A 57,671-nucleotide genomic window follows, 5' to 3' on the forward strand; every position below is an offset into this window, starting at 1 on the left:
AGCAGCTCGGTCGGAGATTGGGATAAAATCGACGAAAAGAACGTCTTATTCCCTTCTGATGATGCACAGGAGAATTACCCTGATGAAAGTCAATATATTTCCGCTTTCACTACGAAGGTGGCAAGCTTCTTCCCGAACTACACAGGAATGGTTGGCAGAGGATTCTACCAAAATGACGAGCTTAAGAAGCTGACGATCGATATTCCGATTCAATTCGAAGGGAACGCTGAAGTCGTTGCATTCACGCAGTATGCGTACAGCCAGATCATGGATATCTTCCCGAACTATTATGACCTGGAAATCAACATCACCTCGAATGATCAAACGGAAGCAATCATTACGAGGGAACACGATACGAAAGAACCTGAAGTTTACATCCTTAATTAAAGCAGCCATACAAAAAGAGACAAAAAAATACATTTTTAGACAAGACTAGGAAAGTATCACCAGGAAATAGGTATAGAAGCACATGCTTCAATCCCTACTTTCCCAATATACTTAAAGCTGGGATGTGTTAGAATGAAAACAGGAAAACATCCCAGCAATGGTCTTGGGCACAAGCTCTTACGCGGAAAGAAATAAACATGTTTCGAGGTGTAGCCCACATGGAAATAGGCCCTTTAATTAAACTACATAGAATCAAGCAAAACATGACGCAAGAAGACCTAGCAGCGGGCATTGTTTCGGAATCCTACCTGTCCAAAATCGAAAACCAGAAAACTGACGCCAGTCCAGAAGTCATTACGTTGTTATGCGAAAGACTTGGAATCCAGCTTAATGCAGAGAACGAGGATATGATCAAGGAAAAGGCTGAGGAATGGTACGGCATGCTGTACGAAGTGCACAATGCCGACGAACGAAGACAGCGGTTCGAGGAACTTGAAACACTGTTCAAAGCGAATAATTCCGACCATGAGATGTTGTTCGAAATACAGAAGATCAGGTTTTTTTTGGTGGAAGGCAGAGTACAGGAAGCTAAAGAACAAATTGATCGATTAGAAACTTTAGAGAATACTTTTGAGCCAATTCATTTATTTTATTGGAATAAGTTCTTAGGGAATTATAATCATACTGTGACAGAGGAATACTCCAAGGCAATCAAATACTACGAATATGCTGAATCGATAATGGAATCTATTGAACTTCAAGACAAAGAAGTTGCAGATATTCATTATCTATTAGCGGTACTTCATAGTAAACTGGTAAACGATCTAAATGCACTAGAGTATGGCCAAAAAGCTCTTTCAGTATTTCGAGAAAATTATAATTTCGTGCGTTGTGCACAATGTCATATAGTTCTAGGAATTGCGTATAGAAGATTACACATGCATGATATGGCAATTAAGCAATATAATTTAGCAAAGCACCTTGGTGAAATAACTGATGAAAATGATATTATTCAGCTTACAAACCATAACTTAGGTTATTTACATTCACGTGCAGGTCAGTCGGAAGAAGCAATCAAATATTATAAAGCAGCATTTGATATGGATAATATGCAAATGAGCTTTAATTTGACTACGGTTACTTCTCTGATTAGAGAGTATTATATAACTGGTAAACTTAAGGAAGCTCAATGCTTAATTAACCAAGCTAAAGAAATAATGGAAAAGCAAAACTTGGGAAGCAAAGTTATAAGATGGGAAATAGAAATTTTCCAAGCAGCTCTTGATAATAACTTTGAGCATCTTGAGAATACCATCACTAATCAATTGTTACCACATCTAGTAGAACAGGAAGATAATATTAACGTAATTATCTACTCTAACATGATTGCTGAAAAGTATGAGGAAATTAAAAAATATAAGAATGCTTCTCTGTTTTATAAGATGGCAAATAAGTATTACCAAGATTTATTAAATCTGTAGGGGGAACACTGATGAAAAAAGTTGTTGGAATTGCGATTACAGCGGTTGTTTTAAGTATCAGCCTAACATTTAACAGTGGAAGTAAACCCGAAGCGTTGGACTTGCAGCCAGGTGCATTTTCAATTAAAAACCAAACTGCTTTAGATTTACAGCCAGGTGCTTTCTCTCACAGTAAATTAATAGCTGCAAATGATTTACAACCAGGAGCATTTTAAAAATAGAGTCAATCTCTATTTTTTTCTTTTTGTAAGAAGGAGTTTCCAATCCTTCGCCGAATAAGTACATCATGTACTATTTCCCTTAAGTAAGACCCTCAATCGCCCGCTTTATTTTCGGATAAGGCGGGCTTTTTCTTTTTCTTGTGCTTGACTTCGTTTGGCGGTCAAAACGTGCTAAAATAGTTATATGTTATAGTCTGGTTGCTTTACGGCAGCTCCTTTTGCTATGATCATTTTTATATACATGTAAGGTGAATTCCGGAGGTGACAGTATGTCAGAGATTACGAAAGAACAGGTGTTGCATGTAGCGCATTTGGCGCGTCTTGCAATTACTGATGAAGAAGCAGAAAAAATGACGAAGGAACTTGATGCGATTATCGGGTATGCCGAGCTTTTGAATGAGCTTGATACAGATAACGTGGAGCCTACGACGCACGTGCTTGATTTGAAGAACGTTATGCGTGAGGATGAACCGCGCAAGTGGATCGACCGGGAGGATGCATTGAAAAATGCACCGGATCAGAAAAATGGCCAGTTCCGTGTGCCGTCGATTTTGGACTGAGGAGGAAGATTATGTCTTTGTTTGATTATACATTGAAAGAATTGCAGGAAAAGCTACATAACAAAGAGATCACAGTAACGGATCTTGTGGATGCTTCCTACGCGCGTATTAAGGAAGTAGACGATGAAGTGAAAGCTTTCTTGACGCTTGATGAAGAAAATGCACGTGCAGCTGCAAAGGAATTGGACGAGCAGGGCGGCGACAACCCGCTATTCGGTATTCCTATCGGTATCAAGGATAATATCGTAACTAAAGGTCTTCGTACAACATGTGCGAGTAAGTTCCTAGATAACTTCACAGACCCGCTTTACGATGCGACAGTTGTTTCTAAGCTAAAGGAAAAGAAAACTGTTACAATCGGTAAATTGAACATGGATGAATTTGCGATGGGTTCTTCCAATGAGAACTCCGCTTACTTCACAACACGCAACCCTTGGAACACAGATTATGTTCCTGGCGGTTCCAGCGGTGCGTCCGCAGCTGCTGTAGCTGCAGGAGAGGTGTTCTTCTCCCTAGGTTCTGATACAGGTGGTTCCATCCGTGAACCAGCAGCATTCTGCGGTGTAGTTGGCCTAAAGCCTACATACGGTCTTGTATCCCGTTTCGGTCTTGTTGCATTCGCATCATCTCTTGACCAAATCGGTCCGATGACTCGTACGGTTGAAGATAACGCACACTTGCTGCAAGCAATCGTAGGTCATGATGAAATGGATTCTACAAGTGCAGACGTGGAAATCCCGAACTATACAGAAGCTTTGAAACAAGATGTAAAAGGTTTGCGCATTGCCGTACCTTCCGAGTATCTTGGCGAAGGTGTTTCTGACGAAGTACGTGAATCCATCAAGGCTGCCTTGAAAGTTTATGAAGATCTTGGCGCAACTTGGGAAGAAGTTTCCCTGCCACACTCCCGTTATGCAGTAGCAGCATACTACTTGCTATCTTCTTCTGAAGCATCCGCTAACTTGGCGCGTTTTGACGGTGTCCGTTATGGTGTTCGCTCTACACAAGCGGAAAACATGATCGATGTATTCAAATATTCCCGCCGCGATGGTTTCGGTGAGGAAGTAAAACGCCGTATCATGCTTGGTACGTTCGCTCTTAGCTCCGGCTATTATGATGCGTACTACAAAAAAGCACAAAAAGCACGTACATTGATCAAAAACGATTTTGACAAAGTGTTCGAGGACTATGATGTCATCGTTGGACCAACAACTCCGACTCCAGCTTTTAAAGTTGGCGAAAAAGTAGAAGATCCATTGACTATGTACGCAACGGATATCCTGACAATCCCTGTAAACCTTGCAGGCGTACCAGGAATCTCCCTGCCTTGCGGATTCTCCAGTGAAGGGCTGCCGATTGGCTTGCAGATCATCGGGAAGCACTTTGATGAGGCGACGATCTACCGCGCTGCTTATGCATTTGAGCAAGCGACAGATCATCACAAACAGAAACCGGCATTGGGAGGCGTAAAAGGATGAATTTCGAAACTATCATCGGACTCGAAGTACACGTGGAGCTGAAAACGAAATCTAAAATCTTCAGCCCGAGCCCAAATGCATTCGGTGCCGCACCAAATGAAAACACCAACCCAATTGACCTTGGGTACCCAGGTGTGCTTCCAGTCTTGAATAAAGAAGCAGTGAACTTTGCTATGAAAGCAGCGATGGCACTGAACTGTGAAATCGCGACACATACAAAATTCGACCGGAAGAACTACTTCTATCCGGATAACCCGAAAGCTTACCAGATCTCTCAATTCGATCAGCCAATCGGAGAGAATGGCTGGATTGAAATCGAAGTGGACGGTTATACAAAGAAAATCGGTATCACTCGTATCCATATGGAAGAGGACGCTGGAAAACTGTCTCACACAGGCGACGGCTACTCCCTTGTCGATTACAACCGTCAAGGAACACCATTGATTGAAATCGTGTCTGAGCCGGATCTTCGTACACCAGCTGAAGCGTATGCTTACCTTGAGAAGCTTCGCAACATCATCCAGTACACTGGCGTATCTGATGTGAAGATGGAAGAAGGTTCCCTGCGCTGTGACGCCAACATTTCCCTTCGTCCAATCGGACAAGAGAAATTCGGTACAAAAGCAGAGCTGAAGAACTTGAACAGCTTCGCTTTCGTTCAAAAAGGTCTGGAGTTTGAAGAAAAACGCCAGCAGAAGGTATTGCTTGCTGGAGGAGAAATCCTGCAGGAAACACGCCGTTATGATGAGTCTACAAAAGAGACGATTCTGATGCGTGTTAAAGAGGGTTCTGACGATTACCGTTACTTCCCAGAACCGGATCTTGTACCATTGTACATCGACGACGCTTGGAAGGAACGCATTCGTGCATCCATCCCTGAGCTTCCAGATGCTCGTAAAGCCCGCTATGTAAATGAGCTTGGCTTGCCTGCATATGATGCCATGGTATTGACGCTAAGCGTGGAAATGTCCGACTTCTTCGAGGCGACATTGAAAGCCGATGCTGATCCTAAAGCTGCTTCCAACTGGCTGATGGGTGAGGTTTCTGCGTATTTGAACAAACAGCAGAAAGACCTTGCTGATATCGCTCTTACTCCAGAAGGACTAGCGAAAATGATCACGCTGATCGAAGATGGCACTATCTCTTCTAAAATGGCGAAGAAAGTATTCGCTGAGCTTGTTGAGAACGGTGGCGATCCAGAACAGATCGTAAAAGACAAAGGACTTGTTCAAATCTCTGATGAAGGCCAGCTGACTGAAATCATTTCAGCGATCCTTGATCAAAACGAACAGTCTGTTGTTGACTTCAAAAACGGGAAAGACCGTGCACTCGGCTTCCTAGTCGGCCAAGTCATGAAACAGACAAAAGGCCAAGCCAACCCGCCGATGGTAAACAAAATCCTGATTGCGGAAATGAATAAACGCTAATCAGAAAATCCCGCCTTTTGGCGGGTTTTTTTTGTGTTAAAATTTTTAAGGTGGTCTCCTGTTCACTGCTAGTTTTGGTAGAATATTAGAAAGGGGAGGCTGCAAGGTGAAAAACCACTCAATTGATGCTAACAGTAATCAGAAACTGTCTTATCGCTCTTTTCAAGGTACAAGCGTAAAAGCTCCTATACTGATCATTTATCATGGATGGGCAGGCAGTACGGCTGGATATTATGACTTGGCGGAAGAGCTTCAGAATGAAGGATATACGGTCGTTTTACCTGACATAGCCCATCATGACAGCAGAGGAACTGTAGATAATTACTTTAACGTACATACTCGTCAGCAAATGTTCTGGGGTACAGTATTTCAGACAATCGATGAATTCGATTTATTGGTAGCTGACTTGAAAATAGATAAGAAAAATATACTGGTCATTGGCAGTTCCATGGGCGGTTTTATAGCTAATAGTATTTTTGCAAAGAATCCTGACATACAAGGCTTGGTCAATGTGAATGGATCTGGCGCTTTTGTAGTGGCAGATGATTTTTTCAGGAGAGTTGACGAAAGAGTCAAGCTGTCAGGCAAGGAAAGAAAAGTGCTTGATACGTATGACCCAATAAATTATACATATAGCGGCAAGCCTGCATTGCTAATGCATGGAGATAGCGATCAGACTCTCGATTGCTCTGGACAGTATGCTTATTACACGCACTGCAGCAGTCCAGATGTCACTTTCGATATCTACAATGAAGTCAATCATCAATTTACAGAGGATATGGTGGATGGGATGAAGTATTGGCTGAACGAGAATTTCGATTAAGGATGGACGCTTGTGCTTAAACAGAAAGAAAGCGCCCATCTTATCTTATTTTACATAGCCGAGAACAAAACCATCATAACCCTTGCTTCCGACAGTCTGCACAGCTGTAGCTTCAATACGAGGTTCTTCGGAAAGCAATTTCAAAAACTGCTGTACGCCTTGCACGCGTTCGTCTGTGCTCTGCTCGTTCGCTACTTCGCCTCTGCGGACTACATTATCGGCGATAATGACGGCTCCTGGTGCTGCTAGCTTGATAGCCCATTTCAGGTATTCTGGATAGCTTTGTTTATCGGCGTCGAGGAAGATGAAATCAAAAACGTTTTTTTGCTCGTTATAAAGTGTTGGCAGTGTGTCTATTGCATTACCGACGACTACTTCAGCTTTATCCTCCAGTCCAGCTGTTTCAATATTGCTTCTCGCTACTTCGGCATAATAGGGGTGGTATTCCAGGGTGTACAGTTTTCCGGCAGCGGGAAGCGCTTTGGCAAGCCAAATCGTGCTGTAGCCGCCAAGAGTACCGATTTCAAGGATTCGCTTAGCTCCTCTGATTTTGGCCATCAAATGCAGCAGCTTTCCTTGCAAGGGGGATACATCGATCTGAGGCAGTTCTGCTTCCCGATTTGCTTCCAGTACATATTCATGATCCTCTTCAGCAGGCAGCAAGTTTTTCAAAAACACATTATCAACGTCGGTCCATTTCTTCTCCATGCGTTTCATCTCCTCCTCATCTTTCTTTTAGTTTATTGGATGAATAGAAAAAACTATATTACTTCGTTATATTAACGTTACAAAATAAAGCAGAACATCAATACATATACGAAAAGAGTCAGTAATATGCCAGTTTACAAGCTAGTAAGATGGAATTTTTCATGAGAAATCTGGGAATGGCAGGCCTGTTAACGTACTTGGCAAAAGGACAGGGAATTTCCGGATACCCGGTTAAAAAGGTCATATTATTCCTATACTGACAGGAGATAGGCTTCCAGAAACGGGCAAAGACCTTTTCAAAATAGGAAAAAAAAGCTATGATAAGACTTGGACAATGTGAACGTAAGGTTTGGTAGGAGGCAATACAATGAAACGCGCTCGGATCATTTACAATCCAACTTCAGGTAAAGAAGCGTTCAGACGGGAACTCCCGGATGTATTAGAAATTTTTGAAAAGGCAGGCTATGAGACTTCGGCGCATGCAACCACATGTGAAGGAGATGCAACGGCGGCAGCGCGTTTGGCAGTAGAGCGCGGCTATGATCTTGTCGTTGCATGCGGCGGGGACGGTACTGTCAACGAGGTCGTATCTGGCTTAGCTGAACAGCCAAACCGGCCGAAGCTCGGTATCATTCCGGTCGGTACGACGAATGATTTAGCTCGGGCACTATATATTCCGCGCAACATCAAGCGGGCAGCTGAGATTATTGTAGAAGGCAAGACTCGCAGGCTTGATATCGGTAAGGTCAATGATCATTACTTCATGAATATTGCTGGCGGCGGGAAGCTGACTGAGCTTACCTATGATGTTCCAAGTAAGACAAAGACAATGCTTGGCCAGATGGCCTATTATTTGAAAGGCATCGAAATGCTGCCATCGCTTCGTCCAATCAAGGTAGAGATTGAGTATGATGGGAAGTGGTTCGAGGACGAGATTATGCTCTTTCTTGTGTCTAACACAAACTCAGTTGGCGGCTTCGAGAAGCTCGCACCGGATGCGCTGTTGGATGATGGGTTATTCGATTTGGTGATTTTACGCAAAACGAACATAGCTGAATTCATCCGTATCGCTTCCTTGGCAATCCGAGGAGCGCATTTGGATCATGATCTTATCTTCTATACAAGAGCGAACAGAATCAAGGTAAAACCTGCTGATAAAATGCAGTTGAACATCGATGGCGAATACGGTGGTTTATTGCCAGGTGAATTCGTCAATTTGCATCAGCACATTGAATACTTCGTGACAGAGGAATTCATTCAGAAACAAGATAGCTTAGTTGACTAAGCTGTCTTGTTTCTTTTTTCGACATATTTCCCGGGCAATTGACCTGGATTTCTGATTTCAGCCACAATGTGATACAATCTTGAAAGCAAATCAAAAAGGACGATGAAAATGGCAAAATTAGCGCCACCAGTTGAAAAGAACCAAACAATCGAACTGACCTTCGAAGACCTGACACATGACGGAGACGGAGTCGGTAAAATAGACGGCTATCCATTGTTTGTACCATATGCGCTTCCAGGTGAGACAGCGCAAGTGAAAGTGATTAAAACGAAGAAAAACTTCGGCTTTGGTAAACTTCTTGAAGTAACAAAGCCAAGTGAACATCGAGTTGAACCGCCATGTGATGTGTACATCCAATGCGGCGGCTGTCAGCTGCAGCATATGAGCTATACAATGCAGCTGGACATGAAGCAAAAACAAGTGCAAAATGCGATGAAGAAAATCGGCCATCTGGAGCATGTACCTGTGCACCCAACGCTTGGTATGGACGATCCATGGCGCTACCGTAATAAGATTCAGATTCCGACAGCAGAACGAAACGGTGAAATGATTACTGGTTTTTACCGCAAACGCAGTCATGACATCATTGAGAACATGGAAACATGTGTTATCCAAGAAGAAGTCAATGACCGGATGGTAGAAGCTGTCCGCCGCATCGCCAGCCGTCTTGGCATTCCTGCTTATAATGAAGAAACACATCGCGGTGTGCTGCGCCATATCATGGTCCGCACAGGCCAGCAGACGAATGAGACGATGATTGTACTCGTTACGCGTGTGAATGAACTGCCATATGCAAAAGAGCTTGTTGCGGAGCTGCATGAAACGTATCCGCAAATCAAATCGATTGTACAGAATATCAACAAGGAACGTACGAATGTCATCCTTGGCCGCAAGACGAAGCTGCTATGGGGTGAAGAATATATCTACGATACAATCGGGGATATCAAATTCGCCATTTCAGCGCAATCGTTCTATCAAGTTAATCCGGCACAAACGAAGGTATTGTATGACCAAGCATTGAAATATGCGAACCTGAGCGGCAATGAAACTGTTATTGATGCTTATTCCGGAATTGGTACAATCTCGTTATTCCTAGCTCAAAAAGCGAAGAAAGTTTACGGTGTTGAAATCGTGCCGCAAGCAGTTTCCGATGCTAAAATGAACGCCAAACTAAATCACATGGACAACGCTGAATTCTACGTCGGCAAAGCTGAAGAAGTAATGCCATGGTGGAAATCACAAGGCTTAAACCCTGACGTTATCGTCGTCGACCCGCCACGTAAAGGCTGTGAAGAAGATTTGCTTCAAGCTATGATCGACATGAAGCCAAAACGCATCGTGTACGTCAGCTGTAACCCAAGCACGCTAGCTCGTGATCTACGCTTCTTGGAAGACGGCGGATTTGAGACGAAGCAAGTACAGCCTGTAGACATGTTCCCTCAGACTAGTCACATTGAGTGTGTGGCGGAGATTGAGTTGAAGGTGTCTAACTAAAATAAACATTTCCCAGTAAAAATAAACTTTTCATAATAAGACCTGGATTTCGGTAGAATAAACATTTCCGATTTCCGGGTCTTTTTCATGCGCTGTCCTTACTGGATTTTCTCGATATTCTCTTCTTTCTTTTATCGGAGAACTTTATTTTAACTGAGAAAAAAGGTGAAAAAAAGAGAGGAAAAGCGGGTGGTCTGTATTACTTGTAAAAGAATGACTGGAATTTTATACCTACGCCTAAAGAAGTGTTTTTGGTAAATTAATCTAAACAACTGGGATTTAATAACTCATTTTTGTATACTTTTAGGGACTATAGCTCTCCATTATTGGAGGTAAGGCTAGATGAGACTAAAAACGTTCATCGTACTAATCTTAATAACATTAATTGTAGGAGGATGCGGTATGAGTAATGAAAATAATTCGGTGTCTCCATCTGAGATGAATGCGAATGAACTGCCAGATGTGCCGGCATTTCAAGATGAATTTACACGTGATTTCTTAAGCTCCACGGAACAAACAAAAGAAGGCTATTATTCATTAGAATCCGGTTCTAAGGGTTTTAATATGGACTTTCCTGAGGATATGACTATTGGAGAAAGAAGTTATGATTTAGCAGAAAATAATTGGAGCGAGACAATGGTTCTATCATATCCAAACTATGATAGAAATGCATTTATAAATATGAGAATTAACTATTACAGTTCACGTTTCAGTGTGGAAAATAGTAAAGATCAAATGGAAAGCAGTTCAGAAAGAGAATTAGATTTTAAACAGATAGCAACAGATTATAATAATCAAACTTTAGAGGCTGCAGAGTATGAGAACGGTTCACTTTCAGTTATATATGCAATAATTTGGTCTAATGACGACGATAAAGTAATACAAGTTCACACAAAATTAAATTGTAAAGAAGACGTTGAAGAAGATAAATGTGCAAATTCCAAAGAGGAACAAAGGGAAAAGGCTATGAGTATGCTTAAATCCATAAAGGTAAATTAAGAGTGAAACATTAAACAAATTATATTCTTACTGCCTAGCAAATTTAGTCTTAATATACATATTGCAACCTTGCTAGTTAATTGTATGGAAGGTTTAGAAGAGGGATGTATGTCAAGCATCTGAAGAAGAACAAAAGGACAAGGCTATGGAGATGTTCAAATCAATTCAGTTAAAATAAACTAGAAGAGAGTGATAGCTTCTTACTATTACCTTTATACATTGATAATGTTAATAATGTACTGAAGTGGAATAAAAGTTGCTGTGATGAATAATTTAAGGTTTACCATCTGGGTATTTTATCCACGTGTCTAAAGAAGCGTTTTTGGAAAATAAAACTAAATAGGTGGGATTGGTCAATCTGTTTTGTATACTTTTTATGAATTGTAGCAACAATCCATTAATGGAGGTAAGGTTGGATGAGGTTGAAAGCGGTCATCGTACTAATCTTAATGACATTGATTGTAGGAGGGTGCGGTATGAGTAAAGAAAACAAATCGGTAGATCCATCAGAGATGGATGTAAGTGAACTTCCAGATTTACCAGTTTTTCAAGATGAGTTTACGAGGGATTTCATAGAATCTACCGAGCAAACACACGAAGGTTACTTTCCATTTGTATCTGGTACAGGGGCTTACAGGATGGAATTTCCAGGTGACATGATTATTGGAGAAAAAAGTTATAATATTGGCCCTGAAAACAGAAGTGAAACAATTGTAATTCAATATCCAACTGATTCGATTAATGATCAAAATGCCTTTATTAACATGAGAGTTAATTATTTTAGTACCCAGTTGAGTGTAGAGAAAAGTAAAGAACAAATGGCAACCAGTTCGAATAGAGAACTAGAGTTTAAAAAGATAGAATCAAATTTTGATCAACAGAAGTTGGAAGTTGCTGAATATGTGGATGATTCAATTTTAGTATTAGCTCCAATAATCTGGTCAGATGATGGTCAAGTAATGCAAATTAACACAACAATAAATTGTAAAGAAAACGTCCCAGAAAATAAATGTTCAGAATCGATAAAAGAGCAAAAGGAAAAGGCATTGGAGATGCTTAAATCAATGCATTTTATCACGGATGAAAGTGAGTGAATAGTAGTGTCAAAAGATTTTCTTGAGTCTCCCACACTACAAGCACGACTAATCAACATCGAATATAAAAATTTAAAACCAGAGGAATTTAAGCAAGAGGTTCAACGGATTTATCTTGAAGAAACTGGAGAATTGCTTGAAGGAGACATTGATGTATATCATTCTTCCGAATCTAACAGTAAATCAATAAAAGATTCCGGTTATGATGGAACTGCAATACAAATTCAAACTGAAGACCAAACAGAAGTCTATGTTATATCGCAAGGAACTACAGGATTTGAAGATTGGCTTTATAATTTAAAATCAATGCTTGCAGGTAAAACGGCTGATCAAGCCACAGCCACGGATAACTTTGTTGATGATGCAAAACTGCACTTTGGCACTGAAGAGAGTGCAGAAATATTTGGTTTATCACATTCTTTGGGACATAATAACAATGCTGTTGCTCATCTAACATATGATACTTTTGATGAAGTTTTTAGTATAAATGGAGCTCAGCCTAATTATTATGAGTTATATGAAGCTAGTCCTGACTTTAACAGAGCCGTAAAAAAAGAATTTAATATAGTATTTGACGAACAAATTTATGAGCTTTCTCCTGATAAGCTCCATGACTTTGCTATGGGGTACTACGAAGATAAATCCGATAACATCCACCAAATCATCTCAAAAGACGATCCGCTCTACGCAGCAAGCGCGGTTCGCGGCTTCTTTACCTTAGGCAATGTGACGATGGTAGATACTAATCCTGATACACCAGGTCTACGTGAATTGATGGAAGAAATCCCCGATGATGTAGTAAAGAATTTTCAGGATCTGGCAATTGATTTTGCTGTAGGGTCTGAGAAGGGTGGTACAAACGGTGGGGTTGAAGCATTATTAGGAGTGGATTTAAAGGAATTCGAGGGTATCGACGGTTTCTGGAGCGGGGCAGGCTTTTATTTCACTCATTCATCAGAAATAGATACCATGATTAGATCCTTAGAAGAAAAGGTCCCTACCCTTTTGGATAAGTTAACGCCAATAACAGAAAATTCGGAGGAAATATTCGGTAGCTTATATGAAGCAGAATATATAACGAAAGAACAGAAAGATGTCATGATTGAGGAGATAGCCATAATCGAACAAGAACTGCAAGAAATAAACGAGACTATCGGGAGAAATGTAAATATCCGTGATTCAGGAAACCCCAACGCTGTATTCGGCGGAGACATAGGGGCGGGATTAAAAATTTATTTTGATCATGTAAAAGTTATTATGGAGAGTGTTGATCGAATAAAAGAAAGTGGTATTCTGGACAATCTGAGTGCCATTACAGACAGTCACAGCATCTCTGAATTGCTTTCTGTCATGTCAGACGGCAAGAAAGGCTACTTAGGCACCGATATGGTGTACACTGCAACAAAAGGCGAAGGCGAGCCTATTAAAGTTAATATCTCCGCGGCACTCCGCATGTATCAGCAATCTATCCCCATCTTAGAGGCAAAAGCAGCAAAGATCAGTGAACTGGAACAGGCCATTCATGATGAATTGGATACGTCTTACAAAGATGAAGAACGAAAAGTACGGGACGAAATTGATCAAATGGAAGGCAGTCCGGGTACTTACAAATTTCTGCTGAGTAAGCACGGCTATTATCCAACGTTTATGAAAGAGATGAAGAAAATATCTGTACATGAGATCTTCCCGCCGCTAGAGAATAATGATTTTGAAGAACAGCTGGCAGAGCTTACTAAAACGGTAGAAACGGGATATATTTATATCGAGAATTACCGTAAATCCATCGAGGACTTGTTTGAAGAAGAAGAACAACTGTCACAGTTATTCGATTTATCGAGGAGGATATAGATGCCGCAGTTCACATTCACTGTCACAGAGCAGTTGATTCCGAATGAAGATTATACGTATAAAAAGCAGACCTTGCGAAAACTTGTGGAAGACATCCAAGGTAACGATGATGAGTTTTATACATTAGTCAACAATATCATCGTAGGAGAAGATCAAAAAGGGAAAATAATCGAAGCAATGAAAAAAGAGACAAATCAGCGCAAGGATCACAGCGAGGAACTTTTTAAAGATGTGTTCGAAAAAATAAATAAAGCTGTAAACTCCTTTAACGAGCAAGTGGAAGAAATGAAGGTACAGCGTCTATCGGTAACCTATGAGGATCACACAGGAGAAAAAGGCTTTGCGTTCTAAAAAGAGGCAAAGTCTTTTTTGTGTGGAAAATATTTGTTGTCGTTTTTCCGCTGGTTTTGTCTCTTCTTCTGTCATCACATTATCGAATCCATTCTTTTGGAAGAGTAATCTGTTCTTGTTAGTGGCAGTTCTGTTCTTCTTAATTAATAAGTCTAGTTGGGTATGGGATGGAGAATGGGCAGTAGAGGTATTTATAATTCTTGGTGAATTATTCATTTTAATATGTGCCTTCATTGCTTGTTTTAGAGATAGGAATAGAAGGAACAGTCTATAAAAGACGACCTGAATACCTAAGTTTAATAATTGCATCTTAATTAGATTTGGGATTTTCAATATTTTTTTGGAGGTAAGTGAAAATGCTGAACACAGTCAAAAATAATCTAATTGTATCCTGTCAGGCTTTACCAGAAGAACCCCTTCATAGTTCATTCATCATGTCCAAAATGGCATTAGCTGCAATGCAAGGGGGGGCGAAAGGTATACGGGCAAATTCTAAAGGAGATATTATAGAAATAAAGAAAGAAGTGAATCTCCCAGTCGTTGGTATTGTTAAGCGTGATTACAAAGATTCCTCTGTATACATCACACCCACATTTCAAGAGATTGATGAGCTACTGGAAAGCGGATGTGAAATGATCGCTATGGATGCTACAAGAAGAAGCAGACCTGAGGGCATTGAATTAGGGGAATTAGTACGGTATGTTCGAGAAAAGGATGCATCGATACAATTAATGGCTGATATTGCTACTTTAGAGGATGCCATACAAGCTGATCAGCTTGGCTTTGATTGTGTGTCGACTACCTTGTATGGCTATACGGAGGAAACAAAGAATAAGAAGCTTTATGATAACGATTTTGAGTTTTTAAAAGAAGTAATTGAGAGTGTTAGTATTCCTGTCATTGCTGAAGGCAATGTCATAACTCCTGAAATGGCAAAACGCTGTTTGCAACTTGGTGCGTATTCTGTTGTGGTCGGTGGTGCGATTACTAGACCGCAGCAAATTACCGAACGGTTTGTAGAGACATTAAATTGATGGCTTAACTGTACATAGATTTGATATAAGGACCTGGATTTCGGTAAAATAAGTATCTCCGATTTCTGGGTCTTTTTTGTGTATCTATCCTGTTATTCAGTTTTCTTTGCACTTTTTACTAGTTAGTAGTAAAATAAAATGTTGTATTTTTTACTGTAGTTTGATATGTAAATGCTATAAGTGTAAAAGAAGCAAAGGCATTTTGCTCTTTAAATAAATATTTGATCTGGTAACTATAATGAGAGGATTTTATATATGAAAGATAATTTCTGGCGTGATTTACCACGACCATTTTTTGTATTGGCACCGATGGAAGATGTGACGGATGTTGTGTTCCGTCATGTAGTTAGCAAAGCTGGCAGACCAGATGTATTCTTTACAGAGTTCACGAACTCAGAAAGCTACTGTCATCCAGATGGAAAGGATAGTGTCCGTGGTCGTTTGACTTTCACGGAGGATGAACAGCCGATGGTAGCCCACATATGGGGAGACAAGCCTGAGAACTTCCGTCAAATGAGCATTGGTATGGCAGAGATGGGATTTAAAGGTTTGGATATTAATATGGGCTGTCCTGTTCCTAATGTTGCGGGAAATGGAAAGGGAAGCGGACTTATTTGCCGTCCGGAAGTTGCAGCAGAACTGATTCAAGCTGCAAAAGCTGGCGGATTGCCAGTTAGTGTGAAAACCAGACTTGGTTACACCGATATAGAAGAATGGCGCGATTGGCTTACACATGTATTGGAACAGGATATTGCTAATCTGTCCATCCATCTGCGTACAAGAGCGGAAATGAGCAAAGTAGATGCACATTGGGAACTGATTCCGGAAATCAAGAAACTTCGTGACGAGATAGCGCCAGATACACTTCTGACGATCAATGGCGATATCCCTGACCGTGAAACTGGCCTGAAACTCGCTGAACAATACGGAGTTGACGGTATTATGATTGGGCGCGGTATTTTTACAAATCCGTTTGCCTTCGAAAAGGAGCCGAAAGAGCACAGCAGTAAGGAATTGCTTGATCTTTTGAGACTGCATCTGGATCTTCATGATGAATATTCTAAAACAGAAGCCCGTGCGTACAAGCCTCTTCCTCGTTTCTTTAAGATTTATCTCCGTGGATTCAGAGGAGCAAGTGAATTAAGAAATCAATGCATGAACACAAAATCTACTGATGAAGTGCGTGCATTGCTTGATGAGTTTGAGAGAAAGTATCTTGAAGAGGTGCAAGAGCAGTAGAAATTCAATAGGGAATGAAACGATTACACCCATTATCCTATTTATCCTATAAACATAAACTAAAAAAGACCTGGATATCGGTATAAACATTTCTGATTTCCAGGTCTTTTTATGCTGTTTTTCTTTATTTTCCCTTTCTCTTCAGTTGGTGATTCCCACACTTAACGAGCGGGAAGGAGAGCTGGAATAAACAATTTCAAGATTTTAACGTATTGAATAACTCAAGTAAGTATAATTAAATTGTGGAAAGAAATGGTTCTCATTTTACTCTTAGAACAGAAGTTAATGAAGCAGGGGGATTTTGATTGAATACAAAGATAGGTTCAGGATGGCTGCTGAAAAGGATTTAGATTATATTGTTGCGATGCTTGCAGATGACGTTTTGGGAAGTAAGCGTGAACGGTATGAGCATCCACTTCCTACTAGTTATAGAAAAGCATTTCAGGCTATTGTATCTGATCCCAATAACGAGTTAGTGGTGGCTTATGACGGCAAGGACAACGTGATTGGCGTCCAGCAAATTACGTTTACTCCTTATTTAACACACCAAGGTGGATGGAGAGCTACAATCGAAGGGGTAAGGACAGCATCTTCAGTAAGGGAAGAGGGAATAGGTTCTGAACTGATAAAGTGGGGAATTAAACGCGCTAAAGACCGAGGTTGTCATGTAGTACAATTGACTACTGACAAAAAAAGACCAGATGCATTACGGTTTTATGAACGGTTAGGGTTTAAAGCAACGCATGAAGGTCTAAAGCTTAAGCTTTACTGATGTTCTTATTAAAAATACTGGATAGATGTAAGACTTGGATACTGAAAAAAAATTCCAGTATCCAAGTCTTTTTTTATGTGCAGCTCCAAAGCCTTGGAATGGTCATACATGCATTCTTTTGTCTTATCCTTTTTGTTGTTATTTATACCCTTTGAATGAACAGGAGTGGATGAGTGTAGATCTAACTTGAAAGTGAAATAGCATTCCGGCTGTTTTGCTATCTGTATTTTGATAATCTGCACCATCTAAATTACACTTTTTGTTGTTACATTAAAATGCATAGGAAACATCACAACAAAATATACCGGAGGTACCATTATAAACATTTGGATGACAAAAAGGATTTATACGAATTACTAGGCGATTATCTATCTGACGATGCACCTGTAGAAGCGTATATCGGATGGTCCGGCTCAACTAACTATGGTGATGTAGGTTCTTATGTACGAATTGACGGATCTCGCCTATGGCTTGAATTTGCTTCTCAGCAAGGTGTGGGCTATAACAGTGGTGAAGATGCTGATCACATTTCCATACTGTATGGTGTGATAAATTAGCTGATTATGGCGGATCATTTTCAGAGTAATAGTTAAATAAGTGCTTATAAAAAAGCGTTAGTCCTGATATGCAGCTCTAACGCTTCTCTTCGTCATTATTAATTCTTTTTTCATCCTCGAACAATTGCTTTTTTTCCCATTTCCCCCACTTATAATAACTAAAAGAAAAGATACTGCTAAGAATAAAACTGATCCCCATTCCCAGAGCAATCCCGTTTTCCCCAATGTAAGAGGAGCAAATATACGTCAGCGGATAGCGGAGCAGCCAGAAGGATAGGATGTTCAAAATCAGTACCTGATACATCGCACCCGAGCTTCGGACAATGCCGTTCAAGATAAAGTTAAGCCCGATAAATGGATAGAAGAAGGCAATGATTTTTAAGTAATCAGTGCCGAAAGAAACAGCTGATTTCTCCTCAATAAACAAATTGGTTAAAGGTTCTGCTAGCAAGAAAACGAGAATCGCAATCACGAGCATAATGGCTAAATTATACAATGCTCCGTACTTGGCTATTTCTTTAACCCGATCCCAGCGGCCCATTCCGATATTCTGACCAGCCATACTGTTGACGGCTGTCCCTAGAGCCATGGCAGGAAGGGTAATCAGGCTGTCAATTCTTTGAGAGGCTCCAAAGCCGGCGACGACCGATCCCCCGAAGGAATTGACGACACTCATAATGGCAGTCACACCAGCATAGATAACCATCATCTGCAGTCCGGATGGTATTCCGAGCTTTAAAATAAGCAATACTTGTTCCTTCTTTGGTAAGAAGGGGATAGACAACGGAGCGAGTCCATTGCGAAGTATGTATCCCAAACCTAAAAGGAAAGCGACTGCCTGCGATAAGACAGTGGCATATGCTGCGCCTTGTATTCCCCAGCCAAAGCCGGATATGAATAGCGGAACGAGTATGGTGTTCAAAGTGACGGCGATGAAAACAAACTTTAACGGTGTTTTACTATCCCCTAAAGCTCTTAGGACTGTGCCGATAAAGTTGTAGCCCATTAAAAATAGAATACCTATAAAGTTAATTTGTAAATAGTCCTTAGCTTCATCCACCATCTCAGCAGGTGTACCGAGCATGATGACAATCTGACGGGAGAAAAGCAAACCGATAATGCCAACAAATATGGATAATAACCCAAGTACGACGACAAAGGCATTTAAATAGTTTTTTAATCCTCTTGCATCTCCCCGTCCTCTTTGCTGGGACAAAACAGTCAAGGTAGTATTATTAATTCCTATAATGAATGCAAGCACTGTTAACAAGACCGTGGAGGAGACGGTTACTGCACCTAGAGCATTTGCACCTAGAAGATTCCCGACCCAGAGACTGTCGATAAATTGATACGAAACCTGTAATAAGTTCGTAAGCATAATAGGTCCGGCAAAAGTGAAGAGCTGTTTCATAATCCGGCCTTCTGTAAAATCCTGTTGCACCAAGGTGAATGACACTTCCTATCTTCGTATGTATGGATACCATGTGAGCATTATCCTGATCTGTTCGTATTCTTATCGTATTCGTTCCATTAGAATATAAACGCTAAATTAGGTTATAACATAGAACAGAAAACCGCACAAATCTGAACCAAGAGCCTGTATAACGCACCTAATTACGGAAATCCTAACTCTGAACAATTTTATGAGAAGAGGAGGGAGATCCCATGGTCAAAGATTCCTATGCACCTCGAGAAAAGAAGAATGGTGAAGGCAAGCGCCCTGACGAACAAAGAAGAGGAAAAGCTAAATCAAATTCTCGCGGCGGAAGAAATTAATAGTAGAATTGGATATAAATAACTAATCGGTGTTCCTTATTAACTACGTGATTATTCCTCATATCGACCCGGTATATGTGAAATGTTATTTCATTATGCTGGGTCTTTCTCATGTAAATACACTGTCCCAAGAATTGGATTTTTTGCCTATTTCAATCACCCACACTCTTGTCTATACTTAGGTTGTTATTTTTATACAATTGTTTGAATTTTTAAACTTATTTAAACAGGAGGTATAGGGGATGGAGCAGTCGCAAAAAAATAATTTTATCATGCGGTCTTTAAATGGTATTGAACGAGTCGGCAACAAGCTTCCGCATCCGGTTACGTTATTTTTCATGTTTGCTGCAGCAGTGATTGTGTTATCGGCTATTTTTTCTGCTATTGGAGTAAGTGTAGAGGACCCTGTCAATGAAGGGGAAACAATCGCTGTCAAAAACCTGCTGAACTCTGAAGGGATTTTATATCTATTCGAGAGTGCAGTAATTAACTTCACTAATTTCGCCCCGCTTGGAACAGTTTTGGTAACGATGCTTGGAATCGGGATTGCGGAACGCTCGGGATTGATCAGTGCTTCGCTTCGCGGTCTGGTTACGTCTGTTCCCCGGACACTGATGACAGCGGCTTTAGTATTTGCTGGAGTGATGTCCAGTATGGCTGCGGATGCGGGCTACGTTGTACTGACGCCCTTGGGAGCAGTATTGTTCGCTGGTCTTGGACGACACCCCCTGGCTGGTCTCGCTGCTGCCTTCGCTGGAGTATCCGGAGGCTACAGTGCAAACCTGTTACTCACTTCACTCGATCCGCTTCTTGGAGGGATGACGAGAGACGCGGCAGCACTTATTGATCCTGCATATGCCGAGGGCATGAATTACGCCATGAATTATTACTTTATGTTCGCTTCCGTTTTCCTGATTACCATATTAGGTACGTGGGTGACTGACAAAATAGTAGAACCACGGCTTGGTACGTACAAAGGTGCTGTCCAGGGAGAGGTTAACTACTTAAAGCCTCTAGAGAAAAGGGGCTTATGGGGAGCGCTTATCGCCTTCCTTATTACTATCGTGGGCATTGCATTGCTGGTAATTCCCTCGTGGGGACCATTGCGCGCGGGTGAAAGTAGTATTATCGATGCGCCATTCCTCAATACACTTGTTCCAGTCATTTTAATTGTGTTCTTCATACCAGGGCTTGTGTACGGTCTTATGACAAAAGAAATCAAAAACGATAAAGATGTTGCCAATCAATTGTCGGATACCATGGCAACGATGGGCTCCTACATTGTCCTTGCTTTCGCGGCAGCGCAATTCGTTGCTTATTTCAATGAATCAAATCTTGGTACTGTCCTCGCTGTACGAGGTGCAGAATTCATTGATGCGACTGGTCTTACGGGCATACCGCTGATTCTGATCTTCGTCGCAGTCGCTTTTCTTATCGATTTGTTTATCGGAAGTGCCTCTGCTAAATGGGCTATAATGGCACCTGTGTTCATCCCGATGATGATGCTGTCAGGATATTCACCTGAGTTCACACAGCTCGTATACAGAATAGCCGACTCAACCGCAAATATTATCTCCCCGCTGATGCCTTACTTTGCGATCGTCATTGCCTTCGCCCAAAAATATGATAAAAAGGTCGGAATTGGAACGCTTATTTCTACTATGCTTCCTTACTCCATTGTTTTTACTATCGGATGGGTATTAATGATGCTGATTTGGATGTGGACTGGGCTGCCGATAGGTCCTGGTACTCCAGTCGAATATCCTTGATCTTTGCATAATGGAACCTGATTCCTTGAATGGAATCAGGTCTTTTTCCATTTGTAAGTATTGAGATATAATTAGAGCAAAAACTTTATCTGGCATCCTGCTGCAAAACATGTTAAAAAAGTATAGGAATCATTTCAGAAAAATTACCTACCATTTAATTGATAGATAAATAGATTCCTCACAAGAAGGGAGGAAAAATAATGAATAAAGCAACGAGAGTAATCCTCGATCCAGAAATCATGGAAACAGAAATAGGCCAATTAGATAATAAAGGGTCTGGCCAGGCAGTTGTATGGGTGGATAAGGGACAGGACAAGCTGCGGAAAGTGAAACTGACTGTCCCGAAGACATTACCAGGTGAAAAAGTGCAGGCCACAGTCGCTTGGCCTCATGCGAAAAGATCCAAAGCGACTTTGGAGGAAGTTTTGGAGGCCCATCCAGAACGCGTTACTGCACCATGTCCACATTTCGATCTATGTGGCGGATGCGCTTGGCAGCATTGGCAGTATGAAGGGCAGTTAAAACATAAAACAACACATGTTAAGGATGCTCTATTAGAACAGGGGTTTGATCCGGAACTTGTAAAAGACACGATTGGAATGGAGAACCCTTGGCATTATCGTAATAAGATGGATTTTGCCTTTTCTCCGGATGGTTCAATGGGCTTGCATGAACAAGGGAATTTCCGTAAAATCATCCCGCTCGAGACATGTTTGATCATGGAAGAAGATATGAAGGCAGTTGCAATGGAAGTTGCCAGCTGGGTAAAGGACCATGCATTAAGTGGGTATAACAAAGATACGCACGAGGGCCTGCTTCGGCATTTGATGGTAAGGCAGTCCTTTGTGACAGAGGAAATCATGGTTGCACTATTTGCGACACAAACACCGGACGCAGGATTGGCTCAGGCCGCTGAGCAGCTCAAGGAACGGATTGAACAAAAATACCCGAAGGTAAAAAGTCTATTGTGGCTGGTGAATACAGACTGGGCCGATAGCATCCAAGCAGAGGACATGCATCTACTGGCCGGGCGTGATTTTATCTACGATGAAATCGGAGGCTATCGCTATCGTCTTTGGTTTGATACCTTCTTCCAGGTTAATCCGGTACAGGCGCAGAAGCTGATCGATCTTGCCCTTGAAATGGCACAGCCGAAAAAAACAGAAACAATGCTGGAGCTGTTTTGCGGGGTAGGAACCTTTTCACTTCCTTTTGCCAGCAAAGTAGAAAAACTTGCCGGCATCGAAATTGTAGAAAGTTCCATCGAATCAGCAAAACGCAATGCAGCAGACAACGGCATTTCCAACACCTATTTCTTAGCCGATAATGCCAGATTTGGAATGGATCAAGTCTTAGAGAAATTTGGCACGCCGGACTTACTGCTGCTGGATCCTCCGCGATCTGGTGCCGGCGGGAAAGTAATGAGAAAAATCGGCCGATCCAAACCTAAGCGGATCGTTTATGTATCCTGTAATCCAGAAACATTCGCAGTCGATATTAAGGAACTGAATGAATTCGGATATATTTTGAAGGAAGTTCAGCCGGTAGATTTATTTCCGCATACAGTGCACGTGGAATGTGTTGCTGTATTAACTTTAGATTGAGCAAGAATAAAAAGGGCAGATTACTTCGAGCGAGTGATCTGTCCTTTTGCTGTTATTTTGATGGTGAAAATTCGTTTGAAATATTGTCTATTTTGAGAAGTGCTGCTATTCCCAACCAAAGTATGGTTTTTAGAAAATCACACTAAATTAATTGGGGATGAATGGATGTATCTTGTATACTTTTAAGGACTAAAGCAACTATTCTTTATTGGAGGTAAGGTGAAAGTGAGTGAAAGATTTGGCTAAGTATCTTAATAAATAGAAATACCGGAGAGACATTATCACTCCGGTGTTTCTATTTTCAATTGCGCAATCCACACGGCAAAAAATAAGACAAGTTATCCGTAATCTGATTTCCTACCCGAAACCCAATGGCACTTGGCTTGCCATTCAACAGGAAAGTACCTGTCATAAGATGCAGTTCTTTTTCACCTTTCACAGTGTTAACGGTGACTTTTGGTAAATCTACATACTTTTGATAGATAGGAAGGTAGCTTGTGTAGCTTTTGTTCTTGTCCTCCACCACTTTCTCTCCATTGTTACCGTATATCTCGACTGTATCGCCTTCTCTCCCAAACGCAGGCTTCTTTACGAAGCTGGAACCTGACTCCAGGAATGGAGCTGGATCCAGATAGGTCGGAAGAAAGTACTTATCAATCCATTCATGTTCTTCAGCTGTGAAGAACGGATTATTTTCTTCATGCAGTGCCCAGACGATTGCCATGACGGATTTGTTTTGGAGCAGAAATGCACTTGGGGGATTAATGATCCGCAGTTTATTTTTCTCTACAAGCTCCAGCAGTAAAATACCGATTCTTTCGCCGCTATCGGGATCTTCGTCCTCGATAAGGCTTTCTACAGGAAAGGTTTGGCGGTAGAGAACATCGATCTTATTATCAAGATCATCATATAGGCCGTCGTTTTTGCGAATAGTCAATTTGTCTAACGGTGTATATCTTGATGGGAGGTCTGCCAGTTCTTTTAAATAAAGCACTGTATTCCTGTCTTCTATATTGTCGCTATGAGAGGTGAATACAATATTCGGTATAGTCGTATTCAGTTTGCGTGCTTCCCCGATGATCGCATCTCTTAATATAGCTTGAAGTCTTTTCTCCTCTTCCTGATTCGGATCATTATATCCGAATTCATTACATACCAACCCATTGACATGGAAAAGTTCCTTGATAAATGTAGGTGTGTCACTATTGAATTCCAATAGCTTTTCCTCTCCATCAACTTCTACGGAATCAAATCGTCCGATGATGGTTTTGTTTTTCATCGTTTGCAAGCGGATAAAATGTATTGTTTCCTGTGGAAAGCCGAGGCGAAGCAAGCTTTCATCATCGATATCTTCTTGTGCTAGTAGCTCGGCAGTCTTGAAAAGAATCTTCCCGCATCGGTATGCAAAAAGTCTTTTAGAATCTGCATCTTTTTCGGTGATGGGCCGTATATCATACAAACTATATTCTTCCCCATACATATCAGCCCAAAAATCAGGTATGGAGTGATAGAAGTTTTCTCGTTTTTGTTTGAACTGGTTCACGACAGAATCACCTTTCAGAAATGAGTTGTTTTATACTAAGTATACTAGATACTGGAATTTTGCAGGAGGCAGGACATGAATAAACTAACGTACTATATTGATCGAGGATTACGTACTTATGAGCCGTTCTTGGAATATACAGCTCCTTCCATAGAAAAAGATGAAATGCTGGCCAGGCAATTATGCACCTATCATATTTTGCAAGGGAGACAATATGAATTATTGGCCAATGAAATGAATGGCAAGGAAGAAGAACTTACCTTAAAGGACCTTGGTGAGAACCAGAGACAGCCAGATGAGAGAACCTATGATCCGGCTCATGGCATTCCGATAGAATTCAGAAAAGTGCTCTACCCTGGCAGTGTAGGGAATGCAGCGAATACGTATTTGAATACAATCAAAGTAGACAGGCATTGGGACGTGCTGCGTTATTTGACGAAGGACGCTGTGGAAGTGCCGTCCTTTGGGAAGATGAGTGTAACTTCTACTGAGATTGATGAAGATAGGTCCTGTTATGTGCTATATGTGAAATGACAAAAGAAAATCCCCTATAGAGGGGATTTTTTAATAGGTAAGACATTGTGCAATAATCCAGCCGAGTGAGAGTGATAGCAGGAACAACAGGATTCCGATTGCTTTATTGTCATCCTCGACTGCCTTGTTGATGCTGAAACGAACAGTAGCAAGCTCTGCAATATAATAGAGAACAATTTGACTGACAATCCCTACTGCACCCCAGATGACCATATCCATCATACTGATGGAATGTGCGATGGATGAGCCTAGAACCAATGCAAGACCAACCACTTTTCCGCCAAGAACCAAAGCAGCTGTTTGGTTTCCTTGAGTGATTAGCTTGAATTCCTTTGCTTTTGTCGAGATTTCAAAAAGGGCCGTACCGATGGCTAACAGTACAATTGCAGCCCCTAAATAAGATAAAAAGCTTAAAAATAATTCCATTTCAATATTCCCCTTTATACATATTATCCTCCAAATGATTTGGATCCGCTGCCGAAGCCTTTGCTTGCCTTCGTGCTCGAAGTGCTCTTCTTGATGGCGCTGTTCAGATTGCTCTTACTGTTATAAAACGCTCCATTATAGAAGTAATGATTGTAGTGGGAGGAGCTGGAGTCCTCGCATTCCCACGCATCGCCTTCCTGTTCCCACTCCTTACAGTCTGTGTCTTTAGGAGGAGAACTGGCTTTTGTCGTATTGGAGCATCCTGTCATTCCTGCAATGAGGGCGACAGCAGAGATACCAGTGATCCATTTCGTTGATTTACTCAAAAGCGATTCATCCTTTTCATTATGTTATGTAGAGAAAAGCGGCAGCCTTTAGAAATGTATGTCTTGTGCACATCATCCATGAATTAAAAGTAACTAGCTGTTCTCTCGACATACAAGTATACGGAAAAGGAAGGTATTGGTTTCAGCTTCCAGTAACTTTGAAAGAATGTTTTTCCAAGTGATGCATGTAATGACGGATCAGTCTCATACTAACGAGCAGAGAAAGCAAAAGGGGACTGAACGGAATTGAGCCATGAAAACGTTGAAGAATGTACTACAAAACTTAAAAAATTAAACGATCAAGTCATTGTTATAACCGGGGCATCCAGCGGTATCGGGCTGGTAACTGCCAGAATGGCAGCAGCTAAAGGCGCGAAAGTAGTCCTTGCTGCAAGAAACGATGCAGCGCTAAATGAGTTAACGGAAGAATTGCTGCGTGCTGGTCACGAGGCTGTATATGTACGAGCAGACGTTGGTGTGGAAGACGATGTGAACAAGATTGCTGAGATGGCTATAAAATCTTTTGGCCGATTCGACACATGGGTTAACAATGCGGGTGTGACCATATACGGCAACGCGATGGATGTTAGCTATCAGGATATGAAGCGACTTTTTGCGACCAATTTTTGGGGTGTTGTGTATGGATCGAGGACAGCGGTACAGCATTACCTGGAGCGGGGAGTTCCAGGGGCATTAATCAATATCGGCAGTGTTTTCGGTGATAACGGTACATTGATTCAGTCTGTTTATGCGTCTTCGAAATTCGCCATCCACGGGTGGACTGACAGCCTGCGAATGGAGATGGAAAGAGAAGGGGCACCAGCTTCCATTACACTTATTCATCCGGGTAGAATTGATACACCGTACACCGAGCATGCCAGAAGTTATCTCGCACATCAGCCAGTCCATAAAGGCATGATGTATCCTCCAGAAGCGGTAGCAGAAGCAATCCTATATGCAGCGTCGCATCCGAAAAGGGATATCTATGTAGGCTCCCAGGCAAAGATGCTGCAATTTTTAGGAGCGAATTTTCCTAGGCTGACAGATAAATTATGGGAACGTATTTCTCCTCGTACGCAGTATGATAAGACAAGGAAGGCGAAATCTCCTGAGGAAAGTAATCTGTATCATGCTGGTTACGGAATGCACGAACGTGGCACAAATCTCGGATGGAAGCGAAAACGAAGCATGATCGTTAAAGAGGTGAAGCACCCGGTATTGACTCGAGTTATTGTGGCTGGGATAAGTGTCTGGGCAGTGCTTAAAGTGAAACGAAATAATTAAGAGATAAACTAGCCGAAATTGTAAATAAATGATAATTTGTCAATTAATCTTGTAATCCCATGAAAATAACACTATAATTGTTCTTATTATAAAGACAGTTGTCCTTTTAGGGTGGACTTAAACAAAAATTCTCCCTTAGTACAGCATAAGATAGTGAGGGGATTTTCATGAGAAATGCTTTGAAACTGTGGAATCGGTTAAGCTTAGTGCAGCAAATTATTATTGGTCTTATTATTGGTATCATACTGGCTCTTACGATTCCGGATGCTGCACAGCCTGTCACAATATTGGGTACGTTGTTCGTTGGAGCTTTAAAGGCAATTGCGCCAGTACTTGTACTGTTCTTAGTAACTGCAGCCATTGCACAGCATAAAAAAGGCAAGCAGACAAATATGAAGTCGATCATTGTGCTTTACCTTGTTGGTACATTTGCTGCTGCTGTTATTGCTGTAGTAGCCAGCTTCATTTTCCCTGTTAGTTTGTCTCTTGCTGACAGCCCGGAAGAAGTTGCAGCACCAGGCGGTATTGCGGAAGTATTGCAGACATTGTTGCTAAATATTGTCGATAATCCCGTCAATGCAATCGTAAATGCAAACTATATCGGAATCCTGGCATGGGCAATTTTGTTTGGATTGGCATTGCGTAATGCATCGGAAGCGACTAAGTCTGTTATATCTAACCTGTCAGATGCTGTTTCAAAAGTGGTGACATGGGTGATCAAGCTTGCGCCTTTAGGTATCATGGGGCTGATTTTCCAATCCATTTCAGAAAATGGTCTGGGATCGTTGTTGAGCTACGGTAAGCTATTGGCTATCCTGCTTGGCTGTATGTTCTTTGTAGCCCTTGTGGTAAATCCGCTTATTGTTTACCTGCTTAGCAGGCAAAATCCTTACCCGCTAGTCCTTACATGCTTGAAGGAAAGTGGAATCACAGCTTTCTTCACAAGAAGTTCAGCTGCTAATATCCCGGTGAATATGAAGCTTAGCGAAAAACTAGGCCTTGATAAAGATACGTATTCTGTCTCCATACCGCTAGGCGCAACAATCAATATGGCGGGTGCAGCAGTCACAATTTCTGTTTTGACTCTAGCTGCAGTTCATACGCTTAATATCCAAGTCGACATCTTGACTGCTATTATCCTTAGTGTTCTTGCAGCTATCAGTGCCTGTGGTGCTTCCGGCGTTGCTGGCGGATCATTGCTATTGCTTCCGCTAACATGCAGTCTGTTCGGGATCCCTGCTGATGTAGCAATGCAAGTGGTAGGTGTAGGATTTATCATCGGTGTTGTACAGGATTCTGCTGAGACAGCGCTTAATTCCTCCACAGATGTCGTCTTTACAGCTGCAGCTGAATATAGGAAGGAACGTAAAGAAAAGAAGAAATTAAAGATTAATCAAACAGCTTAAAAAAACTGCATCTTATCAAAGATGCAGTTTTTTATTTAGAGAAAAGTTGATAAATACTTCTTTGTTATAATTAGTTAAAATATGTAAAAAATACTAGAATAATGGAGAAAAAAAACACATGGTTTATATCAGAATAGTAAAGAACTCAGAAGAAACAATTGCTTGAGGGATTTTTATTTCCTGTTCAAAATAGTGCAGTTTAAAGTAATAAAAAGACATAGGGGATTTTAGGTACAATTAAAGTACAGGTTTTTGGAAGTGGAGGAGATTGTTTTGTTAATTAGAGAGATAAGGGTTGAAGACGCAGAGAACTTGATAAGTCTAATAAAGGAGGTTGAGAAAACCTCCGAGTTTATGCTTATGGAAGCTGGAGAAAGAAAAACCACTCCCAAACAACAACAAAAGCAACTAGAACGGATTAAACAACAAAGTAATTCAACAATATTTGTGGCTGAAGAAGAAGGCAAGTTAGTTGGATATTTAATTGCTATGGGCGGAAGCGTAAAAAGAACACAACATTCTGCTTATCTTGTTATAGGTGTACTACTAGAATATAGAGGAAAAGGGATAGGAGCAAAATTATTTGATAACGTGACTAAGTGGGCTCCAAAGCATAATATAACACGATTAGAGCTAACTGCAGTTACCGAAAACAATGCTGGAGTGGCACTATACAAGAGAAGTGGATTCGATATAGAAGGAACGAAAAGAAACTCACTAGTTATAGACGGTAGGGCTTTTAATGAGTATTATATGGCAAAACTTATGGAATAAGCAGATAAAAGCAATCCTAAGAACAGTTTCGTTTTCACAAAACGAAGCTGTTCTTGTATGTCGGTAATACCCAGAATATCCCCCTTAAAGTTATTATAGCAGCTTCAAGTTTCTATATATTTTCATAATAGGATCGTCTGCATCACCCCAATAGTAAAGAATTATTGGTAATATACGTTCCTAATAATATTAACGAAAACAGGTTTTTCATAAATTTTCTCGATGAAAATGCTCCACAATATATTGCTTAAACTTCTCCGCAATAGGAGATAAAAACTTCCCTTCCATACTAGCGATACCGATTGTTCGTTCACACTTTGGGGAGTTTATACGAACCTTAGCGATTTTCGTTCGATCCAAACTTTTAACATCAGGAAGGATGGAAATGCCCATCCCTGCTCCGACGAAACCGGCAATCGTCGTTACCTCTTCGCCTTCAAACATAATTTTAGGAACAAGACCAACCTGTTCGAAGATAGAATCAATTGTTACGCGTAATGCGTAGCCTTCTTCCATTAGAATAAAGGGCTCGTCTGCAATTTCTTCTAAAGTGATGGATTCTCGATTGGCCAATGGATGATTTTTTGGGAAGAACAAGAATAGTTCCTCCTGCCATAACGTAGTCCATGCCATTTTGGATTCCATAGGGAATGATGCGAGCAGGCAGAGATCCAGGTTGCCGGATTGCAAGTTCTCCAGCAGCCAATTCGAATGGTTTTGCTTCAAATGAAAACGTACGTGCGGATATTCCTTTTTGAATGCTGCAATTATATTAGGGACGATTGTTGTTCCGAGTGTGTGCAGAAATCCAAGTGAAATTTCTCCTTTATCCGGGTCAAGCAAAGACTGGATTTCATCTTTTCCTTCCTGGAATTCCTTTAAGATGAGATCGACTCGTCTTAATAGTAGTTCTCCGTACTTATTCAATTTAATTGTTCTGCCTTGACGGTCAAATAGCGGGGTGCCAATTTGACCTTCCAGTCGAGAAATCGAGCGGGAGAGAGCAGGCTGTGTGATGGATAGAATCTGCGCGGCTCTTGTAACATGCTGTTCACGTGCTAGTGTTTGGAAGTATTCGAGTTGTTCCCATTCCATGCTGTAAGCCTCCATTTATTATGTATTACATAGAGTAATTAAAAACATATTTATTATGCATTATACATTATACAGTTAGAGTGTTACGATTTTTAAAGTGGTACAAAGATATAGGAAATCTGAGGAGGATTACCATGGATTATAGAATCGAAAAAGATACTTTTGGGGAAGTAAAGGTACCAGCGGATAAATTCTGGGGTGCACAAACACAGCGAAGTAAAGAGAATTTTAAAATAGGATCAGAAAGAATGCCAGAGCGTGTAGTGAAAGCTTTCGCTATATTAAAGCGCAGTACGGCGATTGCAAATCAGCGCCTAGGAAATCTGGACAAAGAAAAAGCGGACGCTATTGTAACGGTCTGTGATGACATTCTTACAGGTAAGTACGATGACAATTTCCCGCTTGTGGTGTGGCAGACTGGAAGCGGCACGCAATCTAATATGAACATGAATGAAGTGGTTGCAAACCTTGCTACTGCTTTGCTGAAGGAAAAAGGTTCGGATGCAGTGGTACATCCGAATGATGATGTGAACCGCAGTCAGAGCTCGAATGATACATTCCCGACAGCAATGCACGTTGCAGGCGTGCTGGCTGTTTATGAACAGCTGCTCCCGGCAGTGGAACAGCTGCGCAACACGCTGAATAAAAAGGCGGAAACATTCCAAAGTATCGTGAAAATCGGCCGTACACATCTGCAGGATGCTACACCGTTAACGCTTGGCCAGGAGATCAGTGGCTGGGTGCATATGCTGGATCGATCAAAAGAAATGATTACAGAAGCTACTGAAAAATTGCGTGCCTTGGCAATCGGGGGTACAGCAGTTGGAACAGGCATCAATGCTCATCCACAGTTTGGTGACACTGTAGCGGAAGAAATCACTAACCTTACAGAACAAAAATTCATTAGTTCACCGAACAAATTCCATGCGCTAACAAGCCATGATGAGATGACATATGCCCATGGAGCATTGAAGGCACTAGCTGCCGATTTGATGAAAATCGCCAATGATGTACGCTGGCTGGCGAGCGGTCCTCGCTGTGGCATCGGCGAAATTATCATTCCTGCAAATGAGCCAGGCAGCTCTATCATGCCTGGGAAAGTCAACCCAACTCAATGTGAAGCATTGACGATGGTAGCAGCCCAAGTTATGGGAAATGACGCAACAATCGGATTTGCAGCAAGTCAGGGTAATTTCGAACTGAATGTATTTAAACCAGTGATTATTTATAACTTCCTGCAGTCTGTTCAGCTATTAAGCGACAGCATGGTATCCTTCCATGATAACTGTGCAGTAGGCATTGAGCCGGATGAACAAACAATTCAGGATAATCTAACGAACTCCTTGATGCTAGTAACTGCATTAAATCCACATATCGGTTACGAAAACGCAGCGAAAATAGCTAAGCTTGCACATAAAGAAGGACTAACACTGAAAGAGGCTGCTGTTCAGCTTGAACTGCTCACAGAAGAGCAGTTTGATGAGATGGTGAAGCCTGAGGAAATGGTTAAACCGAATATCTAATATATGACATATAAAAAGCAACCAGGTCGCCTAGCCGCACTTGGTTGCTTTTCTATGAATAAAGATATTGAATTAATTCAGCTCAGTTATCCGAAGCATGTACTGAAGTTCCTTCCAAACGCTATTGCTGTAGCTGTCATCAAATCATTGTATATGCTGCGTTATATTCTCCCACTGCTCAAGAAGTATAGGGTGTATTTCTGTCGTATCTGCTATGTTGTACACAATGCTAAGGAAGTCGAGCGTTTCGTTTAATAGATAGATTTCTTTTATTGTAAGGAGAACATCGATGATACCCGGAATAGCTACAAACGCATCTGAGGAAGAGAGTCCCTTTGTTAACTCCTCATAACAATCACTAAAATACCATTCATTCTTTTCTAACTCTGTCTCCCAATCATCAAATACCCTCATCAATTCTTTTCTCATCTTACAAAGAATACCCCGTCGACTGGAAGAAGAACTGAGACTGCTCGTAATTATACGAAATTCGGGAGAAGTCAAAAGGAAGACCATTGTTCAAATAAAAAATTGTCTCCACGAAAAGTTTTGGATCACCGGCAAGAAGTCCAAGATGCTGTGCTTCATCTTCATTCAGCTTCTGGATATGTACGTACATATCGGAAAAACCGATTTTAGCACCTAAGCCATTGCTGATGTAGTCAAAGATAGACCCGGTTGCAATTTCGTTATTCAGATAGGTGACAATTGCTTTATTGTAGTAGGATTCTTCGAGACAAAGTGTTTGTCCGTTGATATAACGTATCCGTTTGACGTAATAGACATCGTCTTCCGGGTCTATTTTTAGGTTGAAGGCTACTTCTGATGATGGTTTCCGGATATCGAGCTCCAGCACTTTTGCTGTAATGTCGAATCCGCTCAGCTCGTCACTGAAGCCTTGATTAGAGAAGCTGATGTAGCCTTTACGATTGCGGCGCCGAACGAAAATGCCGCTGCCGCGCACTTGATAGATGAATCCTTTTCGTTCAAGCAGGCTGAGTGCTTTGATGACGGTGCTTTTACTGGTTTTATATTGGGACATCAAGGTTTCTAGTACAGGGAGCTTGGTGCCCTGAGGTAGATCATTCTTCTCGATATCCTGTTGTATTTCATTGGCGATTTGCTGATATTTAAGCATAGCTACATTCCTTATTTGTTTAGATAGAGCGATTTTAGCATACTGTGCACTTTACGAAAACCCTACTTTTTTAATAGTATCTATTAAATTTTATTAGTTTGTACTTGATAAATTATACCGGTATAATTATAATGTAAGCGTATACTAAAGAAAAAGAGGTGTTCCAAGTGGCTGAAAAAGTAAGGGATTATCCAAAACTTGCTGGAGATATATTGGAGGCTGTCGGTGGTGAAGAGAATATTGTAAACGCTACCCGCTGTGCGACTCGCTTGCGTTTAGTGCTGAAACGATCTAAGCTTTCTGCTAAACAAGAGGTTAATAGTTTACCAGGTGTTATTACAGTAGTGGAAAATAACGGGCAATTCCAAGTAGTTATTGGTCAGCATGTCGGTGATGTATACGATGAGTTTGCTAAACTCGTGAATTTAGACATATCTGATTCGGATGAAGATACGCCTAAAGGTTCAATCTTGAATCGTGTCATTGCAACAATGTCTGCTGTATTTGCACCATTCATCTATATATTGGCGGCTGCAGGTATTCTGCAAGGTGCACTTATTCTAATCAACTTGCCATTCCCGAGCTTTGAAGATACAAGTACGTATCAGGTTATAAGTTTCATTTCATGGGCGCCTTTTACTTTCTTGCCGATTTTTATTGCTATAACAGCGTCTAGACATTTCAAGTCGAACATGTATATTGCTGTTGCGGCTACAGCGGCACTTGTAAGTCCTGACTGGGCAACGATGGCAGCGAGCATTGGAGAAGGAAACAGCATGAACTTCCTTGGCCTGCCGCTTACAGAGACTACGTATACGTCATCTGTTCTGCCGCCACTATTCCTAGTATGGATTCTTTCTTACTTGGAACGCTTCTTGAACAAACGGATCCATGAGGTGGTTCGTCCAATTATTGTGCCACTAATAAGTATTTTAGTTATGGTCCCGCTGACATTAGTCGTAATCGGACCAATTACGACATTAGGTGCAAATGGAATTGCGAACGGATACAATTTCTTGGCTGAATATGCACCATGGCTTGCAGGAGCAATCATCGGCGCATTCTGGCAGGTAATCGTAATCTTCGGTGTACACTGGGGTATTACACCGCTTGCTTTGGCGAACTATGATTTATACGGTCGTGATTCGTTCCAGGCTTATCAAACAATCGCCGTTATTGCACAAGTCGGAGCCGTTATTGGTGTTATATTAAAAGCGAAAAGTAAAGAAGTGAAAAGAATTGGTACTTCTGCGGGGATTACGGGTATCTTCGGAATTACGGAACCAGCAATCTATGGTGTAACACTGCGCTTCAAGAAGCCATTCATCATTGGTTGTATATCTGGTGCAGTTGGTGCCATCGTGGCAAGTTTCTTCAATCCATATTACTTCGCATATGCAGGATTGCCTGGTCCATTAACGATTGTGAACGGTATTAGTCCAGATTTCCCTATGAGTTTTTGGGGCATTCTGATTGGGGTTGCAATTGCAATCGTGCTGCCAATCATTCTAATCCAGATTTTTGGTTTCGGAGAAGATGCTGCAGAACAAGCTGATAGCAGTGTGGCAGCAGATAAAGGAGAAGCTAAAGCAGAAGTTTCTGCAGCAGAAAACAATGAAGAAGTGGTTCGTGCTCCGCTAAGCGGCAAATTGTTTGCTTTGGAAGAAGTGCCGGATGAAGTGTTCGCTTCAGGAGCCATGGGTAAAGGATTGGCAATTGAGCCAAATGATAATAAGGTCTATGCGCCATTTGAAGGATCCATTGTCATGGTAGCGCCAAGCAAGCATGCAATTGGATTACGTTCCAAGTTTGGCATGGAAATGTTGATTCATGTAGGTCTTGATACAGTGAAACTGAATGGGGAGCCATTCACGCTGCATGTGAAAGAGGGAGACAAAGTAAAAAAAGGCGATGTACTGAGTGAATTTGATATCAAAGCTATAAAAGCAGCAGGGGTAAAAACAATTACGCCAGTCATTGTGACCAATCCTGCCAATTATAAAGAAATCATCATTGATGAAACAGAAACAGCGACACAAGGCGATGACTTGCTGACGGTCGTGAAATAGGGGGAGATTAACATGACTACATTACCGAAGGACTTCTTATGGGGCGGCGCTCTTGCCGCCCACCAATTCGAGGGTGGCTGGAACCAGGATGGCAAAGGCCCGAGCGTTATTGATGTATTGACTGCTGGTGCGCATGGTGTGCCGCGGGAACTAACGGAAACGGTGGAACCGGATAAATTCTATCCAAATCATGAGGCAATCGATTTCTATAATCGATACAAAGAGGACGTTGCATTATTTGCAGAGATGGGTCTTAAGTGCTTACGTACATCCATCGGCTGGACACGTATCTTCCCGAAAGGTGATGAAGAAGAGCCGAACGAAGCTGGTTTGAAGTTTTACGATGATCTTTTCGATGAACTGCTAAAGCATGGGATTGAACCGGTCATCACGCTGTCCCATTTCGAAATGCCATTACATTTGGCACGTGAGTACGGTGGATTCCGCAGCAGAGAGGTTGTTGATCACTTTGTCCGATTCGCAGAAGTGTGCTTCAACCGTTATAAAGACAAAGTTAAATACTGGATGACCTTCAACGAAATCAATAATAAAATGGATACCGATAATCCTTTATTCCTTTGGACGAACTCTGGTGTCACGGTAAAAGAGGGCGAAAATGCACGTGAAGTGATGTACCAGGCTGGTCACCATGAGCTAATTGCCAGTGCACTAGCGGTTAGTAAAGGGAAGGAAATCAACCCTGAATTCCAAATTGGCGCCATGGTATCACACGTGCCGATTTATCCATATTCCTCCAATCCAAACGATGTGATGCTCGCAGAAGAGCTGATGCGTGAACGTTACTTCTTCCCGGATGTACATGTTCGTGGCTATTACCCAAGCTATGTACTGAAGGAATTCGAACGAGAAGGCTACAACATCGTATTCGAAGATGGTGACGAAGAGATCCTTCGTAACGGGACGGTTGATTACCTCGGTTTCAGTTATTACATGAGTACGACTGTTAAAAGTGATAAAGAAGTCGAGCAAGACAGGAATATGACAAATGGCGGGTTGGCACAAAGTGTAGAGAACCCATATATCAAAGCAAGTGACTGGGGCTGGTCCATTGACCCAACCGGCTTGCGCTACACATTGAACCGCTTCTACGACCGTTATCAAATTCCATTGTTCATCGTCGAGAACGGCTTCGGAGCGGTGGATACCGTAGAAGAAGACGGATCCATCCACGATCCGCAGCGAATTGATTATCTGCGCTCTCATATCGAAGAGCTCATGAAAGCTGTTAATTACGATGGCGTCGATTTGTTAGGCTACACGCCATGGGGCATTATCGATATCGTTTCCTTCACAACTGGTGAAATGAAAAAACGCTACGGCATGATCCATGTTGATCGTGATAATGAAGGAAATGGCAGCATGAAGCGGTCTAAAAAGGATTCTTTTGAGTGGTATAAGAATGTGATTAGTTCGAATGGAGAAGAGCTGTAAAACTAGTTGACCTTGGATGGAGAGTGCTCCTTCCAAGGTTTTTTGATCTCATTTTAGGTACAAATAAAGTGATTATCCCAATCTTGTAAAGAGGGACATACAACTTTTGTACTCAATCACCAGTCAAAATGTAAGCGCTTTAATATAGAATGGAACCAGGAGGTGAATCCAATGATGCTAGACAAGCGGCCATCCATCCTGCTTGAGCAGCTTATCCGTTCACAGCATATTACATTGCAGCAGCTCATGGATCTCACTCATTTATCTAAAAGGCAGCTGACTTATGATTTGGAAAAGCTGAATGACTGGCTTACAGCAGAGCAGTTGCCGCAAATCTTATATAAGGGTACACAGCTCATTCGTGTTCCACAGGAGGTGGTGCAGTGTTATCAGAAGAAGCAGCTGATACAAAATGGACAGCAGCTTTTATTAACAGAAGAAGATCGTCTGCTTTTTCTTTACCTATATCTATTTATAAGAACGGAGCCTGTATCATCCTATCATTTAACGCATTTGCTCCAAGTTAGTAAAAATACGGTAGTTGCAGATATCAAACGTGCCAATAAGCTGATTAATCCTTCCTTAGTAGAGATTCGGTATACCAGACAAAATGGCTATCACCTTAGGGGCTCGGAAGCGGATAAAAGAATTGTGGTACAAAACCACCTGGCGAAGATTCTGCAAAATCCCGCATTTCCAACGATAATGGAACATCTGACAGCACATTTAAAAAATGTGACGGCAGGAGATGTGCAAGCTTTATTACAGACAATGGAAAAGGATATTGGACTTCAGTTCGTGGAGGAAAGACTGGATCATTTCACTTACTTTCTAGTGCTGTTAGCCTGCCGACTTCGTGAAGGGAAAACAGTTCGCTTTCATGAAGACGAAATTCTGAATATGAAACAAGATCCAATGTGGGATGTAGCACTTTCTGTTTTCGAAAAGCTTCAACTGCCGCTTGATGAACATGAAGTCTGTTATTTCAGCATCCACTTGCTTGCTCTTTCATTGGGTCAAATTCAGCAGGAAAGCAACACGCGAGATTTGCTGTATAAATTGTGCGAGCAGCTGGTTTTGGATTTCGAGAACAAGGCAGCTGTCGTGTTTGAACGAAGGGCGAATGTCGTACGCACCCTTTATCAGCATATGAGACCAGCCTACTATCGAATGAAATACCGAATACCGATACACAACCCACTTTTACAACAGATAAAGAATGAGCACGAAGAATTGTATCTGATTGTACAAGAGCTGTTACAACCGGTGGGAGACCTGCTGAATATTGTTATACCAGAAGAAGAGTTAGGATTTATTACGATTCACTTCGGCGCGCTATTAGAAAAGCCGACACAGCAAATGCCAAGGAAGAAAAGAGCGCTAGTCGTCTGTCCGAGCGGAATAAGTTCTTCCTTGATGGTGAAATACATGCTCGAATCATTATTTTCGGAAATCGTAGTTGAAGATACATGCTCGCTCCGCCAATTCGAACAGAAAACTGAAATGGATTTTGATGTCATCTTCTCAACAATTGATCTGCAAGCGAGTATTCCGTGCTTTCATGTTAAACCGATCATGTCGCCCACCGAAAAAAGCTCTTTAGTCAATGGAGTGTATGAGACTTTATTCGGTATCCAATACAGTGGTGTGTCAGTCAGAGAGCTGCTTCAGGAAATCAGTCGATATGCCACCATCCATGACGAAAAACAATTAGAGAACATGCTGCGAACACTTCAATTCCATCGTAAAACAGAACGCAGAAAGGAGAATCAGCCAGTGTTACAAGACTTGTTATATGAAGATACGATTCAACTCGCTGAAAGTTTACCAAACTGGCAAGATGCAATTACCTGCGTTGCCAAGCCTTTACTTCAAAATAAATCTATCTCGCCATCCTATGTAGAGGCAATGATAGAAAACATAGAAAAACTAGGTCCTTATGTGGTGATAGGGCCGGATGTTGCTATTCCGCATGCCAGACCAGAATCCGGTGTACATGCAGTAGGGATGAGCTTTCTAAGGTTGAAGGAGCCTGTCTATTTTTCAGCAGATCGCACAAAAGGAGTTAGATTGCTATTTTGTATTGCGGCGATTGATAACAAGACACATTTAAGAGCACTGTCGCAGCTGACAAAACTGCTCAGTGATAAAGAAAATGTCACGACATTGATTGAATCTGATAGTAAGGAAGAGATACTTGCATTGTTCAAAAGTTATTCAACTATAGCTTAAAAAATTGGAGGAATAATTATGAAAATATTAGCAGTTTGCGGATCGGGACTAGGAAGCAGCTTTATGTTGGAGATGAATGTTCAGCAGGTTCTAGCAGAGTTAGGTATTACTGGGATAGAGGTTAGCCATTCTGATTTGAGCTCCGCGACGCCTGATGATGCAGATTTGTTTATAGCTGCCAAGGATATTGCAGATGGGATGCATCATTTAGGTGAAGTGATCGTAATTGACAGCATCATCGATATGGACGGAATCAAAGCAAAGCTTCAAGAGGTTCTTCAACAGAAGGGCATTATTTCCTAAAGAACAAAGGGGGAAAATCTAATGGTCGAAAGATTTCTGAAACTTGTCATTGACATCCTGAGCACACCAGCTGTATTGGTCGCATTGATTTCCTTGGTTGGATTAATCATCTTGAAAAAGCCGCTGAGCGAGATTATCAAAGGTACGACAAAAACTTTTCTTGGTTTCTTGGTCATTTCTGCAGGTGCGAATATCATTGTTGGCTCACTCGATCCATTCGGACAAATGTTCCAGCACGCATTCAATGTAAATGGTGTAGTACCGAATAATGAAGCTATTGTAGCGATGGCGCTGACGGAATATGGAAGCACAACTGCATTTATAATGTTCTTTGGTATGTTAGCTAATATCCTGATCGCGCGTTTCACTAGATTGAAATTCATCTTTCTTACAGGTCATCACACGCTGTATATGGCCTGTATGCTGGCTGTCATCCTTGCTGTATCAGGACTGAAAGGAGTTCCGCTTATCATTGTCGGTTCTTTGGCGCTTGGATTGATCATGGCTGCCTTTCCGGCAATCTGTCAGCCTTTCATGCGGAAAATTACAGGTAACGACAATGTAGGCTTCGGTCATTTCTCCAGCCTAGGCTACGCACTTTCCGGTGTGGTAGGAAAGGTAGTAGGGAAGGGATCCAGATCTACAGAAGACATCAAGTTTCCTAAAGGGCTGGGCTTCCTGCGGGATAGTTCGGTTACGATCTCACTTACGATGGTTGTACTTTATGTCATCATTGCACTTTTTGCTGGTCCGGCATATGTGGAAGGAGAATTAAGCGGAGGCACTCACTATATCGTCTTCTCTATTATCCAAGGTGTCACGTTTGCAGCAGGTGTATTTGTCATCCTTACAGGGGTGCGTCTTGTGCTAGCTGAAATTGTTCCAGCTTTCAAAGGTATATCTACAAAGCTTGTTCCGAATTCTAAACCAGCACTGGATTGCCCAGTTGTTTTCCCTTATGCACCGAATGCAGTTCTTATTGGATTCTTCTGCAGCTTCCTGGGAGGAATTGTTGGCATGGTGGCACTTGGTCTTGCAGGAGCGGTTATTATTTTGCCGGGCGTTGTACCGCACTTCTTTACAGGAGCTACAGCTGGTGTTTTTGGAAATGCAACTGGCGGAGTGAGAGGCGCAACCATCGGAGCATTTGCGAATGGTCTGTTGATTACTTTCCTTCCGGTATTTTTGATGCCGGTACTAGGAGATTTAGGGTTCGCTAGTACGACTTTCTCAGACGCAGACTTTGCGGCATCTGGCATCGTACTTGGACAGGTGGCGAAAATGTTCGGGGCAGCTGGTGTCACTGTAACGGTTGTTGGTCTCGTCGTGCTGGCCGTTGTCTTCGGATTGTTCAAACGCAATAAAAAGACAAATGACTCCAATCAGATTGGTGCGTAATAGAAGCTGAACAGGAAAGGAGAAGATAGAGGATGGATTTAGCGAAGGTAGAGAGGTTTCGGGACGAAATCAGATTGAAGACGCTGCAGGAACTTCACCACTTAGGGTTTGGACACTATGGAGGAAGCTTGTCTATCATTGAAACATTAGCAGTACTGTACGGCGACGTGATGCAAGTTGATCCCGATGATCCAGCATGGGAAGATAGAGATTATTTCATCCTGTCCAAGGGCCATGGCGGCCCAGGGTTATATGCGGCGCTTGCGGTAAAAGGTTACTTTCCTCAGGAGATGCTGTATACACTGAATCAAAATGGTACAAAACTGCCTTCTCATCCAGACAAAAACCTGACGCCAGGAGTGGATATGACAACGGGTTCGCTTGGTCAAGGTGTATCAGCAGCCGTGGGAGTTGCTCTATCTCATAAACTTTCCAGTCGTAATAACAGGACATTCTGTATCGTAGGAGACGGGGAACTGAACGAAGGTCAATGCTGGGAAGCCTTTCAATTCGCTGCCCATCATAAACTGCACGACTTATTTGTTTTCATTGATGATAATAAAAAGCAGTTAGATGGTCCGACAAAGGATATCATTGATCCGATTGATTTTGCAGCGAAAATGGATGCCTTTGGCTTTTATGTTTACAAAGTGGACGGAAGTGATGTAGCGGCCATCCATCAAGCAATCTCACAAGGTATCAGTCAAAAGGAAAAACCAGTAGCCATAGTCTTGGATACGATCAAAGGGCAGGGAGTCCGGTATTTAGAGGAGCTGGCAGATAATCACCACATCAGGCCGAACGAAACAGACACAGCAGCGATTGAACAGGCAATCTATGAGTTGGAAACGAAACTGCAGCAGGAGGTGAGAGGATGATCTCGACTGTTTATGAAAAAGAAAAACGAGAGATGCGTCAGGTCTATGCCGAAACCATCCTGGAACTGGCAAAAGCAAATCCGGATGTCATTGCCTTGGAGGCAGACTTGATGAGTGCGATCACAACGAATAAAATCAAAGCTGAGATACCGAATCAGCTTATCAACAGCGGTATCATGGAGGCTAATATGATGGGAGTTGCTGCTGGTTTATCACTTACCGGGAAAATTCCTTACGTACACACTTTTGGCCAGTTCGCTACAAGAAGGACATACGACCAGCTGTTTGTTTCCGGCGGATATGCTAAGACAAACATCAAAATCCTCGGGTCTGATGCGGGAATCACTGCAGAGCATAACGGCGGTACCCATATGACATTCGAGGATATCGGTCTCATGAGGCTGGTTCCACAAGCGCATGTTTATGAGGCTAGTGATTCGACCATGCTTGGATACCTACTGCGACGTATTGAAAAAGAGTACGGTGTTCACTACATCCGTACAATTCGGAAAAATGCCATCAAGCTTTACGAAGAAAATGAAACCTTTGAAGATGGAAAAGGAAAGCTGCTGAGGGACGGGGAAGACATTACTATCATTGCAACCGGAATTATGGTTGCAGAAGCTTTGCAAGCTGCAGATATTCTCGAACAGCATGGGATCCACGCAGCTGTCATAGATATGTATTCTATCAAACCAATTGATGCAGAATTGATCACAGAATATGCCCAAAAGACAAAAGCAATTGTAACAGCAGAAAATCATAATGTAATCGGCGGATTAGGTAGTGCGGTCTCGGAAGTACTAGCTGAGAATCACCCAGTGTCGATGTATAGAATAGGCGTGCGTGAGCAGTATGGGCAGGTTGGTAAAGTTGATTATTTGAAGACTTATTATAAATTGAGTGACAGGGATATTGCAGAGGCAGCAATCAAATTGTTTGCTAGATAATTGATGATAATAGACAACACTCACATTTTGAAGAATTATTCATTTAGTGATCCTGATTTACCACTAAAAAAGTTAAGGAGATCAAGCAGCACTTGATCTCCTTTTTATTTAACCGCCTTCCAAATCGTCCACCTATCTCTTTCCACAATATCCCTTTCCTCTGTGATACAATCGTCTATAAATAGAACCAACTTCTCCAGTTCATCATCCGTTAATGCATGCAGGATGCTTCTTCCCAGTCTGGCACGCAAATCAGCCAGCAGTTTTTCTTTCGTTTCATGTACGTGACGAACTTCCCATAATGTATGTTTTTCTATTTCTTGAAATCCGGCAATTCTTAGATTTTCTATCACTTTATTTGAACCATGTCTTCTGCTGATTTCAATTTCTGCAAGTCTCGGAAAACTAGAGAAGAAATATCCTCTTATATGCTCAGGACTCCCTGGCAGCAGGCAATCCTCCGGCGTACGATCCTGGATGAGGAAAATACTATCAGGTCGCAATAAGCGGTGGGCTTCGGAAAAACAAGGCTGCAAATCCTGTAAATGATGAATCAACGCACGCTCCAGAATAAGATCACAGCTAGCTTTTCTCAATCCTGTTTTCTGTGCATCACCCTTGTGGAATTGTACACCTTGCATACCATGACAATTCTCAAGCGCTGCTTCAAGCATGACTTCAGAGGAATCAACGCCTGTTACAGATGGTATGCCTAATTCGACCAATGCTTTCGTATAGATACCGCCTCCGCAGCCAATATCCAGGGCATGTTCTACTTGCTTATAATCCAATATTTCTTCCAATAGATTCATCCAGTTTGGATCTGCTTGTCTGGATGTGTAGGTATATTTATTAGTTTATGCATGGAAATCCATAACCTATCCCCACCTATTAGTTTAATAGTATATAATTTCCATAATTACAACTACATCTCCTGCTGTGAAATAGTAAGGGTGAAAGGATTACATATCCCAAGAGTGGTAGCCATATGTGTACGTGAACAGAAAATAAAGGACTGCCAGAAGGGCCGCCAGCGGTATAGTGACGCCAAGGATATTGGAGCGTTTCCAGGGACCTTTTGGATCTTTATAACCTTTATACAGCAGAAATATCAATAGACCGATCATCGGTACAAACAGTAAATGACGGATATCTGCGACCCATTCATTATTTACGATCCAGTTGACATTAGGTGTTGTTGCTCCTTCATATGCTTTATCAATGCGCTCCTTCACAATAACAAAGAGAGCACCGAGTACTAGATAGTAAATAATGAATAAACTTTTAATAGGTTTATTTAAATAGCGAGCGGATAAGATGACTGCTAGAAATAAGACAAGCAGTATAGCTAACAGAATATATTCCTGCATGATGTATGCTCCTTTCCTTTGTTGAACTGACTTCCATGAAGATAGGATTGATAATGTGAAATTAACTTCGACCAATCAATTTGTGAGACAAATGAGTCTGAAGGAAGAATCTGCAGCGCTTCCTAATCATTTCCCATTTTCACTGCCGGTCATTCAAAAGTTAGGCAAACTTTCTTTCCATCCCAATGTAACGTATATCATTGGAGAAAATGGCATGGGGAAGTCGACCTTACTTGAGGCAATTGCAGTAGCGCTTGGTTTTAACCCTGAGGGCGGTTCAAGGAATTTTTCTTTCTCTAGTTTCGAATCACATTCTGATTTGCATGAACATATCCGGATAGTCCGTGGGGGGAACAGACCGCGGGACGGATACTTTTTCCGAGCTGAGACTTTCTATAATCTAGCTACTAATATTGAGGAAATGGATCGGGAGGGCTACGGGCAAAAAATCATTGATTCCTACGGTGGGAAATCCCTGCATGAGCAGTCCCATGGGGAAGCGTTTTTTGCTGCGTTCATGGAGCGCTTTTCCGGAAATGGTTTATACATACTCGATGAGCCAGAGGCAGCTTTATCCCCGATCCGCCAGCTATCGATGCTGGCTCGAATTGATGAGCTGGTGGAAGAGGGCTCACAGTTCATCATCTCCACTCATGCACCGCTGCTGATGGCTTATCCGGATGCAAAGATTCTTCAGCTGGATGCAGATGGAATAGAAGAGGCCCGGCTGGAAGAGACGCAGCATTACAGCATTATGAAGCAATTTTTCGAGGACAGAGGCAGGCTTCTGCATCATTTGTTCCGAAGAGAATAGTGATGGAGTATCTCTTTAAAGTTACATAAAAGCTTAACTAATTGCTTAAAAACTATTCCCTAAAGGGCAATTATGGGAGAAAATTGAGCATAATTATCTCGTGATAGTTAGTTAATTGAAAATGGCAAAGGAGAGGTCTTGAATGGCAAATACGAAGACGAATCCTAAGGTTGAGGAATTCTTAAGTAAAGCTAAAAAGTGGAAGGAAGAATATATAAGCTTGAGAGATATTGTCCTTGATTGTGAGCTGGTTGAAGAATTCAAATGGAAGCATCCTTGTTACACATTTGATGGAAAGAACGTTGTTTTAATACATGGTTTTAAAGACTATTGTGCGCTGTTATTTCATAAAGGTGCTTTGTTAAAAGATGCTCAGGGGATTCTGATTCAGCAAACTGAGAATGTACAGGCAGCGCGTCAACTTCGGTTTAAAAGTGTTAAAGAAATAACTGAAATGAAAACTGCCATAAAAGCCTATATCCAAGAAGCTATTGAAATTGAAAAAGCCGGTTTAAAAGTGGATTTAAAAGAGCACACAGAATACATAATTCCAGAAGAACTTCATAAAAAATTTGAAGAAGTCCCTGCTCTAAAAACTGCCTTTGAGGCTTTGACACCAGGACGGCAAAGAGCATATATATTTTATTTTTCTCAAGCTAAACAAAGCAAAACCCGTGAGGCAAGAGTTGAAAAATATATGCAGCAAATCCTTGATGGAAAGGGTTTGAATGATAAGTAGAATCTGAAAGTATAAAATTCCAAAGAAGAGGTGGCTTAATGACTATCATCAGAGCATCCATACAAGACGTAAAAGAAACAGCGATTCTTTTTAATCAATACCGCCAGTTTTACAAGCAAGTGCAAGATTTAATCGGGGCAGAAGCGTACATAACAGAAAGACTGGAGAAAGGTGATTCTGCCATTTTCCTCGCCAAGGATGGAGATGAATATGTCGGCTTTACGCAGCTATACCCTACTTTTTCTTCTATCGGAATGAAACGCGCATGGATATTGAATGACTTGTATGTAGCGGAAAATGCTAGAAAACAAGGTGTAGGAGAAAAATTGCTTGATGTGGCGGAGGCTTTTGCGAGGGAAACTGGTGCAGGGAGTATAGCGCTTAGTACAGCTCCTGACAATGAGAAGGCACAACGTCTATACGAAAGAAAAGGATACGAGCGGGATAAGCAGTTTTATCATTATGAGTTGGGCTTGTAGAGGAGGAAGAGAATGGTTATCGACGTTCTGCAGCACGTTCCGTTTGAGGATCTTGCTGCTATAAAGGATTGGGGAAAGTCGCGTGGCCATGGCTTCCGTGTTCATCATCTCTATGAAAAAGCAGTTCTCCCTGAGGCCAAGGATATATCTTTGCTAATTATACTTGGCGGACCTATGAGTGCCAATGATACCGATCACTGGATAGAAGATGAGCGCACGTTGATCCGTCAGCTGATTGACCTACAAAAGCCTATTTTCGGTATTTGTCTCGGTGCTCAGCAAATTGCGAAGGCAGTAGGAGCGACTGTGTTTCAGGGGGAGCAAAAGGAAGTAGGATGGCACCCAATTCAGACTGTAACAACTCTATTTCCCTTCGTCCCAGAGAAAATGACCGTTTTTCATTGGCATGGGGAACAATTCACGTTACCTGACGGTGCCACACGCCTTTTCGGAAATGAAGTGTGCGAGAACCAGGGCTTTATGTTCAGAGATAACGTTATGGGCCTGCAATTCCATTTTGAAACGACTAGAGAAAGCATGGAAAAATTGATAATGCATGATAAGGATTATTTAGATGATGGAGTGTTCGTCCAAAGCGAGGAAGTAATGAAAGCGGCGGAGCTTCCAGCAGAAAATGTTGATGTGCTTAACCAACTGCTGGATCACTTGGTGCATACTTCATGTGAGGCTGTCTAAATGGAATGCAGCTGTCAAAGAACTACGCATATCCTTTTCGAGGCAGATTTTGCCGATCCAGTCTGGTGTGCTGATTGCAAATGGAATCTGGACCTGGATGATCTTCCAGTGTCAGAGACTTTGAAGCGAAACATAGAAAGCTGGGCGGAAGGGTACGGAGGGTGGCAGGATTGGGAAGGTGAAAAACTTATATCTGATGCAGTAAAGATAGAAGAGGATTTCAACAATGCAGGCAGGTTATTGTTTGTTTTATTACAGCAGGAACTGCCTGGTTTTACTATATCCTACAAGCCTTCTCGATTAAGTTCCATGTACAAGTAAAAAGCTGTCAGCCATAATGGCTGACATTTTTTTATTGTAGTTCTGATTCAATCCTTCTTCTTTGTGCTTTTCAATGTCAAGATAGCCCCCTACCTGGGATTAAGAATTCAATACTTATTTTCGTGTGAATAAGGAGGAAAGCAGGGCATATAATCCGTTATAGGGTCAGGTTAAAACCTGGCTTTTCTTTTATGAATCAAATGTATGCGCTTTCATATTTATGTTCTAAGCAAGAATCAGAAGGAGGAGTTGTAGATGTGGAAGAGTGCTAAAGGTGTATGTTTGTTGATGCTTATTCTCATTCTGGTCACGATGGCAGCATGCTCCAGCAATTCAGATTCAGCGGATGGGAAGAAAGAATTGACTGTCGTTTATCGGTCACCTGGATCAGTAGATTCACTGAAGAAATTCTTCGACTCAGGCGTCGTGGATGAATTCGAAAAAGAGCATCCGGATATTGATGTGAAGATAGCACCTATTACAGCAAGTGAAGGAGATTATTTCTCAAAAGTTGCCTTGCAGATGAAGTCGGAAGAAACAGCACCGGATGTTGTATCGGAGGATACCTTCATGCTGAATTCCGATGCAAATGCTGGATACTTGGAGCCTTTGGATGATCGTATCGCTGATTGGGAGGAATGGGAAAACATCATAGAAAATCTGAAATCCGGTGTAACAGCGGAAGATGGCAAGGTGTATGGAGTGCCGTCGACTTCTGACTCACGCGGACTTTGGTACAGCAAGGAACTATTCAAAGAAGCAGGTCTTCCTGTTCCTTGGGAACCGAAGAATTGGAATGAAGTCCTGGATGCAGCTATAACGATCAAAGAGAAGACAGAGGGAGTGACGCCGCTATTCATGCAAGTCGGAAAAGCCAATGGCGAGGCAGTTTCCATGCAGACGCTGGAGATGCTCTTATATGGAACAGGCGACACACTTTATGACGATTCTGATAAAAAATGGATAGTGGATAGTCAAGGTTTGCTAGATTCGTTCAGCTTTATTGAACAGGTATACAACACAGAAAAAGTTGGTCCTGATTTCTCTGTGGTCATGAGCGGTCAATCCGGAAACGTGGCTTTCCAGCAGTTATTCCCGCAAAAGAAGCTGGCAATAGCACTAGATGGCAGCTGGAATGCCCGGAACTGGGCAGAGAACGGAGCGGCTCCAATAGAAAATGTCGAGGAGAAAATCGGGTTTGCACCTATGCCGACGCAAAATGGCCAGGAGCCAGGGGCAATTACAATGAGTGGAGGCTGGGCTTGGGCCATTCCATCTAAAGCAGATATGAAGGAAGAAGCATGGGAATTCATTCAATTCCTGATGGAAAAAGAAAACAGCATCAATCGTTCGCTGACAGACGGCAACTTGAACACTCGTACAGATGCTGTCGAAGTAGAAGAGTATGTGAACCGTCCTTATGCCAAGGAGGCACAGGCATACCTGGAAAATGCGCAATTCAGACCGGCAAATGATAAATATCCAGCAGTGTCCACGCAGCTGCAGACAGTAGTCGAAGCAGTGGCAACAGGCAAGCTGACTCCGGAAGACGCTGTGCAGCAATATAAAGCTGGAGTAGAACGAGTGGTGGGCAAAGAAAATACGAAGGTGGCTGAATAGGAAACCATCCCATCAAGGGTGCTGGAATATCCAGCCCCCTCTGATTGGGCGGGAGAAAGGTGACGAATATGTATGCATAGAAAAGCGATACTTTTTTTGTCTCCGTCGTGGATTCTTCTATTATTGTTTTTCATAACTCCGATGTTACTGACTTTCGGCTTTGCTTTTACGAATTTGTCACTTACAGGGACCGATGCAGCCAACATTCAATTTATCGGATTCCAAAATTTCACCAATATGTTCCAAGATCCTGAATTTCGAATCAGCGTATTCCGGACGCTTATTTTCTTACTTTTCTCTGCCGTAGTCGGACAGGTTGTCTTAGGATTGATCCTTGCATTGTTAATGAAGGAGAAGCGACGCGGCTTTCGCCGATTCATCGGTGTGATCGTAATTGCTGGCTGGGTGACACCAGAGATTGTCGTAGCTTTTTGCTGGGTAGCATTCCTGAGTGATGCGGGAACGTTTAATGCAATCCTGCAAGGCATAGGATTTGAGCCAATTACCTGGTTATTCACCTTCCCGATGGTAAGTGTCATCATCGCAAACATTTGGCATGGTACTGCCTTTTCAATGATGGTTTTCCAAGCAGCATTGGACGATGTGCCAAAATCGGTACAAGAGGCTGCAGTCATAGACGGTGCATCCCGCTGGCAAATATTTTTCCGTGTGACGCTGCCAATTGTCAAAGGCTCGATTGTAACCAATATGATGCTGGTAACCTTGCAGACGCTCGGCGTCTTTACGTTGATCTACACGATGACAGGAGGGGGACCAGGCAATGCTACACAGATTCTGCCGATATTCATGTACAATCAAGCATTTGTAAATTACCAATTCGGATATGGTACTGCCATTTCTCTCGTATTGCTTGTTATCGGGACGATAGCCAGTCTGCTGTACATGCGTTTTATGAAAGTAAAACTATAAGGAGGAGGGATGCAGAATGAAGGTATCGAAAAAAGAATTAGTAATCCACTATCTGGCGCTGATCTTCTTAGCTATCTGCTTCTTACTGCCTTTTTTGTGGCTCGTATTCGCTTCCTTCGATCAGCAGGCAACCCAAGCAATTAAGCTGCCGGAGAAATGGACGCTGGATAACTTTACGGCCATTCTGTCAGATCCAAGTAATATCCGGTCTTTTGCGATTGGTTTGTTCATCTCGCTTGGGCAGGCAACGATTGTCGTGATTGTTGCTGGATTGGCTGCTTATCCGCTTTCTCGATACAGGCTGCGTTATAAACGGTCATTCCTGCTTACGATCTTGTTTATGACATCTTTGCCAATCACGGCAGTCATGGTGCCTGTCTACCAGTTGTTCCTCTTCCTGAACATCCAGGATTCCATTTTCTTCACGACAATCTTCCTAGCAGCATCAGGTCTGCCTTATGCTATCTGGATGATGAAGAATTTCATGGATGCAGTGCCGATTGAACTGGAGGAATCTGCATGGGTAGATGGTGCATCGGTGCTGACGAGCATGCGCAAAGTGGTTGGGCCGTTAATGCTGCCGGGAATCTTCACCATTGCAATCTTCACATTTACAGGCAGCTGGGGAAACTTCTTTGTTCCTTATATCTTGCTGCAGACACAGGAAAAACTTCCGGCGTCAGTGACACTGTACCAGTTTTTCGGAAACTACGGCATTATCGAGTACGGCAAATTAGCAGCGTTCTCCATGCTGTACACAATGCCGTCTATCATTCTTTATATCTTTGCGCAAAAATACATGTCCAAGGGTTTCAGTCTCGGCGGAGCATCCAAGGGCTAAAGGAGTGTAAGTATGTTGAGTTTGAAAGAACGACAGCTGGAAAGAAGAATAGAAGAATTGGAGAAATACCGATATCGCGACCCGCTTGATTTGCAGCATTTTCTAGCATTGGAGGATCAAGAGAAAAAGGTGGCACCTAATGTTCCTGGTTTGGACGAATTTAAGGAGAAACTGCATGTAGGTGACCATTGGAAAGGCCGGGATCGTTATCTTTGGCTGGCTAAGGAAATTTCTCTTCCTGAGGAGTGGTCAGGAAAGCAGGTTGTGGGTGTATTTGATTTCGGCAAGACTGGCGGCGGAGGAAATTCAGGCTTTGAATCACAGTGCTATGTGAACAATGTCCAGTATCAAGCAGTGGACTCCAATCATCAGGAGCTTTTCTTTGAGGATGACTGGCATGGAGATTCTATCTATTTGGCATTTCGTCTCTGGTCCGGCTTGGAAGGAGGCGGCAAAAGGGTTGAGCAGGAGCATCAAATAAAACGGGCTGAGCTAGCCATTTTCGAGGAACAAACGGATGATTTGTATTATACGGCCTTTGCCATTCTTGAAACGATCCGTGTACTAGACGAAAATGCTGCGGAGCGGGTCCAGCTATTATCGCTTCTAGACCACACTGTCCGGTTAATTGATTGGAGCTCACCTGGAAGTGAAACATTCTATCATTCTATTTATGAAGCAAACGAGTATCTCCAGAAAGAATTGGATGGTCTCGACAGCGATTCCCCAATAACGATTCGCTGTATCGGGCACACCCATATTGATGTAGCGTGGCTGTGGCGTTTGAAACATACAAGGGAAAAAGCTGGCCGTTCCTTTTCGACAGTTCTGCGTCTGATGGAAAAATATCCTGACTATAAATTTCTCCAAACACAGCCGCAGCTCTATAGCTATGTAAAGCAAGACTTCCCGGAACTGTACGCCCAGATAAAAGAAAGAATCGCTGATGGTCAGTGGGAAGTGGACGGTGCGATGTGGCTGGAAGCCGATTGTAACTTGCCTTCGGGTGAATCACTGGTGCGTCAGATCCTGCAGGGCGCTAAGTTCATCCAAGAGGAATTCGGAAAAGATGTGAACTACCTCTGGCTGCCGGATGTGTTCGGTTATTCCTGGGCATTGCCTCAGATTCTCAGCAAAGCAGGGATCAATACATTCCTGACGTCCAAGATAAGCTGGAACCAATTCAATCGGATGCCAAATGATACATTTACATGGCGAGGATTAGATGGAAGTGAAGTATTGACCCAATTTATCACGACACCAGATCCTTCACCTCGTGAAAATACGTGGTTCGCCACTTATAATGGCCAAATCCTGCCAGATACCGTAACAGGTACATGGGATAACTATAAAAATAAAGCACTCACGAAGGAACTGCTATTGTCCTATGGCTACGGAGATGGCGGTGGCGGAGTGAACAGAACGATGCTTGAGATGCGGAGAAGGCTGGACCGTATGCCAGGACTGCCTAATGTTAAAACAGGCGATGTTAAAAGTTATTTTGAATCATTGCATGATCAGACTCAGAATACATCAGAGTTCATGCCAGTCTGGGATGGAGAGCTTTACCTGGAATATCACCGCGGTACGTACACGAGCCAGGCCTATAATAAAAAAATGAACCGCAGGATGGAGCTTAAGCTGCGTGAAACGGAGTTCCTCCATGTGTGGAAAGCGATCCAGACAGAAGACTTTTTGAAGTATCCTTCTCTAACATTGGAAGAGGTATGGCGGACGGTATTGCGTAATCAGTTCCACGATATTATTCCGGGATCTTCCATTCGGGAAGTGTATGAAGATAGTGAGAAGGAATACGAGGATGGATATGTAAAGCTTCAATCTCTGCAGAAAGATGCCGCGGATGATTTGATTACAGATAAAAAGCATACATGGAGTATTGTCAATTCCTCATCCTGGGAATTGGATGGTATCGTTAAGATAGAGACCGAGGATGAAGGTGTGTGGGAGGAGGAAAACGGAAAGGCTTTGGTGGCACAAAAACACAAAGATGGATGGCTTGTCGATGTGCCAGCTGTTCCGGGTACGGGAAGTAAACAGATTCATTTAAAAACCGACAAAAAAGTTCCAGAACCAGAAGATGAATGGTTCGAACTGAACAATCGGAAGCTTGTGACACCATTTTATGAAGCCAGCTTTAATGAATATGGCCAGCTTCAGTCGCTATACGATAGAAAAGCGAAGCGTCATGTGCTAGCTGAGTCAGAGAATGGAAATGTGTTTCAGGTGTTTGAGGATAAGCCGCTGGATTACGATGCTTGGGATATCGATCTATTTTATCAGGAGAAAAAGATAGAAATCACGAACCTGCTTGATTTTACGTTGAAGGAAGCGGGACCACTGCAGCTTGTGATAGAAGCAAGCTGGCAGTACGGCAGTTCGATTATTCATCAAGATATTATCTTCTATCGCAAACGGAAAGTAATAGATTTTAAGACAGAGGTAGATTGGCATGAGCGGCAGCAATTATTGAAAACAGCCTTTCCTGTCCGTATTCGAGCAACAGAAGCAACTTATGATATCCAGTACGGCAACGTCAAACGGCCGACACATTGGAATACGTCCTGGGATATAGCCAGGTTCGAATCTGTCGCTCATCAATGGGTCGATTTCTCGGAGCAAAATTATGGCGTCAGTCTGCTTAACGATTGCAAGTATGGACACGATATCAAAGATCATACCATTCGCTTGTCATTGATCAAATCGGCGATCGCACCAGATATCGAACAAGATCAAGGGCGACATCAATTTACGTATTCTCTGTATCCTCATGAGAAAGGATGGGTAGAGGCGAATACGGTACAAGAGGCATGGAAGCTGAATCAGCCTTTCCAGGTTTTCAGCGGAGTAAATGACAAAGACGGAGCAAAACTATTTTCTATAGATAATTCGAATGTACAGCTGGATGCCGTTAAGAAAGCTGAAGATAATGACGACATCATCATCCGTCTGCATGAATACACGGGCGGCACACAGCAGGTGGCAATACAGCCAGAGTTCGAGTATAGCTTCTGGGAGGAATGTGATTTGAGGGAAAGAAACTTATATCAAAGCCCTCAGGAAGGGAGTATAGAATTATCCTTCACTCCATATGAAATAAAGACAATACGTATATCCAAATCATGAGAAAAGCCCCTTGTGGGCTTTTCTTTTTACTGTATACTTTCGTGTAAGCAAAGGGGGATACGTATGCGAGCGTTCGGCAAAAAGGTATTAGGAAAACACTATGTGGAGAGACGAGCTGTTTACGGAATACTGTACGACCCATCCCGAAAAATAGGTGTGATTCGGTTAAGAAATGATCACTTGTTAATGTTGCCTGGAGGAGGAATAAAGAACGGCGAGAACGAAATAGATTGTCTGGAAAGAGAAATCCTGGAGGAAACCGGATACACAATTAACAAGCCGGCTTTTTTATGTCAAGGAACTCAATATTTCAAGTCTAGAGATGGCATCCAATATATACAAAATATAGGGAGTTTCTACAGCTGTTCACTGGGCGTAAAGAAGAGTGGACCAATGGAAGAGGATCATGAATTGATTTGGCTGACTCCTGAAGAAGCAGCAAGCAGATTATTTCATCAGCACCAAGCCTGGGCTGTACGGCAATACCTCGGATTACTAGATTAAACCTTGATCAGCTTATCTGTGCTTTGGATTCTAACTTTCCTATAGTATACTTTAGGAAAGTGTTTCCAGTTATACATAAAGCAAGGGGGAATGGATTTGTCTGAACAAGAAATGCAGTATACGGCAAAGGATTTGGCTGCTTCATTGGATGTGACAACCTCGACGCTGCGAAGATGGGCGATTGCATTGGAAAGCGCACATTATCCATTTCAGCGGAATGAAAAAGGGCAGCGGATCTATGCAGAACAGGATATCACTACATTTGAAGAGTTAAAGAGATTACTTGGAGAAAAAATGACTTTTGCAGATGCAATCCAGAAGCTGACCGGGCATACCGAAACGAAGGAGAAAAAACCTGAAACAGAGAAAATAATGAACATAACTGTAGAGGATCTGGAGAAGCTTGTCTCACGTGCAGTGAAAAAAGCAGTAAAGAAAGAACGGGAAAAGCTGTTCAAACAGATGAAAAAGCAGATGAAAAAAGAGATAGAGAAGCTAAAAGAGAAGAATTAATTAGGTCACATAGGTGATCTTTTTTATTACCTTAAAGAAGATACGCCTCAATCTAAATGATACAAAAGTCAGAATTATAAGTCTAGTATTTTTTTTATTTGATGCCAAAATGAAAGAGTATTCGATTATAGATTGGGAGGCGTTATGATGAAGCAGAATATTTATGACAATGAAGTATTTTTTGAGAATTACAAAGCTTTGCGGGAAGATCCGGTGAACTACAATGAACTCCTGGAGCAGCCAGAGATAAAACGAATGCTGCCTGACTTGAAGGGCATGCGTGTCATTGATATTGGCTGTGGCATGGGTGATTTGGCTAAGTATTGTGTGGAGCAGGGAGCTGAACATGTAACAGCCATTGATCCATCCAGCAAAATGCTGCAGGAGGCAAGAAGAAGGAATAGTCATCCTTCAATCGAATACGTTCAAACAGCATTAGAGGATGCAGTGATGACAATAGATAGTTACGATATTGCTGTCAGTTCGCTTGTCATGCATTATGTTGCAGACTACGATGCAGTCATCCAGTCCATCCATGCCGCTTTGAAGGAAGACGGTATTCTGTTGTTCTCCACCGAGCACCCAATCGTAACTGCCAGAAAAGAAGGAGACAAATGGATTACGGATGCAGATGGGAACCGGATTCATTTCGCAGTAGACAACTACCAGGAGCAAGGGAGACGTGAGTCGAAATGGTATGTGGATGGAGTCGTTTATTATCATCGGTCGATTGCTGCGCTATGCAATGGCCTGATACAAAATGGTTTCAGTCTCGAAGAAGTAACCGAGCCAATACCAAGTGAAAAGGCAATTGCTCAGCTGCCGCGGATAGAGCATGAGCTTCGCCGGCCTTCCTTCATTATTTTGAAAGCGAGAAAAACAGCCCGTCTTTAATGGACGGGCTCCATTTCTACCCAGCCACGAACGCTGTTGATCAGCCAGATACGAGAGGCAGTTAGAAGATCAGATTTCGTCAAGACAGCTTCTTGAATCGTTCCTTTTTCCACTAATTCTTCCCGCAACGTACCTGGCAGCAGACCGCTGGTAACAGGAGGCGTCAATAGTTTGCCCTCCTGCTCGATGACAAGATTTCCAATCGTGAATTCGGTCAGTTCACCAGCTTCATTCCAAAGCAGCGTATCGAACACGTCAGGCTTCTCTATCTTGTAATCTTCATAAACTTTACGATAAGTTGTTTTGTGATAATAATATCGATTAGTCTTGTCTATTGGTGTCGCAGACAAAGCAAATCTCTGTTTATTTTCTTTCAATGCTGGCATTTCACTGTAGAAAAGCTCAAGCTCTCCGTTCGAATCAGCTAAAAGACGTACCCGGTGTGATGCTCCCGAGTGCTTGATTTGATGTTGGTGCAGGAGCTTTCGGACAGCTGCTTCTTCAATCGGGATGCTGAAATAATCTGCTGACTGCAGCAGACGGCGAATATGTCTATTTTCCAGCGTAAAACGACCATTTGAATATGCGATTGTTTCCAACAGTTTGAAATTTGGAAGCTGCTCCTGAAGTACAGAGGATTTGGCAATAGCTTCCTCATACTCACCCTCAGCAGTCGAATCCCAGGTGATGCCGCCGCCGACACTATAGGTAGCTTGGTTCTCAGATTTGTCGATGATTGCAGTACGGATTGGCACATTGAAAACAGCTTCACCACCGGGATCAATATAGCCAATAGCACCACAGTAGACCTCGCGTGGTTCCGGTTCTAGGTCCGAAATAACATTCATCGTGCTCGCTTTCGGGGCGCCTGTGATTGAGCCGCACGGGAAGAGGGCGCGCATGATATCGGTTATTGTTGTGCCTGGGACAGTTTCTGCTTCCACAGTCGAGGTCATCTGATATACTGTCGGGTATTTTTCAATAGTATATAAAGCTGGAACACGCACTGTACCAAGCTTTGCAACCCGGCTGATATCATTACGAAGCAAATCTACAATCATGACATTCTCAGCGCGGTCTTTTACAGATGCAGCTAGAATTTCCCGCTGTTCAAGGTCCTGTGTGTATGTAAGTCCGCGTTTGATCGTACCTTTCATCGGCTTTGTGATGATGCGCTCTCCATCCCAGCGGAAAAATAGTTCAGGAGAAGCGGATAGAATGGCAGCATCTTCCCAAGCAAGATAGGCAGTGTAATCAGCACGCTGCGCTCGCTGCATTTGGCGGAAAAGAGCAGCAGGATCACCTGCAAATGCTGTGCGCAGACGCATCGTAAAATTCGTCTGATATGTATTGCCTGCAGCAATTTCCTCTTTAATCTTCTGGATAGCTTGTTCATATGTTTTTTTTTGGATTGCCGGCTGCCAGTTCAGCCAATTTGGTACTTCATCTATTGATTCGGGCTGTTCATGATGAAAGGCTTTGTAAATACCGAATTTTAAAAGGGGCAGCTTTGAATCTGGAACAGTAATATAGCTTGAATCAAATGCTCCAGCGGCTTCATAGGAAAGGTAACCGGCAGCATAATATCCCTTTTCTGTATATGCTTGCACCTGCTCCAAGCAGGGAATGACTTCATCTATTGAGTGTGCAGTCAGCAATGTATGCTGCTCTGTAAAACGCCGATGCTGTGTCTGTCCATTTGCATCAGCAAAATTGAAATAAGCGTACATGGAACATCTCCTTTCTGGCTTTTCTAGTATCTCATATGGTGAATTAACCGAATAGCTTATTGGAATAAAGTAATTATTGAAACTATTTCCATATTATTACCGTATAAAAGGTACAATCTTTTAGGAGGAGTTGCAAGTTGCGGACGATCCAAGTGTTGAAGGAACTAGGTTTTTGGGTGTTTGCATGTATTTATTTAATAGGTATTCGTCCCAATCTGGACGGATATGTACTCTGGATACCGGATTTGCTTATTTGTGCAGCGATTGTACTTTCCCTGACTGCCTATATACTTCGCTTCGGGCGGAAAAAAGAGTATTAGCAAAAGGAGATAGCCAAGATGAAACAATTTAACTATACTGATCAATTATATTGTTCATGTGATGTTGAGAAGGCGAGGGGAGCAGAAGTGATTGAAGTGAGGTTAGTCGAAGAAAAGGATACTGCAGAACTTTTATTTGGAACTGCGTAATAAGGAGTTCTTTCAGCTATATACAGGTAGCCGTGATGATCATTTTTACACTTTGGAGGGACAACGGGAGCGTACTGATAGGGCTATTTCTTCTGCCGCGGAGGATACTGGATATTCTTTTGTCATTCTATTGAAAGGACGTATAATCGGCATTATCATGCTGTCAGAGGTTGTGCGCTGGAATCTTCAGAGCTGCTGGATCGGCTATTTCCTTGATAAGGAACAAAACGGAAAAGGGTATATGACAGAGGCAGTCCGCCAAGTAGTATCTATTGCTTTTAAAGAATTCGGATTCCATCGGTTAGAAGCAGGTGTCATGCCGCATAATATCGGTTCAATCAAGGTGCTGCTAAAAGCAGGCTTCCATA

55 protein-coding genes and 1 pseudogene (2 of these 56 only partly in view) are annotated in these 57,671 nt (G+C 42.2%); 46 read left to right on the plus strand and 10 right to left on the minus strand.

What is annotated here, in order from left to right:
• The 7 genes from ABXS78_RS03780 to ABXS78_RS03810 form a co-directional block, all read left to right on the plus strand.
• On the plus strand, window positions 1–387 hold the final stretch of the coding sequence (locus ABXS78_RS03780; protein WP_366248989.1) for a CamS family sex pheromone protein. It extends 828 nt beyond the left edge of the window; only the last 387 of its 1,215 coding nucleotides appear in the window; its start codon lies off the left edge, out of view; its stop codon occupies window positions 385–387.
• Between the two features lie 218 nt (window positions 388–605).
• On the plus strand, window positions 606–1,868 hold the full coding sequence (locus tag ABXS78_RS03785; protein ID WP_366248990.1) for a helix-turn-helix domain-containing protein: 1,263 nt from the start codon (window positions 606–608) through the stop codon (window positions 1,866–1,868).
• 11 nt (window positions 1,869–1,879) lie between these two features.
• The gene (locus ABXS78_RS03790) at window positions 1,880–2,083 is read left to right on the plus strand and encodes a hypothetical protein (protein WP_366248991.1); all 204 of its coding nucleotides are present in this window, start codon (window positions 1,880–1,882) and stop codon (window positions 2,081–2,083) included.
• Between the two features lie 275 nt (window positions 2,084–2,358).
• Window positions 2,359–2,649 carry an Asp-tRNA(Asn)/Glu-tRNA(Gln) amidotransferase subunit GatC gene (gene gatC / locus ABXS78_RS03795; RefSeq protein WP_093727350.1) on the plus strand — a complete coding sequence of 97 codons (291 nt, stop codon included), beginning with the start codon at window positions 2,359–2,361 and terminating at the stop codon, window positions 2,647–2,649.
• 11 nt (window positions 2,650–2,660) lie between these two features.
• A complete protein-coding gene (gene gatA / locus ABXS78_RS03800; protein WP_366248992.1) occupies window positions 2,661–4,127 on the plus strand; it encodes an Asp-tRNA(Asn)/Glu-tRNA(Gln) amidotransferase subunit GatA in 1,467 nt (488 codons plus the stop codon).
• A complete protein-coding gene (gatB, locus tag ABXS78_RS03805) occupies window positions 4,124–5,554 on the plus strand; it encodes an Asp-tRNA(Asn)/Glu-tRNA(Gln) amidotransferase subunit GatB (protein WP_366248993.1) in 1,431 nt (476 codons plus the stop codon). The genes gatA and gatB overlap by 4 nt, the downstream gene beginning before the upstream one ends.
• A gap of 106 nt (window positions 5,555–5,660) precedes the next feature.
• On the plus strand, window positions 5,661–6,377 hold the full coding sequence (locus ABXS78_RS03810) for an alpha/beta fold hydrolase (protein ID WP_366248994.1): 717 nt from the start codon (window positions 5,661–5,663) through the stop codon (window positions 6,375–6,377).
• A 45-nt stretch (window positions 6,378–6,422) separates the two neighbouring features.
• Here the strand turns inward: ABXS78_RS03810 and ABXS78_RS03815 are convergent, their stop codons facing one another.
• A complete protein-coding gene (locus ABXS78_RS03815) occupies window positions 6,423–7,094 on the minus strand; it encodes an O-methyltransferase (RefSeq protein WP_366248995.1) in 672 nt (223 codons plus the stop codon).
• Between the two features lie 358 nt (window positions 7,095–7,452).
• Between ABXS78_RS03815 and ABXS78_RS03820 the strand changes: the two genes are divergently transcribed.
• The 10 genes from ABXS78_RS03820 to ABXS78_RS03865 all read left to right on the plus strand — a co-directional run bounded on the left by ABXS78_RS03820 (window position 7,453) and on the right by ABXS78_RS03865 (window position 17,758).
• On the plus strand, window positions 7,453–8,370 hold the full coding sequence (locus ABXS78_RS03820) for a diacylglycerol kinase (protein WP_366248997.1): 918 nt from the start codon (window positions 7,453–7,455) through the stop codon (window positions 8,368–8,370).
• A 108-nt stretch (window positions 8,371–8,478) separates the two neighbouring features.
• Complete coding sequence (rlmD, locus tag ABXS78_RS03825) at window positions 8,479–9,864, plus strand: 23S rRNA (uracil(1939)-C(5))-methyltransferase RlmD (RefSeq protein ID WP_366248998.1); 1,386 nt, start codon at window positions 8,479–8,481, stop codon at window positions 9,862–9,864.
• Between the two features lie 402 nt (window positions 9,865–10,266).
• Window positions 10,267–10,863: a hypothetical protein gene (locus ABXS78_RS03830; RefSeq protein WP_366248999.1), complete on the plus strand. Its 597-nt coding sequence runs from the start codon at window positions 10,267–10,269 to the stop codon at window positions 10,861–10,863.
• A 476-nt stretch (window positions 10,864–11,339) separates the two neighbouring features.
• A complete protein-coding gene (locus ABXS78_RS03835) occupies window positions 11,340–11,957 on the plus strand; it encodes a hypothetical protein (RefSeq protein ID WP_366249000.1) in 618 nt (205 codons plus the stop codon).
• 6 nt (window positions 11,958–11,963) lie between these two features.
• A complete protein-coding gene (locus ABXS78_RS03840; protein WP_366249001.1) occupies window positions 11,964–13,805 on the plus strand; it encodes a DUF6792 domain-containing protein in 1,842 nt (613 codons plus the stop codon).
• The gene (locus ABXS78_RS03845) at window positions 13,806–14,156 is read left to right on the plus strand and encodes a hypothetical protein (RefSeq protein WP_366249002.1); all 351 of its coding nucleotides are present in this window, start codon (window positions 13,806–13,808) and stop codon (window positions 14,154–14,156) included.
• 356 nt (window positions 14,157–14,512) lie between these two features.
• Window positions 14,513–15,190 carry an N-acetylmannosamine-6-phosphate 2-epimerase gene (locus tag ABXS78_RS03850; protein ID WP_366249003.1) on the plus strand — a complete coding sequence of 226 codons (678 nt, stop codon included), beginning with the start codon at window positions 14,513–14,515 and terminating at the stop codon, window positions 15,188–15,190.
• Between the two features lie 255 nt (window positions 15,191–15,445).
• Window positions 15,446–16,429: a tRNA-dihydrouridine synthase gene (locus ABXS78_RS03855; protein ID WP_366249004.1), complete on the plus strand. Its 984-nt coding sequence runs from the start codon at window positions 15,446–15,448 to the stop codon at window positions 16,427–16,429.
• A 304-nt stretch (window positions 16,430–16,733) separates the two neighbouring features.
• Window positions 16,734–17,201, plus strand: a complete 468-nt coding sequence (locus ABXS78_RS03860) for a GNAT family N-acetyltransferase (RefSeq protein ID WP_366249869.1) — start codon at window positions 16,734–16,736, stop codon at window positions 17,199–17,201.
• A 326-nt stretch (window positions 17,202–17,527) separates the two neighbouring features.
• Window positions 17,528–17,758, plus strand: a complete 231-nt coding sequence (locus ABXS78_RS03865) for a hypothetical protein (protein ID WP_366249005.1) — start codon at window positions 17,528–17,530, stop codon at window positions 17,756–17,758.
• A 76-nt stretch (window positions 17,759–17,834) separates the two neighbouring features.
• Here the strand turns inward: ABXS78_RS03865 and ABXS78_RS03870 are convergent, their stop codons facing one another.
• Window positions 17,835–19,169, minus strand: coding sequence for an MATE family efflux transporter (locus ABXS78_RS03870; RefSeq protein ID WP_366249006.1), 1,335 nt, complete (start codon window positions 19,167–19,169; stop codon window positions 17,835–17,837).
• 607 nt (window positions 19,170–19,776) lie between these two features.
• Between ABXS78_RS03870 and ABXS78_RS03875 the strand changes: the two genes are divergently transcribed.
• The gene (locus ABXS78_RS03875; RefSeq protein WP_366249007.1) at window positions 19,777–21,303 is read left to right on the plus strand and encodes an AbgT family transporter; all 1,527 of its coding nucleotides are present in this window, start codon (window positions 19,777–19,779) and stop codon (window positions 21,301–21,303) included.
• A 200-nt stretch (window positions 21,304–21,503) separates the two neighbouring features.
• The gene (gene rlmD / locus ABXS78_RS03880) at window positions 21,504–22,907 is read left to right on the plus strand and encodes a 23S rRNA (uracil(1939)-C(5))-methyltransferase RlmD (RefSeq protein ID WP_366249008.1); all 1,404 of its coding nucleotides are present in this window, start codon (window positions 21,504–21,506) and stop codon (window positions 22,905–22,907) included.
• A 301-nt stretch (window positions 22,908–23,208) separates the two neighbouring features.
• Here rlmD (ABXS78_RS03880) and ABXS78_RS03885 read toward each other — a convergent pair whose 3' ends face one another.
• Complete coding sequence (locus ABXS78_RS03885; protein WP_366249009.1) at window positions 23,209–24,450, minus strand: glutathionylspermidine synthase family protein; 1,242 nt, start codon at window positions 24,448–24,450, stop codon at window positions 23,209–23,211.
• A 75-nt stretch (window positions 24,451–24,525) separates the two neighbouring features.
• Between ABXS78_RS03885 and ABXS78_RS03890 the strand changes: the two genes are divergently transcribed.
• Window positions 24,526–24,984 (plus strand): RNA helicase, encoded by a 459-nt coding sequence (locus ABXS78_RS03890; RefSeq protein ID WP_095223468.1) that lies wholly within the window; start codon window positions 24,526–24,528, stop codon window positions 24,982–24,984.
• A gap of 30 nt (window positions 24,985–25,014) precedes the next feature.
• On the opposite strand, the gene ABXS78_RS03895 is transcribed toward ABXS78_RS03890, so the two are convergent.
• Complete coding sequence (locus ABXS78_RS03895; protein ID WP_095223469.1) at window positions 25,015–25,410, minus strand: DUF350 domain-containing protein; 396 nt, start codon at window positions 25,408–25,410, stop codon at window positions 25,015–25,017.
• Window positions 25,411–25,433: 23 nt separating this feature from the next.
• Window positions 25,434–25,736 (minus strand): aminotransferase yhxA, encoded by a 303-nt coding sequence (locus tag ABXS78_RS03900; protein ID WP_366249011.1) that lies wholly within the window; start codon window positions 25,734–25,736, stop codon window positions 25,434–25,436.
• A 246-nt stretch (window positions 25,737–25,982) separates the two neighbouring features.
• Between ABXS78_RS03900 and ABXS78_RS03905 the strand changes: the two genes are divergently transcribed.
• The 3 genes from ABXS78_RS03905 to ABXS78_RS03915 all read left to right on the plus strand — a co-directional run bounded on the left by ABXS78_RS03905 (window position 25,983) and on the right by ABXS78_RS03915 (window position 29,200).
• Window positions 25,983–27,020, plus strand: coding sequence for an SDR family oxidoreductase (locus tag ABXS78_RS03905; RefSeq protein WP_366249012.1), 1,038 nt, complete (start codon window positions 25,983–25,985; stop codon window positions 27,018–27,020).
• Between the two features lie 167 nt (window positions 27,021–27,187).
• A complete protein-coding gene (sstT, locus tag ABXS78_RS03910) occupies window positions 27,188–28,426 on the plus strand; it encodes a serine/threonine transporter SstT (protein WP_366249013.1) in 1,239 nt (412 codons plus the stop codon).
• A 273-nt stretch (window positions 28,427–28,699) separates the two neighbouring features.
• Window positions 28,700–29,200 carry a GNAT family N-acetyltransferase gene (locus tag ABXS78_RS03915; RefSeq protein ID WP_366249014.1) on the plus strand — a complete coding sequence of 167 codons (501 nt, stop codon included), beginning with the start codon at window positions 28,700–28,702 and terminating at the stop codon, window positions 29,198–29,200.
• A 207-nt stretch (window positions 29,201–29,407) separates the two neighbouring features.
• Here ABXS78_RS03915 and ABXS78_RS03920 read toward each other — a convergent pair whose 3' ends face one another.
• Window positions 29,408–30,295 (minus strand): LysR family transcriptional regulator, encoded by an 888-nt coding sequence (locus ABXS78_RS03920; RefSeq protein WP_366249015.1) that lies wholly within the window; start codon window positions 30,293–30,295, stop codon window positions 29,408–29,410.
• Window positions 30,296–30,429: 134 nt separating this feature from the next.
• On the opposite strand from ABXS78_RS03920, the gene fumC reads away from it, so the two are divergent.
• Together fumC and ABXS78_RS03930 are read left to right on the plus strand one after the other, a co-directional pair.
• Entirely contained in the window at window positions 30,430–31,818 is a 1,389-nt protein-coding gene (gene fumC / locus ABXS78_RS03925) for a class II fumarate hydratase (protein WP_366249016.1), read from the plus strand.
• A gap of 54 nt (window positions 31,819–31,872) precedes the next feature.
• Window positions 31,873–32,073 (plus strand): hypothetical protein, encoded by a 201-nt coding sequence (locus ABXS78_RS03930; protein WP_366249017.1) that lies wholly within the window; start codon window positions 31,873–31,875, stop codon window positions 32,071–32,073.
• Between the two features lie 175 nt (window positions 32,074–32,248).
• Here ABXS78_RS03930 and ABXS78_RS03935 read toward each other — a convergent pair whose 3' ends face one another.
• Window positions 32,249–32,956, minus strand: a complete 708-nt coding sequence (locus ABXS78_RS03935; protein ID WP_366249018.1) for a GntR family transcriptional regulator — start codon at window positions 32,954–32,956, stop codon at window positions 32,249–32,251.
• Between the two features lie 167 nt (window positions 32,957–33,123).
• On the opposite strand from ABXS78_RS03935, the gene ABXS78_RS03940 reads away from it, so the two are divergent.
• From ABXS78_RS03940 to ABXS78_RS03970, 7 genes are all read left to right on the plus strand, one after another.
• Window positions 33,124–35,025 carry a beta-glucoside-specific PTS transporter subunit IIABC gene (locus ABXS78_RS03940; RefSeq protein WP_366249019.1) on the plus strand — a complete coding sequence of 634 codons (1,902 nt, stop codon included), beginning with the start codon at window positions 33,124–33,126 and terminating at the stop codon, window positions 35,023–35,025.
• Between the two features lie 12 nt (window positions 35,026–35,037).
• Window positions 35,038–36,477 (plus strand): 6-phospho-beta-glucosidase BglA, encoded by a 1,440-nt coding sequence (gene bglA / locus ABXS78_RS03945; protein WP_366249020.1) that lies wholly within the window; start codon window positions 35,038–35,040, stop codon window positions 36,475–36,477.
• Between the two features lie 171 nt (window positions 36,478–36,648).
• Window positions 36,649–38,709 (plus strand): BglG family transcription antiterminator, encoded by a 2,061-nt coding sequence (locus ABXS78_RS03950; RefSeq protein WP_366249021.1) that lies wholly within the window; start codon window positions 36,649–36,651, stop codon window positions 38,707–38,709.
• Window positions 38,710–38,727: 18 nt separating this feature from the next.
• A complete protein-coding gene (locus ABXS78_RS03955; protein WP_095223480.1) occupies window positions 38,728–39,012 on the plus strand; it encodes a PTS sugar transporter subunit IIB in 285 nt (94 codons plus the stop codon).
• Window positions 39,013–39,033: 21 nt separating this feature from the next.
• Window positions 39,034–40,410: a PTS ascorbate transporter subunit IIC gene (locus tag ABXS78_RS03960; RefSeq protein ID WP_366249022.1), complete on the plus strand. Its 1,377-nt coding sequence runs from the start codon at window positions 39,034–39,036 to the stop codon at window positions 40,408–40,410.
• Between the two features lie 32 nt (window positions 40,411–40,442).
• The gene (locus ABXS78_RS03965; RefSeq protein WP_366249023.1) at window positions 40,443–41,288 is read left to right on the plus strand and encodes a transketolase; all 846 of its coding nucleotides are present in this window, start codon (window positions 40,443–40,445) and stop codon (window positions 41,286–41,288) included.
• A complete protein-coding gene (locus ABXS78_RS03970) occupies window positions 41,285–42,238 on the plus strand; it encodes a transketolase C-terminal domain-containing protein (RefSeq protein WP_366249024.1) in 954 nt (317 codons plus the stop codon). Before ABXS78_RS03965 ends, ABXS78_RS03970 begins: the two co-directional genes overlap by 4 nt.
• A gap of 104 nt (window positions 42,239–42,342) precedes the next feature.
• Here ABXS78_RS03970 and ABXS78_RS03975 read toward each other — a convergent pair whose 3' ends face one another.
• Window positions 42,343–43,050 carry a class I SAM-dependent methyltransferase gene (locus ABXS78_RS03975; protein ID WP_366249025.1) on the minus strand — a complete coding sequence of 236 codons (708 nt, stop codon included), beginning with the start codon at window positions 43,048–43,050 and terminating at the stop codon, window positions 42,343–42,345.
• A 150-nt stretch (window positions 43,051–43,200) separates the two neighbouring features.
• The gene (locus tag ABXS78_RS03980; RefSeq protein ID WP_366249026.1) at window positions 43,201–43,608 is read right to left on the minus strand and encodes a hypothetical protein; all 408 of its coding nucleotides are present in this window, start codon (window positions 43,606–43,608) and stop codon (window positions 43,201–43,203) included.
• Window positions 43,609–43,699: 91 nt separating this feature from the next.
• Here ABXS78_RS03980 and ABXS78_RS03985 point away from each other — a divergent pair, with 91 nt between their 5' ends.
• The 12 genes from ABXS78_RS03985 to ABXS78_RS04040 all read left to right on the plus strand — a co-directional run bounded on the left by ABXS78_RS03985 (window position 43,700) and on the right by ABXS78_RS04040 (window position 55,103).
• The gene (locus ABXS78_RS03985) at window positions 43,700–44,422 is read left to right on the plus strand and encodes an AAA family ATPase (protein ID WP_366249870.1); all 723 of its coding nucleotides are present in this window, start codon (window positions 43,700–43,702) and stop codon (window positions 44,420–44,422) included.
• A gap of 142 nt (window positions 44,423–44,564) precedes the next feature.
• Window positions 44,565–45,161 carry a YdeI family protein gene (locus tag ABXS78_RS03990; protein ID WP_366249027.1) on the plus strand — a complete coding sequence of 199 codons (597 nt, stop codon included), beginning with the start codon at window positions 44,565–44,567 and terminating at the stop codon, window positions 45,159–45,161.
• 38 nt (window positions 45,162–45,199) lie between these two features.
• Entirely contained in the window at window positions 45,200–45,640 is a 441-nt protein-coding gene (locus ABXS78_RS03995) for a GNAT family N-acetyltransferase (RefSeq protein ID WP_366249028.1), read from the plus strand.
• A 12-nt stretch (window positions 45,641–45,652) separates the two neighbouring features.
• Complete coding sequence (locus ABXS78_RS04000; protein ID WP_366249029.1) at window positions 45,653–46,336, plus strand: type 1 glutamine amidotransferase; 684 nt, start codon at window positions 45,653–45,655, stop codon at window positions 46,334–46,336.
• On the plus strand, window positions 46,337–46,657 hold the full coding sequence (locus tag ABXS78_RS04005) for a hypothetical protein (RefSeq protein ID WP_366249030.1): 321 nt from the start codon (window positions 46,337–46,339) through the stop codon (window positions 46,655–46,657).
• A gap of 255 nt (window positions 46,658–46,912) precedes the next feature.
• Window positions 46,913–48,277 (plus strand): extracellular solute-binding protein, encoded by a 1,365-nt coding sequence (locus ABXS78_RS04010; protein WP_366249031.1) that lies wholly within the window; start codon window positions 46,913–46,915, stop codon window positions 48,275–48,277.
• A gap of 72 nt (window positions 48,278–48,349) precedes the next feature.
• The gene (locus tag ABXS78_RS04015) at window positions 48,350–49,207 is read left to right on the plus strand and encodes a sugar ABC transporter permease (protein WP_366249032.1); all 858 of its coding nucleotides are present in this window, start codon (window positions 48,350–48,352) and stop codon (window positions 49,205–49,207) included.
• Between the two features lie 16 nt (window positions 49,208–49,223).
• Window positions 49,224–50,048 carry a carbohydrate ABC transporter permease gene (locus ABXS78_RS04020; RefSeq protein WP_095223499.1) on the plus strand — a complete coding sequence of 275 codons (825 nt, stop codon included), beginning with the start codon at window positions 49,224–49,226 and terminating at the stop codon, window positions 50,046–50,048.
• 12 nt (window positions 50,049–50,060) lie between these two features.
• Window positions 50,061–53,192 (plus strand): alpha-mannosidase, encoded by a 3,132-nt coding sequence (locus ABXS78_RS04025; RefSeq protein WP_366249033.1) that lies wholly within the window; start codon window positions 50,061–50,063, stop codon window positions 53,190–53,192.
• 63 nt (window positions 53,193–53,255) lie between these two features.
• A complete protein-coding gene (locus ABXS78_RS04030; RefSeq protein ID WP_366249034.1) occupies window positions 53,256–53,696 on the plus strand; it encodes an NUDIX domain-containing protein in 441 nt (146 codons plus the stop codon).
• 96 nt (window positions 53,697–53,792) lie between these two features.
• The gene (locus tag ABXS78_RS04035; protein ID WP_366249035.1) at window positions 53,793–54,209 is read left to right on the plus strand and encodes a MerR family transcriptional regulator; all 417 of its coding nucleotides are present in this window, start codon (window positions 53,793–53,795) and stop codon (window positions 54,207–54,209) included.
• A 144-nt stretch (window positions 54,210–54,353) separates the two neighbouring features.
• Window positions 54,354–55,103: a class I SAM-dependent methyltransferase gene (locus ABXS78_RS04040; protein ID WP_366249036.1), complete on the plus strand. Its 750-nt coding sequence runs from the start codon at window positions 54,354–54,356 to the stop codon at window positions 55,101–55,103.
• On the opposite strand, the gene pabB is transcribed toward ABXS78_RS04040, so the two are convergent.
• Entirely contained in the window at window positions 55,100–56,833 is a 1,734-nt protein-coding gene (gene pabB / locus ABXS78_RS04045) for an aminodeoxychorismate synthase component I (RefSeq protein WP_366249037.1), read from the minus strand. The two genes, ABXS78_RS04040 and pabB, sit on opposite strands and share 4 nt — an antisense overlap.
• A gap of 137 nt (window positions 56,834–56,970) precedes the next feature.
• On the opposite strand from pabB, the gene ABXS78_RS04050 reads away from it, so the two are divergent.
• Entirely contained in the window at window positions 56,971–57,153 is a 183-nt protein-coding gene (locus ABXS78_RS04050; RefSeq protein ID WP_366249038.1) for a hypothetical protein, read from the plus strand.
• An 18-nt stretch (window positions 57,154–57,171) separates the two neighbouring features.
• Window positions 57,172–57,671 (plus strand): annotated as a pseudogene (locus tag ABXS78_RS04055) (GNAT family protein); its annotated part runs 71 nt beyond the window's last position; the annotation flags it as partial.

This window comes from Terribacillus aidingensis (assembly GCF_040703035.1).
In the GTDB taxonomy this organism is placed as follows: Bacteria; Bacillota; Bacilli; order Bacillales; family Amphibacillaceae; genus Terribacillus.

Bases quoted from the DNA above. Each gene is read 5' to 3' on its own strand.
- ABXS78_RS03785 (WP_366248990.1), top strand. From the start codon at position 606: ATGGAAATAGGCCCTTTAATTAAACTACATAGAATCAAGCAAAACATG.
- ABXS78_RS03790 (WP_366248991.1), top strand. From the start codon at position 1,880: ATGAAAAAAGTTGTTGGAATTGCGATTACAGCGGTTGTTTTAAGTATC.
- gatC (WP_093727350.1), top strand. From the start codon at position 2,359: ATGTCAGAGATTACGAAAGAACAGGTGTTGCATGTAGCGCATTTGGCG.
- gatA (WP_366248992.1), top strand. From the start codon at position 2,661: ATGTCTTTGTTTGATTATACATTGAAAGAATTGCAGGAAAAGCTACAT.
- gatB (WP_366248993.1), top strand. From the start codon at position 4,124: ATGAATTTCGAAACTATCATCGGACTCGAAGTACACGTGGAGCTGAAA.
- ABXS78_RS03815 (WP_366248995.1), bottom strand. From the start codon at position 7,094: ATGAAACGCATGGAGAAGAAATGGACCGACGTTGATAATGTGTTTTTG.
- ABXS78_RS03820 (WP_366248997.1), top strand. From the start codon at position 7,453: ATGAAACGCGCTCGGATCATTTACAATCCAACTTCAGGTAAAGAAGCG.
- rlmD (WP_366248998.1), top strand. From the start codon at position 8,479: ATGGCAAAATTAGCGCCACCAGTTGAAAAGAACCAAACAATCGAACTG.
- ABXS78_RS03830 (WP_366248999.1), top strand. From the start codon at position 10,267: ATGAGTAATGAAAATAATTCGGTGTCTCCATCTGAGATGAATGCGAAT.
- ABXS78_RS03835 (WP_366249000.1), top strand. From the start codon at position 11,340: ATGAGTAAAGAAAACAAATCGGTAGATCCATCAGAGATGGATGTAAGT.
- ABXS78_RS03845 (WP_366249002.1), top strand. From the start codon at position 13,806: ATGCCGCAGTTCACATTCACTGTCACAGAGCAGTTGATTCCGAATGAA.
- ABXS78_RS03850 (WP_366249003.1), top strand. From the start codon at position 14,513: ATGCTGAACACAGTCAAAAATAATCTAATTGTATCCTGTCAGGCTTTA.
- ABXS78_RS03855 (WP_366249004.1), top strand. From the start codon at position 15,446: ATGAAAGATAATTTCTGGCGTGATTTACCACGACCATTTTTTGTATTG.
- ABXS78_RS03870 (WP_366249006.1), bottom strand. From the start codon at position 19,169: ATGAAACAGCTCTTCACTTTTGCCGGACCTATTATGCTTACGAACTTA.
- ABXS78_RS03875 (WP_366249007.1), top strand. From the start codon at position 19,777: ATGGAGCAGTCGCAAAAAAATAATTTTATCATGCGGTCTTTAAATGGT.
- rlmD (WP_366249008.1), top strand. From the start codon at position 21,504: ATGAATAAAGCAACGAGAGTAATCCTCGATCCAGAAATCATGGAAACA.
- ABXS78_RS03890 (WP_095223468.1), top strand. From the start codon at position 24,526: ATGAATAAACTAACGTACTATATTGATCGAGGATTACGTACTTATGAG.
- ABXS78_RS03895 (WP_095223469.1), bottom strand. From the start codon at position 25,410: ATGGAATTATTTTTAAGCTTTTTATCTTATTTAGGGGCTGCAATTGTA.
- sstT (WP_366249013.1), top strand. From the start codon at position 27,188: ATGAGAAATGCTTTGAAACTGTGGAATCGGTTAAGCTTAGTGCAGCAA.
- ABXS78_RS03920 (WP_366249015.1), bottom strand. From the start codon at position 30,295: ATGGAATGGGAACAACTCGAATACTTCCAAACACTAGCACGTGAACAG.
- fumC (WP_366249016.1), top strand. From the start codon at position 30,430: ATGGATTATAGAATCGAAAAAGATACTTTTGGGGAAGTAAAGGTACCA.
- ABXS78_RS03930 (WP_366249017.1), top strand. From the start codon at position 31,873: ATGAATAAAGATATTGAATTAATTCAGCTCAGTTATCCGAAGCATGTA.
- ABXS78_RS03935 (WP_366249018.1), bottom strand. From the start codon at position 32,956: ATGCTTAAATATCAGCAAATCGCCAATGAAATACAACAGGATATCGAG.
- bglA (WP_366249020.1), top strand. From the start codon at position 35,038: ATGACTACATTACCGAAGGACTTCTTATGGGGCGGCGCTCTTGCCGCC.
- ABXS78_RS03950 (WP_366249021.1), top strand. From the start codon at position 36,649: ATGATGCTAGACAAGCGGCCATCCATCCTGCTTGAGCAGCTTATCCGT.
- ABXS78_RS03955 (WP_095223480.1), top strand. From the start codon at position 38,728: ATGAAAATATTAGCAGTTTGCGGATCGGGACTAGGAAGCAGCTTTATG.
- ABXS78_RS03960 (WP_366249022.1), top strand. From the start codon at position 39,034: ATGGTCGAAAGATTTCTGAAACTTGTCATTGACATCCTGAGCACACCA.
- ABXS78_RS03965 (WP_366249023.1), top strand. From the start codon at position 40,443: ATGGATTTAGCGAAGGTAGAGAGGTTTCGGGACGAAATCAGATTGAAG.
- ABXS78_RS03970 (WP_366249024.1), top strand. From the start codon at position 41,285: ATGATCTCGACTGTTTATGAAAAAGAAAAACGAGAGATGCGTCAGGTC.
- ABXS78_RS03975 (WP_366249025.1), bottom strand. From the start codon at position 43,050: ATGAATCTATTGGAAGAAATATTGGATTATAAGCAAGTAGAACATGCC.
- ABXS78_RS03980 (WP_366249026.1), bottom strand. From the start codon at position 43,608: ATGCAGGAATATATTCTGTTAGCTATACTGCTTGTCTTATTTCTAGCA.
- ABXS78_RS03985 (WP_366249870.1), top strand. From the start codon at position 43,700: ATGAGTCTGAAGGAAGAATCTGCAGCGCTTCCTAATCATTTCCCATTT.
- ABXS78_RS03990 (WP_366249027.1), top strand. From the start codon at position 44,565: ATGGCAAATACGAAGACGAATCCTAAGGTTGAGGAATTCTTAAGTAAA.
- ABXS78_RS03995 (WP_366249028.1), top strand. From the start codon at position 45,200: ATGACTATCATCAGAGCATCCATACAAGACGTAAAAGAAACAGCGATT.
- ABXS78_RS04000 (WP_366249029.1), top strand. From the start codon at position 45,653: ATGGTTATCGACGTTCTGCAGCACGTTCCGTTTGAGGATCTTGCTGCT.
- ABXS78_RS04005 (WP_366249030.1), top strand. From the start codon at position 46,337: ATGGAATGCAGCTGTCAAAGAACTACGCATATCCTTTTCGAGGCAGAT.
- ABXS78_RS04010 (WP_366249031.1), top strand. From the start codon at position 46,913: ATGTGGAAGAGTGCTAAAGGTGTATGTTTGTTGATGCTTATTCTCATT.
- ABXS78_RS04015 (WP_366249032.1), top strand. From the start codon at position 48,350: ATGCATAGAAAAGCGATACTTTTTTTGTCTCCGTCGTGGATTCTTCTA.
- ABXS78_RS04020 (WP_095223499.1), top strand. From the start codon at position 49,224: ATGAAGGTATCGAAAAAAGAATTAGTAATCCACTATCTGGCGCTGATC.
- ABXS78_RS04025 (WP_366249033.1), top strand. From the start codon at position 50,061: ATGTTGAGTTTGAAAGAACGACAGCTGGAAAGAAGAATAGAAGAATTG.
- ABXS78_RS04030 (WP_366249034.1), top strand. From the start codon at position 53,256: ATGCGAGCGTTCGGCAAAAAGGTATTAGGAAAACACTATGTGGAGAGA.
- ABXS78_RS04040 (WP_366249036.1), top strand. From the start codon at position 54,354: ATGATGAAGCAGAATATTTATGACAATGAAGTATTTTTTGAGAATTAC.
- pabB (WP_366249037.1), bottom strand. From the start codon at position 56,833: ATGTACGCTTATTTCAATTTTGCTGATGCAAATGGACAGACACAGCAT.